The 44,093-nt window shown below is 66.9% G+C and carries 38 protein-coding genes; 9 read left to right on the top strand and 29 right to left on the bottom strand.

The features are described 5' to 3' along the window. A partial coding sequence (locus tag AUL36_RS12925; RefSeq protein WP_202814758.1) for a hypothetical protein occupies positions 1–451 on the bottom strand: 451 nt, incomplete at its 3' end. Positions 452–825: 374 nt separating this feature from the next. Here AUL36_RS12925 and AUL36_RS12920 point away from each other — a divergent pair. Then, positions 826–2,400, top strand: coding sequence for a methyl-accepting chemotaxis protein (locus tag AUL36_RS12920; protein WP_192843832.1), 1,575 nt, complete (start codon positions 826–828; stop codon positions 2,398–2,400). A 90-nt stretch (positions 2,401–2,490) separates the two neighbouring features. On the opposite strand, the gene mgtE is transcribed toward AUL36_RS12920, so the two are convergent. From mgtE to AUL36_RS12890, 6 genes are all read right to left on the bottom strand, one after another. Further along, complete coding sequence (gene mgtE, locus AUL36_RS12915; RefSeq protein WP_062221406.1) at positions 2,491–3,861, bottom strand: magnesium transporter; 1,371 nt, start codon at positions 3,859–3,861, stop codon at positions 2,491–2,493. Positions 3,862–4,158: 297 nt separating this feature from the next. After that, complete coding sequence (locus AUL36_RS12910; RefSeq protein ID WP_062221403.1) at positions 4,159–5,103, bottom strand: ROK family protein; 945 nt, start codon at positions 5,101–5,103, stop codon at positions 4,159–4,161. Then, positions 5,093–5,800, bottom strand: coding sequence for a ribulose-phosphate 3-epimerase (locus AUL36_RS12905; protein WP_062221400.1), 708 nt, complete (start codon positions 5,798–5,800; stop codon positions 5,093–5,095). The genes AUL36_RS12910 and AUL36_RS12905 overlap by 11 nt, the downstream gene beginning before the upstream one ends. Further along, the gene (locus AUL36_RS12900; protein ID WP_062221397.1) at positions 5,797–6,612 is read right to left on the bottom strand and encodes an alpha/beta fold hydrolase; all 816 of its coding nucleotides are present in this window, start codon (positions 6,610–6,612) and stop codon (positions 5,797–5,799) included. Before AUL36_RS12900 ends, AUL36_RS12905 begins: the two co-directional genes overlap by 4 nt. Continuing rightward, the gene (locus AUL36_RS12895) at positions 6,609–7,454 is read right to left on the bottom strand and encodes a sugar phosphate isomerase/epimerase family protein (RefSeq protein WP_062221394.1); all 846 of its coding nucleotides are present in this window, start codon (positions 7,452–7,454) and stop codon (positions 6,609–6,611) included. The genes AUL36_RS12900 and AUL36_RS12895 overlap by 4 nt, the downstream gene beginning before the upstream one ends. After that, positions 7,454–8,533 (bottom strand): Gfo/Idh/MocA family protein, encoded by a 1,080-nt coding sequence (locus tag AUL36_RS12890; protein WP_062221389.1) that lies wholly within the window; start codon positions 8,531–8,533, stop codon positions 7,454–7,456. The genes AUL36_RS12895 and AUL36_RS12890 overlap by 1 nt, the downstream gene beginning before the upstream one ends. A gap of 212 nt (positions 8,534–8,745) precedes the next feature. On the opposite strand from AUL36_RS12890, the gene AUL36_RS12885 reads away from it, so the two are divergent. Continuing rightward, a complete protein-coding gene (locus tag AUL36_RS12885; RefSeq protein ID WP_062221387.1) occupies positions 8,746–9,987 on the top strand; it encodes an ROK family transcriptional regulator in 1,242 nt (413 codons plus the stop codon). Here AUL36_RS12885 and AUL36_RS12880 read toward each other — a convergent pair. Together AUL36_RS12880 and AUL36_RS12875 are read right to left on the bottom strand one after the other, a co-directional pair. Beyond that, positions 9,951–10,907 (bottom strand): hypothetical protein, encoded by a 957-nt coding sequence (locus tag AUL36_RS12880; RefSeq protein ID WP_062221384.1) that lies wholly within the window; start codon positions 10,905–10,907, stop codon positions 9,951–9,953. The two genes, AUL36_RS12885 and AUL36_RS12880, sit on opposite strands and share 37 nt — an antisense overlap. Before the next feature lie 11 nt (positions 10,908–10,918). Further along, positions 10,919–11,683, bottom strand: a complete 765-nt coding sequence (locus AUL36_RS12875) for an SDR family NAD(P)-dependent oxidoreductase (RefSeq protein WP_244497121.1) — start codon at positions 11,681–11,683, stop codon at positions 10,919–10,921. A gap of 230 nt (positions 11,684–11,913) precedes the next feature. Here AUL36_RS12875 and AUL36_RS12870 point away from each other — a divergent pair, with 230 nt between their 5' ends. Continuing rightward, positions 11,914–12,933 carry a LacI family DNA-binding transcriptional regulator gene (locus tag AUL36_RS12870; protein WP_062221433.1) on the top strand — a complete coding sequence of 340 codons (1,020 nt, stop codon included), beginning with the start codon at positions 11,914–11,916 and terminating at the stop codon, positions 12,931–12,933. A 177-nt stretch (positions 12,934–13,110) separates the two neighbouring features. Here AUL36_RS12870 and iolD read toward each other — a convergent pair whose 3' ends face one another. The 8 genes from iolD to AUL36_RS12830 form a co-directional block, all read right to left on the bottom strand. Then, complete coding sequence (gene iolD, locus AUL36_RS12865; RefSeq protein WP_062221378.1) at positions 13,111–14,964, bottom strand: 3D-(3,5/4)-trihydroxycyclohexane-1,2-dione acylhydrolase (decyclizing); 1,854 nt, start codon at positions 14,962–14,964, stop codon at positions 13,111–13,113. 42 nt (positions 14,965–15,006) lie between these two features. Then, positions 15,007–16,017, bottom strand: coding sequence for a Gfo/Idh/MocA family protein (locus AUL36_RS12860; RefSeq protein WP_062221430.1), 1,011 nt, complete (start codon positions 16,015–16,017; stop codon positions 15,007–15,009). A 50-nt stretch (positions 16,018–16,067) separates the two neighbouring features. Further along, positions 16,068–17,177 (bottom strand): Gfo/Idh/MocA family protein, encoded by a 1,110-nt coding sequence (locus tag AUL36_RS12855; protein WP_062221427.1) that lies wholly within the window; start codon positions 17,175–17,177, stop codon positions 16,068–16,070. Between the two features lie 11 nt (positions 17,178–17,188). Then, positions 17,189–18,232 (bottom strand): ABC transporter permease, encoded by a 1,044-nt coding sequence (locus AUL36_RS12850; RefSeq protein ID WP_062221374.1) that lies wholly within the window; start codon positions 18,230–18,232, stop codon positions 17,189–17,191. A 78-nt stretch (positions 18,233–18,310) separates the two neighbouring features. After that, entirely contained in the window at positions 18,311–19,861 is a 1,551-nt protein-coding gene (locus AUL36_RS12845) for a sugar ABC transporter ATP-binding protein (RefSeq protein WP_156418372.1), read from the bottom strand. Between the two features lie 38 nt (positions 19,862–19,899). After that, positions 19,900–20,838: a sugar ABC transporter substrate-binding protein gene (locus AUL36_RS12840; protein WP_062221372.1), complete on the bottom strand. Its 939-nt coding sequence runs from the start codon at positions 20,836–20,838 to the stop codon at positions 19,900–19,902. Between the two features lie 85 nt (positions 20,839–20,923). Continuing rightward, complete coding sequence (locus AUL36_RS12835) at positions 20,924–21,847, bottom strand: sugar ABC transporter substrate-binding protein (protein ID WP_058600396.1); 924 nt, start codon at positions 21,845–21,847, stop codon at positions 20,924–20,926. A 91-nt stretch (positions 21,848–21,938) separates the two neighbouring features. Beyond that, positions 21,939–22,763, bottom strand: a complete 825-nt coding sequence (locus AUL36_RS12830; protein ID WP_244497119.1) for a TIM barrel protein — start codon at positions 22,761–22,763, stop codon at positions 21,939–21,941. A 162-nt stretch (positions 22,764–22,925) separates the two neighbouring features. Between AUL36_RS12830 and AUL36_RS12825 the strand changes: the two genes are divergently transcribed. From AUL36_RS12825 to iolB, 4 genes are all read left to right on the top strand, one after another. Continuing rightward, positions 22,926–23,813 (top strand): MurR/RpiR family transcriptional regulator, encoded by an 888-nt coding sequence (locus tag AUL36_RS12825; protein WP_062221370.1) that lies wholly within the window; start codon positions 22,926–22,928, stop codon positions 23,811–23,813. Positions 23,814–23,974: 161 nt separating this feature from the next. Then, the gene (locus tag AUL36_RS12820) at positions 23,975–25,885 is read left to right on the top strand and encodes a bifunctional 5-dehydro-2-deoxygluconokinase/5-dehydro-2-deoxyphosphogluconate aldolase (RefSeq protein WP_062221367.1); all 1,911 of its coding nucleotides are present in this window, start codon (positions 23,975–23,977) and stop codon (positions 25,883–25,885) included. Between the two features lie 70 nt (positions 25,886–25,955). Further along, on the top strand, positions 25,956–26,840 hold the full coding sequence (gene iolE, locus AUL36_RS12815) for a myo-inosose-2 dehydratase (protein ID WP_062221364.1): 885 nt from the start codon (positions 25,956–25,958) through the stop codon (positions 26,838–26,840). 10 nt (positions 26,841–26,850) lie between these two features. Beyond that, a complete protein-coding gene (gene iolB, locus AUL36_RS12810; protein ID WP_062221361.1) occupies positions 26,851–27,648 on the top strand; it encodes a 5-deoxy-glucuronate isomerase in 798 nt (265 codons plus the stop codon). 94 nt (positions 27,649–27,742) lie between these two features. On the opposite strand, the gene AUL36_RS12805 is transcribed toward iolB, so the two are convergent. The 4 genes from AUL36_RS12805 to AUL36_RS12790 all read right to left on the bottom strand — a co-directional run bounded on the left by AUL36_RS12805 (position 27,743) and on the right by AUL36_RS12790 (position 32,016). Next, complete coding sequence (locus AUL36_RS12805) at positions 27,743–28,492, bottom strand: ATP-binding cassette domain-containing protein (RefSeq protein WP_062221358.1); 750 nt, start codon at positions 28,490–28,492, stop codon at positions 27,743–27,745. After that, positions 28,485–29,582, bottom strand: coding sequence for an ABC transporter permease subunit (locus tag AUL36_RS12800; protein ID WP_082655818.1), 1,098 nt, complete (start codon positions 29,580–29,582; stop codon positions 28,485–28,487). The genes AUL36_RS12805 and AUL36_RS12800 overlap by 8 nt, the downstream gene beginning before the upstream one ends. 202 nt (positions 29,583–29,784) lie before the next feature. Continuing rightward, positions 29,785–30,780: an ABC transporter substrate-binding protein gene (locus tag AUL36_RS12795; RefSeq protein WP_062221355.1), complete on the bottom strand. Its 996-nt coding sequence runs from the start codon at positions 30,778–30,780 to the stop codon at positions 29,785–29,787. Positions 30,781–31,110: 330 nt separating this feature from the next. After that, on the bottom strand, positions 31,111–32,016 hold the full coding sequence (locus AUL36_RS12790; RefSeq protein ID WP_192843833.1) for a sugar-binding transcriptional regulator: 906 nt from the start codon (positions 32,014–32,016) through the stop codon (positions 31,111–31,113). Between the two features lie 169 nt (positions 32,017–32,185). On the opposite strand from AUL36_RS12790, the gene AUL36_RS12785 reads away from it, so the two are divergent. Next, positions 32,186–33,100 carry a tagatose-bisphosphate aldolase gene (locus AUL36_RS12785; protein WP_062221416.1) on the top strand — a complete coding sequence of 305 codons (915 nt, stop codon included), beginning with the start codon at positions 32,186–32,188 and terminating at the stop codon, positions 33,098–33,100. 5 nt (positions 33,101–33,105) lie between these two features. Next, positions 33,106–34,542, top strand: a complete 1,437-nt coding sequence (locus AUL36_RS12780; RefSeq protein ID WP_062221349.1) for an ROK family protein — start codon at positions 33,106–33,108, stop codon at positions 34,540–34,542. A gap of 21 nt (positions 34,543–34,563) precedes the next feature. Here the strand turns inward: AUL36_RS12780 and dhaL (AUL36_RS12775) are convergent, their stop codons facing one another. From dhaL (AUL36_RS12775) to AUL36_RS12735, 8 genes are all read right to left on the bottom strand, one after another. Further along, the gene (gene dhaL, locus AUL36_RS12775; RefSeq protein ID WP_062221345.1) at positions 34,564–35,187 is read right to left on the bottom strand and encodes a dihydroxyacetone kinase subunit DhaL; all 624 of its coding nucleotides are present in this window, start codon (positions 35,185–35,187) and stop codon (positions 34,564–34,566) included. A gap of 216 nt (positions 35,188–35,403) precedes the next feature. Next, the gene (locus AUL36_RS23295; RefSeq protein ID WP_082655817.1) at positions 35,404–37,503 is read right to left on the bottom strand and encodes a bifunctional sugar-binding transcriptional regulator/dihydroxyacetone kinase subunit DhaK; all 2,100 of its coding nucleotides are present in this window, start codon (positions 37,501–37,503) and stop codon (positions 35,404–35,406) included. A 98-nt stretch (positions 37,504–37,601) separates the two neighbouring features. Then, on the bottom strand, positions 37,602–38,246 hold the full coding sequence (dhaL, locus tag AUL36_RS12760; RefSeq protein ID WP_062221342.1) for a dihydroxyacetone kinase subunit DhaL: 645 nt from the start codon (positions 38,244–38,246) through the stop codon (positions 37,602–37,604). Positions 38,247–38,257: 11 nt separating this feature from the next. After that, complete coding sequence (locus AUL36_RS12755; protein WP_062221410.1) at positions 38,258–39,259, bottom strand: dihydroxyacetone kinase subunit DhaK; 1,002 nt, start codon at positions 39,257–39,259, stop codon at positions 38,258–38,260. Between the two features lie 25 nt (positions 39,260–39,284). Beyond that, on the bottom strand, positions 39,285–40,058 hold the full coding sequence (locus AUL36_RS12750) for an SDR family oxidoreductase (RefSeq protein ID WP_062221339.1): 774 nt from the start codon (positions 40,056–40,058) through the stop codon (positions 39,285–39,287). Between the two features lie 169 nt (positions 40,059–40,227). Further along, positions 40,228–41,211, bottom strand: a complete 984-nt coding sequence (locus tag AUL36_RS12745) for a substrate-binding domain-containing protein (protein WP_058600383.1) — start codon at positions 41,209–41,211, stop codon at positions 40,228–40,230. A gap of 95 nt (positions 41,212–41,306) precedes the next feature. After that, positions 41,307–42,293: an ABC transporter permease gene (locus AUL36_RS12740; RefSeq protein WP_058600382.1), complete on the bottom strand. Its 987-nt coding sequence runs from the start codon at positions 42,291–42,293 to the stop codon at positions 41,307–41,309. A 67-nt stretch (positions 42,294–42,360) separates the two neighbouring features. After that, complete coding sequence (locus AUL36_RS12735; RefSeq protein ID WP_062221336.1) at positions 42,361–43,842, bottom strand: sugar ABC transporter ATP-binding protein; 1,482 nt, start codon at positions 43,840–43,842, stop codon at positions 42,361–42,363. Positions 43,843–44,093 lie beyond the last annotated feature (251 nt).

The raw sequence follows: 44,093 nt of genomic DNA, 5'->3' as shown, positions 1-44,093 counted from the left end.
GCGAGCCGTTCATGCGCCCGGCCGTGAAGCTCGTCGGCGGCGAGATCAGATGCGCGATCGTGACAGGCAGCGCCTCATCCTCGTCCGACGCGGCAGCCTCCAGCGAGGCCGCTGCCGAGGGTGCGTTGGCCACCGGCATGGCGGGCGTCTCGACCCGCCGGCCGGTGCCATGCGCGAGGCGCGCCGAGCGCGCGGCGGGCGGGCTGGCCTTCTGGGCGAGCGAAAGCCCGGCGGCGGCTCTCGAAAGATCAACCGCCGCGCCGGGGTCCAGCCCCTCCCCGACAAGGGCGAAGACAGCCGGCATCCCGGTGGCGCCCAGCGCCAGAACGAGCGCCATGGCGCAGCCACCCCAGATGAAGCGGGGCAGGAGACGGCTCGCTCCGCGCGCGGAAGAACTCGAAGGGCGGCTCTGCGGCGCAGCGCCGAACTCGGGGGTCAGGTCGAGGGTCATGAAGAGTCCGGCGAACGACATCCTGTAAAGCCGGCGGTCGAGCCCGAAGGGACTCGGCCGCCAGCCAAGCCGGGTCAGAATGCGCCCCTTATGGTTACCAAATCCTCTCGGCCCGGCTTGGCTGCCGGTGTCGTTCTCATTCCTATGGGGCGGGAGCGGGGCGAGAGGCCACGCAAAACGGAAGACGCATGCGCCCTCCTGTTCCCATGCTCCCCGGCCGGGATTGGTGCGATGCAGCAGTCGCTAACCAGTTCCACCGATTCTCGGCATGGGAGGCCGGATCGCAGCTCGATAGGAAGAATACCTTAGGATTGCCGTGATGTTCTGGAGCGACCGCGAGCGGCTCGCGATCCAGGAGCATGAATGAAATGCGCATGACGGTGTCCCGCAAGCTGATAGGGCTGACACTCCTGTGTCTTGTCGTCATGACAGGCATTGTCGGCCTCCAGCTTCGCTTCCTCAGCGATCAGGTCTGGGCGGATCGAAACCTGTTTTTGAAGGCGCAGATCGACGCGGCGAGTTCCGTGATCGAAAGCTTGGACAAGCGCGCCAAGGCCGGCGAGTTCGACGTGCCGACAGCGCAGGCCATGGCGAAGGCCGTGCTGCGCCCGATCCGCTTCAACAACAACGACTATCTCTTCTTCCACGACTACGAAGGCCGCCGCGTCATGGCGCAGGACCCGTCCGAGGAAGGCTCCAGCGCTTGGGACAAGAAGGACGCCAACGGCAATCTCTACATTCAGACGATGATCCGCAATGCGCGCGCGGGCGGCGGTTGGACCGACTATGACACGACCCGCACGGGGCAGGAGGGCCTGTTTGCCAAGCGCGGCTACAGCCGAGCCTACGAGCCTTGGGGCTGGTCGATCTCGACCGGCATCTATGTGGATGACGTCAAGGCCGTGATCCACGATGCCGCGCTGCGGGCGGTTCTGTGGAGCCTGCCGGGCTTCGCGCTGATCCTACTGGCCGGGTGGGCGCTCCATCGCAGCATCCTGCGCCCGCTCGGACAGTCGATCGCGCTGGCGCGCGCCATCGAAGGCGGCGACCTGACCAAGGTTATCGCGGCCAAGGGCTCGGACGAGTTGGCGGACCTTCAACGCACGATGGGCGAGATGAGCGCGCGGTTGCGTGAGATCGTCGGCGGCGTTCTCGTGTCCTCCGGCAGCGTCGCGTCGGGCTCGACGCAATCGGCCGCCGCCGCCGAACAGATGTCGTCGGGCGCGGTGGAGCAGGCGGCCGCCTCGGAACAGGCCTCCGCCGCGATCGAGCAAATGTCCGCCAATATCCGCCAGACCGCCGAGAACGCGGTGCAGAGCGAGACGATCTCGACCCAGGCCTCGCGCCGCGCGGTCGAGACGGGCGGCGCGGTGGAGCAGACGGTCGCAGCCATGCGGGAGATTGCCGAGCGCATCGCCATCGTGCAGGACATTGCCCGCCAGACCGATCTTCTGGCCCTCAACGCCGCCATCGAAGCGGCCCGCGCCGGGCATCACGGCAAGGGTTTCGCGGTGGTCGCGTCCGAAGTGCGCAAGCTTGCCGAGCGCAGCCAGGAGGCCTCGCGCGGCATCGAGACCCTGGCCGGGCAGACGCTGAGCGCGGCGGAGAACGCCGTTACCCAGCTTCAGCAGCTCGTGCCCGATATCAGCCGCACGGCCGAACTCGTGTCGGAAATCTCGGCCGCCTGCCGCGAGCAGTCGATCGGCGCAGCTCAGATCAGCCAGGCCATCGTCCAGCTCGATCAGGTGACGCAGGCGAGCGCCGGCGCGGCGACACAGATGGCCGCGACGGCCGGGCAGCTCTCGGGCGAAGCCAGCCGGTTGAACGAGCAGGTCGCCTTCTTCCATCTGAACGAGACGGGCGCGGATCGCCGCGAGCCACCGCGCGTGGTGGAACACGAGCCGGAGATGAAGCTGGCCGAAGCCCCGCGCTACCGCCGCGCCGCCTGACATGAAAATGGGCTGGCCGAACCCTGCCATGGTTCGGCCAGCCCCCGCAGAAACCCAGGCGAGCGCGCCGCAAGGGCGCTCGACGTGGAGTCAGAGCAGCGTGCCCTGGAGCACCAAAAGCGCGACGCTGAAATAGATGACGAGGCCGGACACATCGACCAGTGTCGCGACGAAGGGCGCAGAGGCGCTGGCCGGATCGAAGCCGAGGCGCTTGAGGGCGAAGGGCAGCATGGAGCCCGCCAGCGAGCCGAAGGTGACGATGGCCACCAGTGCGAGGCCGACCGTCAGCGCGATCAGGAACCAGTGCGGCCCATAGTCGAAAATGCCGGCCTCCTGCCAGATGGCGATGCGGGCCATACCGATGACGCCGAGGAACGAGCCGAGAGCGGCGCCCGTCGGCGCCTCGCGCAGGGCGACGCGCCACCAGTCCTTGAGGCGAAGCTCGCCCAGCGCCAGCGCGCGGATGATCAGCGAAGTCGCCTGACTGCCCGAATTGCCGCCCGAACTCATGATCAGCGGAATGAAGAGCGTGAGCACCACGGCGCGTTCCAGCTCGTCCTCGAAATGCTGCATGGCACTGGCCGTGAGCATTTCCGACAGGAAGAGAACGGCCAGCCAGCCCGCGCGCTTCTTGAGCATCGTCAGGAAGCCGATATCGGGATAGGGCTCGTCCAGCGCTTCCATGCCGCCGAACTTCTGCGCGTCCTCGGTCGAGGCCTCGATCATGGCGTCGATCACGTCGTCCACCGTGACGATGCCGAGCACGTGGCGCTTCTCGTCCACCACGGGAATCGCCAGAAGATCGTATTCGGAAATGAGATGGGCGACCTCTTCGCGGTCGGCCTGCGGCAGGACGGTGATCGGCGCGTCGTAGCGCGCGACCGAGCCGACCGGCGCGTGCAGATCGCCCGAGATCAGGCGGCGCAGCGAAACGGATTTTTCGAGCCGGCGCGTCGTGGGGTCAATTACGTAGATCGCGTAGATCGTCTCGCGCGCGCCTTCGACCTCACGGACGTGCTTGAGCGTTTCGCCGATCGTCCAGTTGGACGGCACGCTGACGAACTCGGTCGTCATCAGACTGCCGGCGCTGCCCTCGGGGTGGGTCAGCAGCGAATCGACGACGGAGCGGGCTTCACGCGTGAGCAACGCCAGAAGCTGCTCGCGCGGCGGCTCCTCCATATCGCGGAAGAGATAGGCCAGACGGTCGGCCGCCATCGCGTCGAGAATCGCGGCCGCCCTGGAAGCGTCCAGCGAGGCGAGAATGTCCTGCGGCTCGTCCAGCGAGGAATGGTCGAAGACCTCGGCCGCGACATCGATCGGCAGGCGCGCGACGATGAAGGCCGCAGCTTCCGACGACAGCTCGTTCAGCTTCTGAACGATATCGGCGACGTGTTTACCCCGAAACTCCTCGGCTTCCTTCGTCAGCTGGTTCAGCCACTCGGTGTCTTGTGTGTCTTGCATGAGTTCGCTCCGGGCCGCCGCGCGGGGTCCGGCCACGAACGGGGCGCGCCTAGAACAGGGCGCCCGGCGGCAAGACCATACGCGGCCACGTCAATCGACTGCTACTGTCGCTTGGCATTGAGTTTCGGGTTCCAGTGATGGCCGGAGGAGTCAGAACGTCGTGGGCTCCGGCACGCGCGCCCCATGCCACTTCTCGAAGTCGTGATCAAGGGCCTTTTCGCACTGCAACACAAGATAGGCGTGCGGGGCTTATGCCGAGATGGTGAGGCCTCAACCAAGGCACGGCGACGGAGCGCGTCAGCCACGCTCGAACAGGAGGCTCGCCGCTCCAACCAGCCCGGAATTGTCGCCGAGCAGCGCCCGGCGCAGCGGCACGGAGCGAAAGGGCGGCAGAACGTTTCGGCGCATGGCAGGCGAGATCAGCGGCTCCAGCCGGTCGAACTGGTGCGACAGGCCCCCGCCCATGACGATGACGTCCGGGCTGTAGAGATGCAGGAGATTGCCGAAGCCGAGGCCGAGAAGCTCGGCCTCTTCGGCGACGAGTCGGCGCGCCAAGGCATCGCCCCCCTCGGCCGCGTCGAAGACCTCGGCGGCGCTGAGCGTTTCGGCATTGGCATGGAGCGTCGAGCCCACGTCCTCGCGTGCCGCGCCCCTTGCCCGCGCGACGAAGGCCGGGCCGGATGCATGGGCTTCGAAACAGCCGCGCGCGCCGCAGGCGCAGGGCGCGCCGCCCTGCACGACGATCATATGGCCGATATGGGCGGCCATGCCCATGCGCCCGCGCAGGACGCGCCCATCGGCGATGACGCCGCCACCGATGCCGGTGCTGACCGTCGCATAGACCATATGATCGAGCCCCCGCCCCGCGCCGAAGCGCCATTCGCCGATCGCGGCGGCGATCCCGTCGTTTTCGAGAAGCACAGGCCGACTGCTCGCCGCTTCCACGGCTTGGGCGAGCGGAAAGTCGGTGAAGCCGGCAATCGTCGGCGTGGAGAGGGCGATGCCGTTCGGCGCGTCGAGCGGCCCCGGCGCGGAGAGACCGATGCCCAGAACCGCGCCGCCCGCGCGCTCCGCCATGGCGCGGGCGAGCGCGGCGATCTGCGCCACGACGGCTTCGGCCCCTGCGGTCGCGGCCGTCGCCATGGCCTCGCGGTGAAGAACCGTGCCGGCCTCGTCGATCAGCGCGCCCCGAAGCTGCGTGCCGCCGAGATCGATGCCGATCGCGAGCCGCTCAGAGCCCATGCAGCCAGGCCGTGCGCGCGGCGAGATCGGGCGCGTTGAAGGCGAGCGAACCGAGAACCACAGTTTCCGCGCCGGCCTCGCGCAGCAGCGGAACCGTGTGCTCGCGAATGCCGCCATCGGCGGCGAGCACGATGCGACGGGGCGCGTTCGCAGCCGCGATCAGCGCTTTGGCCTCGCGCAGCCGATCGCCCGCCGCTTCGTTCAGCCCCTGCCCCTTCACGCCGATCGCGGTGCCGAGCAGCGTCAGGAAGGAGAGGCGCGGCAGATAGGGCGCGACCTCGGCGACCGGCGTCTCCACCCGCAGAACCATGCCGGCAGGGATGCCGAGAGCGTCCAGCCGGTCCAGCGCGGCCTCTGCGACGGAGGCGTTTTCGACGTGGAGGCTGATGAGATCGGCGCCCGCTTCCGCGAACTGCTCGATCTGCGACAGGACGACGGCGTCAGCCACCATGAGATGAACATGGATCGGCTTGCGTGAGACCTTGCGCAGACCCGCGACGAGATCGGGGAAGAAGAGGAAGGCGGGCGCGAAATGGCCGTCCGCGACATCGACATGGAGAATATCCGCATGGGCGTCGATGCGCGCCATCTCGTCGGCGAGGCGCACGAGATCGGCCGACCAGACGGAATATTCGCCGATCAGCCGGTCGGTCGGCAGCCGGTCGATCCAGCCGGCATCACGAAGGGTCGAACTCATCGGGAAAGCTCCAGAAGAAAGGCGGACAAGGCCTGATGCAGGTCGGCGAGATAGCGCGCGCGGTCGCTCGCCTTCGGGGTGATTTCGCTGAAGCGCGCGCCGGGGATCAGCCCGGCCAGCGTTTTGGCATGGGCCAGCGGATGCACGACATCGCGTTCATGCCCGACGACGAGGGTTGGCACGGAAAGCCGAGCCAGCGCTTCCGCCGAGACGCCCGGCCCGTCCACCGAGATGGCCCGCAGGAGCGCGGAGGTGACGCTCAGCGGCTCGCGCGTGAAGAAGGAGCGCAGCGAGGCGAGATTGTCGGGCGCGTCCACCGCCAGCCGGCGGGCGGTGCCGCCGGCCTCGAACCGCTGCCGCCCCTCCTCGCCGCCGGACGCCGCGATGAGTTCGCCGACTTCGGCATTGGGCCGCATATTGGTCGGCGCGCGCTCCAGAACCCAGGCCGGGCGCACGAGGAGCAGGCCGGATACGAGATCGGGTCGCAGCACGGCGAGGCGCAGCGCGATGGCCGCGCCCATGGAAATGCCGCCGACGACGACCGGCCCAGCGCCTTCTTCTTCGATCGCGGCGATCAGATCGTCGGTGAAGGTCGTGATCGACAGGCGCGACAGCGCGCCGGGCTCCGAGCGGCCGTGGCCCCGCATCTCCAGCGTTTTCAGGCGAAAGCCCGCGCCGGCCGGGAAGGCCTCGCGTGTCTGTCCGCTGTCGCCGCAAAGCCCGTGCTGGAAGAAGACCGGCGCGCCCGCCCCGCCCGCATCGTCCAGATGAAGGCGCACGCCATCGGATGTGGTGATGTCGCGCCCGCTCATGCGCTTTCGCTCAAAGCCGCTTCAGCCAGTTGCGCGCGCAGGAAGCGCGCAACGCCCGGCGCGTCCGCCGCCTCCAGCCCATGGGTCACGAGCGCGCCCCGGAAGCCGATGGAGCCGAGTGCGCGGAGATAATGGGGATAGTCGAGAACGCCTTGGCCCGCCGCCACGAAAGCGCCATCCGGCGCGCGGTCCTTGGCATGACCCATGGCGATGCGATCCCCCAGGAGATCGACGGCTTCGGACACGAGCCGGCGCTGCTCTTCGAGGCTCGCGGTCTCGAAGAGATTGGCGGGGTCGAGCACGATGCGAAGGCGGGGACTGGCGAGGTCGTCGATCAGCCGGCGAGCCTTGGCGGCGCTGTCCACGACATTGGCGAGCTCCGGCTCGATGCCGAGGGCGATGTCGTGGCGCTCGGCGAGCTCGATCGCTTGTGCCATCTCGCTGATGAGGTCGGCCCACGCGTCCGGCGCATGATTGCCGGGGTGGCCGCGCCACTGGTCGTCCGGGTCGCGCGTGCCGGTGCAGAGCGTGACGAGGCGTGTGCCCATGCGGGGCGCGGCTTCGGCCAGAACCGCCAGGCGGCGCAGCCCCGCCGCGCGCACGCCGGGATCGGGATGGATCATGTTGTAGGTGCCCGAGAGGGCGGCGAGGTCCACGCCGCTCGCCTTGGCGGCCTCGGCGATGCGCGCCACCTCCGCGTCCGGCACCGCGTCCGGCATGGAGGAGAGGCCGGAACAGGCCATGTTGTATTGCGCGGCCGTGAAGCCGGCCTCGCGCACGGCACTCAGCACCCTCTCCGGCTCCGTGCCGGGAAAGGTTTTCGCAAAAATGCCGAGGCGCATCACACGCCTCCCGAAACGTCGGCGAGCGCCACGCGCTTGCCGCCCGCTTCCACCGAGCGCGCAATGGCGACCATGCCGCGCACGGAGGCGAGACCATCGTTCACATCGGCGCCCGTCATCGGCCCGCCCTGAAGAACGGTGCGCGCGAAACCTTCCAGCTGGCGGCGGTAGAAATGCCCGTCCGCGCCGAGCACGCGATGCGTCGCCCCATCCGCTTCGCGGAAGATATCGACCTCGCTCGACTTGTAGTACCAAGGGTTGAAGGTCTTGCCGAGGACGCTGCCATTGCGGCCGTAGATCTGGAAACCCTCGTGCCAGTCCATGCGCACGGCGACGGTGAGATCGAGATGGCCGAGCGTGCCATTGGCGAACTCGACATCCACGAACCAGCACCACATCCCGCCGCGCTCCGACAGGCGCGCCTCGACAGCCACGATATCCCCCGCGAAATAGCGCGCCGTGTCGATCAGATGGCAGCCATGGGCCAGCATGTAATAGCGGCGCAGGTTGGCCTTGGGGTTCTCGGAGGGCTTGCGCGCCCGCGCGCTGGTGACGACCAGCGGCTGCACGGCGTCGGTCATAGGATAGCGATGTGTGGAGTCGCAATACCAAGCCTTCAGCGCGACGAGATCGCCCATTTCGTCGTCGATGAAGCGCTTGGCGGCCTGAAGGCCGGCATCGTAGCGCTTCATATGGCCGACCTGGAAGGTCAGGCCGGAGGCGGCGACCGCCTGCTTCAGCGCCTCGGCCTCCTCCACCGTCAGCCCGACCGGCTTCTCGCAGAGGACATGCTTGCCCGCTTCCAGCGCGCGGATCGAGGCCGGAACATGGAAGGCGTCGGCCGTGGCGATGATGACCGCCTCGACCTCGGGGTCCGCCAGCATGGCGTCGTAATCGGCGAAGGACTTCTCGGCCCCGTGCGTGATCATCATGCGCTCGCGCAGATCGTCCGCGACGTCGCAAATGGCGAAGAGATCGGCGTTGGCCGCCTTGGTGCAGCTTTCGAAATGGGCGGCCTGGGCGATCTGGCCGGCACCGAGAACGCCGACGCGAAGACGCCGGTCTTCCTTTGGGGGCATGGAATGGTCCTGACGGGAAACAGCGGTAGGGAATGCGAAGGCGGAAGATGTTGGTGGCAGGCCAGGGCTGAGCCCGAAGCAGGATCCGGATGGAAAGCCGCCCTCCCCGACGCCTCGATCCCTGCAACCCATACTTTGTTCGGGTTGGAAACAAACAAAGGATTGGGTAGAAGTCAAGGGCTTTTGCGTGTGACCGGATCGAAGAGCCCACCATGTCGATGCCCCAGACCGTCCGGCACATCAACGAGAAACGGGCGCTGGCCGCCCTGCTCCGCGCGGGCACGCTGAGCCGCGCCGATTTGGCCCGCGAGTTGGGCCTCACGCGATCGACGGCGAGCAGCATCGTGGCCGGCTTGATGAAAGACGGGCTGGTTCGGGACGCGGGTGAGGCTGCAACCGAGCCTCCGAGCAACGCTGACGCGCCGCGCATCGGGCGACCCGGCACGCTTCTGACGCTGAACGCCGCGCATGGCACCTTCATCGGCGTCGATCTCGGCATCGATCATCTGCATCTTCTGGCGCTCGATTTCGCCGGCCGGGTTCTGACGCAGGAGCGGCTGCCCATGAGCCCCGCCGCGATGGGGCCGGAGCGCATGGCCGAGACACTTGCCGAGCGCAACGCCGGTTTTCGCGAGCGACTTGGCGCGGCCGGGCCGGTGCGTGGCCTTTGCGTGGCTGTGCCGGGCGTGGTGGACGAGCGTGGCCTGGTACTGCGCCTGCCCATTCTCGGCTGGACGGGCTGGCCGCTTCGCGAGGCCCTGCGCCGCGCTTTCCCGGACATCGCGGAGATCGAAGTCGAGAACGACGCCAATGCCTTCGCCGTGGCCGATGGGTTGCAGGACGGCGCGAGTGCCGGCTCTCGCAGCGTGCATCTCCTGCTGGATGCCGGCGTCGGTGGCGCGATTCTGGTGGATGGCGCCTTACAGCGCGGCGCGCATGGCTATGCCGGGGAGATCGGACATATGCCCGTGGGCGAGAAAGGCTTCCTGCCGGAGGCCGCCCTGCCCGGCTCGCTGGAATCCTTCGTCGGGCGGGACGCGATCCTGCACCGATACCACGACCTGGGCGGAACCCGCGAACTGAACGCTCTTCTCGCCGGTATTGGTGCCGGCGAGGCGTCAGCGCGGCGCTGCCTCGGCGAATGGGCGCATTATCTCGGGCGCGGCCTCGCCACGATCACGGCCCTGATCGACCCCGGCGAGATCGTGCTGGGCGGCCCTGTCGCCGCGCTTTTTGCGGCGGGCGAGTCTCAGGTCAAGCAGGCGCTCCGACGCCATCTCCTGCCCGGCCAGCCGCTGCCCGCCTTGCGCCTCTCACGCTCGGGCGAGGCGGGCGCGGCGCTCGGCGGCGCGGGGCTTCTGCACCGCCGGCACCTGTCGGTGGACGAGGATTTCGTGTTCCGCCGTGCCGACCCCGATCAGGCGGAGGCGAGCACCTCGGCCGAGATGCGATAGCGCGTGTCCCAAGGCTCGCCGGCCCGGAAGGTTTGGGAGACGCCCTCGCGACTGAAACTGCCGTCCAGAAGATCGGTGCGGTCGAAGGCCGAGGCGACGGGTTCGATGCCGAGGCCCCGGAAGCGCCCGTTCCAGGGCTTGGCCGTGCGTCCGGCCTGACTGATCCAGAGGAGGCAATGAGGGAAAGCGCCCTTGTCCCATTCGAAACGGACGCGCGTTCCGGCCGTCTCGTCGCGCAGCGCGATGGAGCCCTCAAGCTTCCACAGCTGCACCAGTTCTTCGAACAGGCCGGGGGCCGGCAAGGCGGCGAGCGAGACCGGCTCGCCGTCCAGAGTGTCCACCGCGTCGAGCCGTGAGAAGAGAGCCCCCGTCCTGAGGCGCGACACGCCGGGCTGGAAGGGCTCGGGGAAAACTTGGCCTCGCTCGAACGGCGCGGGCTCCAGATGAAGCGTGCCGGTCGTCTCCGGCAGCTTGAAGATCGGATGCAGCCCGATCGGCAGCGCGCAATCTATGCGCGTCACCACGCGAAGCGAAAACTCCACCGCCGCCTTGCCCGGCACGCCTCTGATGCGGCGCTCCAGACGCTCGACCGGATGACCTGACGGAAAGGCGCAGGCGAGATGGAGCGTGCCCTCGCCGTCCTCGACCAATTCCCATTCGGCGTTCGAGCCGTAGCCATGGTGGCCGGGGTCGAATCCCGTGGTGCCGAAGGGCACGCAGGCCCATTCGCCGCCGAGCAGGCGCAGGTGCTGGGCCAGCGTCTCGTCGCCCTGTATCTCCGGCTCGTCGTGCCAAGCGGCTTCAGCGAAAGGCGTGGCGCTTCGGCCACTGCCCAGATCGAACGTGAGATGATGCAGCATGGCACCGGCGGGCGTGACAACGGCCCGGCCCCGGTCCCATTTGAGAGTCCAGCCCTGCATGATCCGCTCCCTCAGCGCACGCCGAGGCCGGCCAGAAGCCCGCCATCGATGCAATGGTCCGATCCGGTGATGAAGCCCGCGCGGTCGGAAGCGAGGAAGGCGATGAGATCGGCCACCTCCTCCGGCTCGCCGATGCGCCCGATCGGGTGCGCCGCGCCGAAGCGCTGGAACACCGCATCCACATCGGCCTCCGGCCCGTCAAAGGTGCGCGCGGCGAGTTCCAGAATGGGCGTGCGCACCGAGCCGGGGCTGACGGACGTCACGCGGATGCGATCGGGCGCGAAGTCGAGCGCCATGGCGCGTGTCAGCGCGTGAATGGCGCCTTTGGACGCGACATAGGCCGCAACGCCCCGCTGGCAGGCATGGCCCTGCACGCTGGACAGATTGACGATGGCCCCGCCGCCGCGCCGACGCATCAGGGGCACCCCCCATCGGGCCGTCAGATGAATGGAGCCGACATTGACCGCGAGGCAGCGCAGGAAGGTCTCGGGATCGGTCTCGACCGCATCCCCGTAAGGGTGAATCGCGGCGGAGTTGACGATGATGTCGAGCCCGCCGAACCGCTCGTCGCAGAACCCCAGTGCGGCCTCGACTTGGGCTGGGACGGAAACATCCGCGCGCCGGACGACGAGACGCGGGTCCGCCTCGGCCAAGGCGGCATTGCCGGCCTCGTCGATGCCGAGCGCCAGGACTTGCGCTCCACCGGCCGAGAGGCGCAGCGCGGTGGCGCGCGCAATGCCGGTCGTGCCCGTGACGAGCGCGATCTTGCCCTGCATATCCCCTGGCATCCTCTCCTCCCGATCCGCCCATTTCGTCGCTGGGCTTTTTCGTAGGAGGCTAGGAGCAGAGATAACGCCCGTCAATTCCTATTTTTTCTCGCGTCAAGATCAAGGAAAGAATAGGTTTGGGGCTGACCGCCGCGACCATGGCATCGGGCGCCGGGATCGTAGACACTGCGCGGGAACCAATCTTGAGCGACGAGACGATGATCAAGCGCGTGCGCACCATGGAAGACTTCGCGCAAGCGGTCGGCCTGTCACGCCCCACCGTATCGAAATATTTTCAGGATGCGAGTTCGATCCGTCCCAAGCTGCGCGAACGGATCGAGGAGGGGCTGCGGGAAACGGGGTTCCGACCCAATCTCTTCGCGGTCAACCTGAACCGCCGCCAGACCAAGATCGTCGGGCTGATCTTTCCCAATTCGCTCGACCCATTCTATGCGGGCCTGCGCCGGCAGATCGAGGATCGTGCCGCGCGCGAGGGCTATCTGACCTTCGTCTTTTCCTCCGACGGCAAGCCGGAGATGGAAGAGGACGCGCTGGAAACCCTGTCGCAACTGAACGCAGCGGGGGTGATCCTGTCGCCGGTGGGCGGCGATGCGGCGCACCGCGCGCGTGTCAAGGCGACGGCGCGCAGCCTGCCCATCGTCTTCATCGACTCACCCTTCGATGACGAGGAAGCTTTCGTCGGCACGAACAATGGCCAGTCCATGGCCCTCATGACGGACTATCTCTCGCGCTTCGGCGAGGGGCCGTCCTATTTCGACATGCCCCATGTCAACGCCAACGGCGCGGCGCGGCGCGAGGCCTATGCGCAGACCATGCGCCGACGCGGGCTGGAGCCGCGCTTCGTCGCGGTCGAGCCCTCGACCAGCTGGGAGTTCGAGCGCTACGCCTTCGAACAGACCCAGCGACTTCTGAAGGGCGAGGGCTTTCCGACCAGGAGCCTTCTTTGCGGCAACGACCGCATCGCTTTCGGCGTCATGGCCGCGCTCAATCAGGCGGGCCGGCGCATCGGGCTTGGCCCCGACTGCGAGTTCCGCGTCGCCGGCCACGACAACCAGCCCTTGTCGGAATATATCTGGCCGCCGCTCACCACCGTTCAGCAGAACACCGGCGAGATGGGCCGGCTCGCGCTCGACCTCCTGCTCCAGCGCCTAGACCCCGCCCGCGACAGGCAAGGCGAACCGGAAGCGGGCCGCCATCTCCTGGTGGATGGCGACCTCGTGTTGCGGGCCTCGGCGTAAGAGACGGGGACAGAACCCTGCGGCGGAGATCCGGCGAGGGACTTGCGTTCCCGACGAGGCGCCGAGCGCAGACGATGCAGCGCATCGGCGAGCATCGGCAACGATGATCGGGGGCGGAAGCACCCGACGGATCGACCCGCAGGGTTTTGCCCCCGGCTCTAAGCGCCCTTCGCGCGATCAGTTGATCGCGCGCTGGAAGGCGCGGTTCTTCTCGTATCGTTCGCGCGCGGGCGCGATCTCGGCGCGATCCGAGACCTCGGGCACGGCCACGTCCCACCAATGGCCGCCGGCCTCCGTGGTGATCAGCGGATGCGTGTCGATCAGAATCACGGTCGAGCGCGTGTTGGCGCGCGTGCGCTCCAACGCGGCTTCCAGATCGGCGATGGAAGAGACCTTCTCGGCCAGCGCGCCCATGGCCTTCGCATGGGCCACGAAGTCGATTTCGGGCACGATCTCCTGCCGACAGTCCTCCAAAAGATTGTTGAAGTTCGCGCCGCCGCAGGCCATCTGGAGCCGATTGATGCAGCCATAGCCGCGGTTGTCGAGCAGCACGACCGTGAGCTTCTGCCCGAGCATGACAGATGTCGCGAGCTCGGAATTCAGCATCATGTAGGACCCGTCGCCGACCATGACGACGACGTCCTTTTCGGGCCGCGCCATCTTCACGCCGAGGCCCCCGGCGATCTCGTAGCCCATGCAGGAGAAGCCGTATTCGAGATGGTAGCCGCCGGGCTGCGTCGGCGCCCAGAGCTTGTGCAACTCGCCCGGCAGGCCGCCGGCCGCGCAGACGACGATGGAATTCTCCGTGCCCCTCGCCCGAGCGACCGCGCCGATCACCTGCGCATCGGACGGCAACTCGGCGTTGGAGGTGGCGAGCGCCTTGCCCGCCGCCTCGAACCAGGACACGCGCTCGGCATGGGCGCGGGACGTATGGGCGGCGTCGGCTTTCCAGCCGGCCAGACCTTCCGAAAGCAGCTTCAATCCGACCTTGGCGTCCGCCACCAATGGCACGGAGCCGTGCTTCACGGCGTCATAGGCCGCGACGTTGAGGCCGACGACCTTCAGCCCCTCCTCGCGGAACAGCGCCCAGGAGCCGGTGGTGAAATCCTGAAGCCGCGTGCCGACGGCCAGAACCAGATCGGCCTCGGCGGCGAGCGCATTGGCGGCCGACGTGCCGGTCACGCCAACCGAGCCCAGCGCCAGATCATGCGTCTCGTCGATGGCGGATTTGCCGGCCTGCGTGACGGCGACGGGCACGCCGTGCGTTTCGGCAAAGCGCAGGAGGTCCTGCGTCGCTTCGGAATAGAGAACGCCGCCGCCCGCCACGATCATCGGGCGCTTCGAGGCGCGGATGAGCGAGACGGCATGGGCCAACTCGTCCTCGTCCGGCCGGGGCCGGCGCGTCCCCCAGACGCGCTCTTCGAACAGGGCAGCGGGAAAGTCGTAGGCCTCGGCCTGCACGTCCTGGCAGAGCGAAAGGGTGACCGGTCCGCAATCCACGGGATCGGTCAGCACCTGCATGGTGCGCTGAAGCGCGGGGATCAGCTGTTCGGGCCGCTGGATGCGGTCGAAATAGCGCGACACCGGGCGGAAACAGTCGGAGGCCGAGACCGTGCCGTCACCGAAATCCTCGATCTGCTGGAGCACGGGGTCGGGCAGGCGATTGGCGAAGACATCGCCCGGCAGGAAGAGAACCGGCAGGCGGTTCACATGCGCGACGCCCGCCGCCGTCACCATGTTGAGCGCGCCGGGGCCGATCGAGGTCGTGCAGGCCATGAAGCGACGGCGGAACGAGGCTTTGGCGAAGGCGATGGCCGCATGGGCCATGCCCTGCTCGTTATGGGCGCGGAAGGTCGGGAACGCGTCCTTCACGCCATACAGCGCCTCGCCCATGCCGGCCACATTGCCATGGCCGAAGATCGCCCAGCAGCCGGCGAAGATCGGCACGGTCTGCCCCTCCACGACAGTCTTCTGCGCCATCATGAAGCGCACCACGGCCTGCGCCGCCGTCAACCGGATCGTCTTCGTCATGTCTTTGCTCTCCTCGGCCTTTCCGTTCCGTCCCGTCAGGGGTCAGCGATAGAAGGCCGGCTTGTCCATGGTGGTGATCGGGACGATCTGCCCCGTGCGCTTGGCTTCGACGCAGGCATCCGACGTGACGGCGGCGAAATAGCCGTCCCAGGCGGTCGGCCCGGTGACCTCGCCCTTCGCCGTCGCCTGCACCCATTCCTGCAACTCGACATCGTAGGAGTCGATGAAGCGCAGCTTCCAGTCCATCATGATCTCCTGCCCCGCGAGGGACTGGTGACGGAGCGGCACGCTGATCGGCTCGGGCAGATTGGCCGTGCCGTCCTCGCCGACGATCTGGCACTGGATGTCGTAGCCGAACTGGCAGTTCACGAAGATCTCGGTGTCCATGACGATGCCGGACCTGGTCTTGAGCACCACGACGTAAGGGTCATCCAGACCTTCCTTGGCATGGCGCGAGCGCTTGCCCTGGATCACCTGCGCCGAAACATAATCATCGTCCACCAGCCAGCGCAGAACGTCGATCTCGTGGATGAACGTGTCGGTGATGCCCATGTCGCCAACATAATGGGCGGGAACGGTCGGGTTGCGATGGGCCGAGTGCAGCATCAGCGGCTCGCCGATCCGGCCCGAGGTCACGACGCCTTTCAGGAGGCGGTAGCCCGCATCGTAGCGGCGCATGAAGCCGACCTGCACGAGAGGACGGCCGCTCGCGATCTCGGCTTCCACGATGCGCCGGCAGGCGTCTGCCGTGGTGGCAAGCGGCTTTTCGCAGAAGACCGGCTTGCCGGCGGCAATCGAGGCCAGCACGAATTCCTCGTGGCTCGGCCCCCAGGAGGTGACGACGACCGCATCGACATCGGGATCGTCGATCACGCCCTGGCCCGTCTCATGAACGCGCGCACCGGGGCAAAACCGCTCGGCGGTGGCGCGCGCGCTGTCCGGGTTGATGTCGTTGACGGCGGTGACGGTCGAGCCGGCCAGCTTGCCGTGCAGGCGGGCGATATGTTCCTGGCCGATGGCGCCCGTGCCGATCACACCGATCTTCAATGTCATGTTCGTCTTCCGTGAGGTCTTCAGAATGGGCGGGAGAATGCAGGGCGGCGTCAGGCGGGGCAATCCACCCAGCGCCGCTCGTCATGCGAGCGGGCCATGGCGTGGACGGTCTCCTCGATGGCGAAGCCCGTTTCGAAATCCACGATCCGGGCGGGGCGGCCGTCGATGGCGGCCAGAAGCTCGTGCGCCTCGATGACCTTCAGATCGTTGAAACCGAGCCCATGGCCGGGCGCAGGCACGAAAGAGCCATATGGCGCGTGCGCGGGGGCGGTGAGCACGGTGCGGAAGCCTTGGGTCCGCTCGTCGCCCTCGCGCGTGAAGAGCTGGAACTCGTTCATGCGCTCCTGATCATAGGCGATCGTGCCCTTCGCGCCGAAAACCTGCACGGCGATCCGCCCCTTGCGGCCCCAGGCGGCGCGGTTGGCCACCAGCAGGCCCGACGCGCCGCTCCTGAGGCGCAGCAGCGAGGTCGCGATCTCGTGCGTCTCGACCGGCCGCCCCTCGCGGCTGGCATAGGGCTTGGCCTGATCCGTCATCACGCTGGCCACCGGCCCGGCGAGACGCCAGAGGATCGAGAGTGGATGCACGGCGAAATCGTCCAGCGCGCCATAGCCCGACGCCGCGCCGTTCTTGTAGACGAAGGGCGCGTCCGGATCGGCCATGAAATCCTCGTCCATTTCGAGGCGCACATGGTTGACCGCGCCGATCACGCCGTCTTGGATCAGCGCTTCCATCTGCCGGATGGCAGGGTTCTGGATATAGTTGTAGCCGAGTGCGGCGACCCGCCCCGAGCCTTTCTGCGCCTCCAGCATCCGGCGCGCGTCGTCGCGGCTCGTCGCCATGGGCTTCTCGCACCAGACATGCTTGCCCGCCTCGAACGCCGCGCAGGCCATCTCGGCGTGAAACGGATTGGGCGCGGCGATGGAGACGACATCGACCTCGGGGTCGGCGATCACGGCGCGCCAGTCACCGCTCGCCTTGGCGAAGCCGAACTCGCGGGCCTTGCTGTCCGCCAGGCTCTGATCGGCCTCGGCAAGATGCACGAGGCGCGGGCGGCGGGTTTCCCCGAAGGTGGCGGCCACCGCGTTCCAGGCGAGCGCGTGGCATTTTCCCATGAAGCCCGTGCCGATGAGGCCGACGCCGATCGTGTTGTTGGTCATGTCGCGCTCCGTCACGCCCGAGCCCGCTTGCGCTGGCGATATTGGTCGGCGATCACGGCGGCGACGATGATCACGCCCTTCACGATCTCCTGGTAGTAGGCGTCGATGCGCAGGAAGGTGAAGCCCGAGGTCATGACGCCGAGGATGATGACGCCGATCACCGTGCCGGTGATGCGTCCGACGCCGCCGGCCAGCGACGTGCCGCCGATGACGGCCGCCGCGATCGCGTCCAGCTCGTAGGACACGCCCATGCCGGCCTGACCCGACACGGCGCGGGCCGAGGTGACGATGCCGGCCAGGCCCGCCAGCGTGCCGGCGATGGCATAGACGACGAGGAGATGGCGGTCGACATTGATGCCCGAAACGACGGCGGCCTGCCGGTTCGCGCCGATCGCATAGGTGAACTTGCCATAGCGCGTGTAACGCAGCGCGATGTGGAAGACGAAAGCGACGACTAGGAAGATGACGACCGGCGTCGCGCCCGCGCCGATCGCGGCGTAGCTGTCCAACAGCATCGAGACCGGCTGGCCGCCCGTGTACCATTTGGCGGCCCCGCGCGCCGCGACCATCATGCCGAGCGTCGCGATAAAGGGCGGAATGCCGGTGTAGGCGATCAGCGCCCCGTTCACGAGCCCCGCCCCCAGGCCAACGGCGAGGCCGGCGATGACGGGAACGATCACGGGAAGGCCCGTCAGCGAGGGATAGACGGCGCGCGCATAGTCGGGGTTCTGGGCGAGACTCGCCGCGACCATGGCCGTCAGCGCGACCACCGAGCCGGAGGAGAGATCGACGCCCGATGTGATGATGACCTGCGTCACGCCCACCGCGATGATGCCGATCACCGAGACCTGTAGGATCATGACGATCAGGCGCTGCTGGTTGCCGAGGAAGCTTTGGCCGATCAGCACCCAGCCGAGCGCCTCGAACACCAGCGCGATGCCGACGAGGACGAGAAGGATCGAGACTTCGGTCGGAAGCTTGCGCCGACGCCGCGCGGGCTTGTCCACGGCGGGGGCCGGCGGCACGCCGCCATGCGTCGCTTCGTTGAGGCTCATGGGTTCACTCCCGGTTATCAGATGCGCCGCGCTTGGGCTCTCCCGGCCCGGCGTCGCGAAAAAGGCTTGGAACGAGGCTCAGCGCGAGGCGAGGTCCATGACGCGTTCCTGCGTCGCCTCCGCCCGGTCCAGAATGCCGGTGACGCGCCCGCCATGAACCACCATCACCCGGTCGCTCATGCCCAGCACCTCGGGCAGTTCCGACGAGATCATGATGACGGCGAGCCCCTCGCCCGCGAGCTTGGACACGAGACGGTGGATCTCGGCCTTGGCGCCGACATCGATGCCGCGCGTCGGCTCGTCGAGGATCAGGATCTTGGGCTTGGTCAGGAGCCAGCGGCCGATCAGAACCTTCTGCTGGTTGCCTCCCGAGAGGTTCTGGATGCGCTCGTCGAGGTCGGGCGTCTTGACCCGCATGACCTTCGACATGTCCTCGCAGCGCTTGTCCACCTCGCTTTGGCGCACGAAGCCGCCCGAGGTGAACTCGCTCTGGATCACCGCCATCTGCATGTTTTCGGTGATGGACAGCGGCAGGAAGCAGCCCGTGTCCTTGCGATCTTCGGTGAGGAAGGCCATGCCGTGGCGCATCGCGACCGCCGGATTGGCGATGCGCACCTCCTGCCCGAACAAGGTGATGGTGCCCGAGGTCGCCGGCGTCACGCCGAACAGCGTCTCGGCGATGTTGGAGCGGCCCGAGCCGACGAGGCCAGCAAGGCCCAGGATTTCGCCTGCGCGCAGGTCGAAGGATACGTCCTGGAACACGCGGCCGAGCGACAGGCCGCGCACGGAGAGAACGACCTCGCCGATCTTCGCCTCTTCCTTGGGGAACATCTGCGTCAGCTCGCGGCCCACCATCATGCGGATGATGTCGTTGCGCGTGACGGACTTGGCGTCCTCGGTGCCGATATATTTGCCGTCCCGGAAGATCGAGACTTCGTCGGCGATCTCGGCCAGTTCGTCCATCTTATGCGTGATATAGACGATGCCCTTGCCCTCGGCGCGGAGCTGCCGGACGATGCGGAAGAGATGCTCCACCTCGCGATCCGTCAGCGCGGAGGTCGGCTCGTCCATGATCAGGACGTCGGAGCGGTAGGACACGGCTTTGGCGATCTCGACCATCTGGCGCGAGGCGATGGAGAGGGTTTGGGTTTCGGCGTCCGGGTCGATGTCGATGGACAGATCGGCGAAGAGCTTTTCCGTGCGCCGGCGCATCTCGCCATGATCCACGAAGCCGAAGCGGTTCTTAGGTTCGCGCCGGATCCAGATATTCTCGGCCACCGTCATGAAGGGCATCAGGTTGAGTTCCTGATGGATCATGGCGATGCCGTTTTCGAGCGCGTCCAGCGGGCCGCTCAGACGAATGCTCTGCCCGCGCAGGCGAAACTCGCCGCCGTCGGGCGTATAGACGCCCGCGATGATCTTCATGAGCGTGGACTTGCCGGCTCCGTTCTCGCCCATCAGGGCGTGGACCGTGCCGCGACGCACGCGAAACTGCACGTTGTCGAGCGCGACGACGCCCGGAAAGACCTTCCGCACGCCGTCCACTTCCAGGAGATAGTCCGCGCCCGGAACCGCACCGCTCTCGCGGACGAGGCGCATCGTCGAAGGGCTGATCGTCGGTTGCGACATGATGGACCTCTCCTGGACTTCGTTCGCGCTCGAACGCCTCACTTCGCGCCGGCGTACTGAGCCATGTTGGCCGGCGTCACCAGTTCGAACGGCACCCAGATCTTGCGCTCGGTGGCCTCGCCCTTGGCGAGCTTGGCGGCGGCCTCGACGGAAGCGGCCCCTTGGGCGGTCGCGTTCTGGAACACGGTGACGTCGAGATCGCCCGCCTTCATGGCGGCGAGCCCATCCGGCGTCGCGTCGATGCCGGCGACCACGACGCTTTTGGGATCGCGACCGACCGCCTTCAGCGCCTGGATCGCGCCGATTGCCATCTCGTCATTATTGGCGATCACCGCGTCGAAATCGGCCGAAGACGACAGCCAGTTGGTCATGATGTTCTGGGCCTCGATCCGGTCCCAGCCGGCGGCCTGCTTGTCGACGATGGTGATGCCCTTGCAGGCAGGCGTCGCCAGCACGTCCTCGATATCCTTGGTGCGAACGATCGAGGAGTGGTTGTTGAGCGGCCCCATCAGCACATAGGCCGCGCCCTTGCCGCCGAGCAGCTTGCAGACTTCCTCCGTCTGCATCGTACCGGACTGCACCTCGTCGGAGCCGACGAATGCGGTCTTCTCGGGAAGCGTGTCGAGGTCGGCGGGCGGATGGACGGAATAGACGATGGGAATGCCGGCTTCCTTCGCCAGCTTGGTCATGGCGGGCGTGCCGTCGCCATCCACGGCCGCGACGACGATGGCATCGACCTTTGCGGCGATGAAGTTTCGGATCTGGTCGAGCTGGCGCTGCGGGTCGTTCTGCGCGTCCTCGACCTGGAGCGTGACACCGGGCATCGCCTTGGCGCGCGTTTCCATGCCTTGGCGCAGGATGGTCAGAAACACGGAATCGGCGCGCGCCATGCTGACGCCGATCGTCTCGGCCAGCGCGGGAGCTGCCATAAGGGACAGAAAAGACACGGCCAGCGCCGCGCGAAGACACGTCGTCATGGTTCGAGTTCCGTCAAGGAGCAAGGGGGAAGCGGGGCGCCGCGCATGGCAGCGCCCCGGCCGAATCGTCAGGTCTTGGCTTCGGTCAGTTCTTGGCTTCGTACTGGGCCATGTTGGCGGGGGTCACGAGTTCGAAGGGCACGTCCACGACCTTCTCGGTCTTCTCGCCCTTGATGAGCTTCTGGATCGTGTCGATCGCGCCCTTGCCCTGGCCGGCAGCGTTCTGGAACACCGTGACCTTGAGATCGCCGGCCTTCATGGCGGCGAGACCATCCTGCGTCGCGTCGATGCCGGCGACGATCACGTCCTTGGTGCCGGCTGCCTTCAGCGCCTGGATCGCGCCGATCGCCATCTCGTCATTGTTGGAGATGACGGCGGCGGGCTTGAGGCCGGCCGAAATCCAGTTGGTCATCAGATCGGTCGCTTGGGTGCGCTGCCAGTTGGCCGTCTGCTTGTCGAGAATCTTGATGCCCTTGCAGGGCTCGGCGGCGATGACGTCCTCGACATCCTGCGTGCGCTGGCGCGCCGCCTGGTTCGACAGATCACCCATCATGACGACGATCTCGCCCTTGCCCCCTAAGAGCTTGCAGACTTCCTGCGTCTGGAGCGTGCCGGACTTCTTCTCGTCGGAGCCGACAAAGGCGACCTTCTCGGGCAGCTTCTCCACGTCCGCCGGCTGGCGGTTGACATAGACGAGCGGAATGCCGGCCGCCGTCGCGAGCTTGGTCATCTGCGCGGTGGCGTCCGTGTCCACCGGGTTGACGATAATGCCGTCCACCTTCTGGGCGATGAAGTTCTGGATCTGGTTGAGCTGTTTGCCGATGTCGCTGGTCGCGTCCTCGACCTGAAGCGACACGCCGTCCGCCTTCTTGGCGGCATCTTCCATGCCGTTGCGCAGAACGGTCAGGAAGTTGTCGTCGAAGGACGCCATGCTGACGCCGATATTGGCCGCATGGGCCGAAGCCATCATCGCGGCCGAGGCGGCGAGCGTGAGCAGAATGCGTTTCATGCGTGTTTCCTCCCAAGGATTCGGACGGGCCTCTGCCGCGTCCGACATGTCCATTTCCGCCGCCGGCCTCCCAGCCGGCAGCGTCATGCCGTCACGCCGCAGCCGATCTCAGACCGGCTGCGACGAATTCCATGCTGGCGCGCAGATCGGCTGCCACGTCCGGGCTCTCGGCGACTTCAGCGGCGAAAGGCTCGAAGGACAGCGGCCCGGCATAGCCGCCGGCCGCAAGCGCGCGGATCTGATCACAATTCCCGATCCGGTCGGCCGGGCCGACAAGAACACGGTGCGGGTCGCGCATGGCCTCGCGCGGCACCGAAGCGTCCTCGACGCCCGAGATATGAACGAGCCCCGTGCGCGCGGGAAACATCTCCCTCGCACCGGCGACAAAGTGATGGAACGTGTCGTGCACCAGCTTGAAGCGATCCGCTTCGCCCACCGCGTCGATCGCCGCGACCGCCTCGCTTTTGAGGCGCAGCGAGCATTCGGCAAAGCCCAGCGGCTCGACATAGCCGAGAAGCCCGGCATCTTTCAGGATCGGGGCGAGACCCGCCAGCGCCTCGCGAAGCGCCGAAAGCCTTGTGTCGTCGCTCGTCCAGAAGTTTTCTTCGTTCACCGGGCAGAGCACCAGCGCCTCAGCACCAGCCGCCTTCGCCTGCGCCGCGAGGGCCCTCGCCTCTTCGGCGCGCGCGGGCGTCCAGTCGTTGAAGCGTTGCAGCGCGTTGACGGAGAGAATGCGCACGCCAGCCGCCTCGGCGGCCCGGCGCACGTCGTCCGGCGACGTTCCGTCGGATAGGGCCACGCCCGGCAGATCGTTGCGGATTTCCACCGAGCTGATACCCAACGCCTTTGTCAGGACGAGGAGACCATCCAGTCCGAGGCGCGGCGCAACCCTATGATTGAGTGCGAAATCGACCACCAGTTCCCCCTCCCAGGGCGCCGATCGAACCTTTTCAGCGGCTCGTAGCAATTTTGGAATTCATATGCCCTTTTTATCCGATATGGAAATTTGTATTCTGAGTGAGCGAAGCGTGTCAACCACCCCTTCCGGTTGGGTCGCGAAAAATGAAAAGGATGCCAAATGATGCGGGAGGAGGGAGAGATCGGAGCCATGCAGGGCACCGCGCCGGAGAGTTTCGCGGAGCTGCGCGAGCGTCTGGCCGGTGGATCGGTCAAGCTGTCGAAGCGGTTGAAGCAGGTGGCGTCCTTTGCGCTCGCCCAGCCGGACGAGATCGCGCTCGGCACGGTGACGACCATCGCGGACAAGGCCGGGGTTCAGCCCTCGACCCTGATCCGTTTTAGCCAGGCGCTGGGGTTCGCCGGGTTTTCCGACCTTCAGATGCTGTTTCGCGAGCGCCTGCGCAACCACGTCTCCAACTATGACGACCGACTTCTGTCGCTGCGCGCCAAGAATGGCGATGCGTCGCGCTCGGCCGTCCTGTTCGACGGCTTCTGCGAAGCCTCCACCCGCTCGATCACCGGGATGCACGACAAGCTCGATATCTCCACCATGGACCGGGCGATCGACGTTCTGGCCGGAGCCGAGACGATCTATCTCATCGCGCAGCGCCGCTCCTTTCCCGTCACGGCCTATGTCAGCTATGCGCTCGGCAAGCTCGGCATTCGCAATGTCCTGATCGGCTCGGCGGTCGGAACCGATGCCGAGACCATGTCCTTCGCGACAAAGCGCGATGCGGCGATCGCGATTTCCTTCACGCCCTATGCCTCGTCCACCGTCGCCTATGCGCGGCAGGCAGTGGAACTCGGCACGCCGCTCGTCGTCATCACCGATAGCCCATTCAGCCCGCTCGTGTCCGACGGCCACCTCTGGTTCGAGGTGGTGGAGGCGGATTTCCAGGGCTTTCGCTCGCTCGCCGCCTCCATGGCCCTCGCCATGACGCTGGTGGTGGGCCTCGCCGAGCGCCGCCGCGCCTTGCTGGGGGAGAAGGACAACAACACGAAAAGCTGACGGCGCTTCAAAAGTGGAATTCAAATTCCATATTGACGCTCGTGGGATCACATGCTTCATCTAGCGCCGAGGAATTCGAGCCCGAGCTTCGCGACGGGGATGCGGCAGGAGCATCCCTCATCCGGCGAGGCGACGGGCCTCTAGAGACAGGGAGGTGGCTCATGGGCCAGGTGCTCGACGTCGTCACGATCGGTCGTTGCTCGGTCGATCTCTACGGCCAGCAGATCGGCTCGCGGCTGGAGGACATCGCCTCGTTCGCCAAGTCCGTCGGCGGCTGCCCGGCCAATATCGCCATCGGCACGGCGCGGCTCGGCCTCAAATCGGCGCTGCTCACCCGTGTCGGCGCGGAGCAGATGGGCGGTTTCGTGCGCGAGCAGCTGGCGCGCGAGGGCGTCGAGACGAAGGGCGTTACGGTCGACCCTGAGCGCCTCACCGCATTGGTTCTTCTGGCCGTCGAGGACGAGGGCGTCTCGCCCATGATCTTCTATCGCAGCGACTGCGCCGACATGGCGCTCTGCGAGGACGATGTGTCGGACGAGTTGATCGCCTCGGCCCGCGCGATCGTCGTCACCGGCACGCATTTCTCCAAGCCCAACACCGAAGCCGCGCAGCTGAAGGCGATCCGCCTCGCCAAGGCGGCGGGCGGCAAGGTCGTCTTCGACATCGACTATCGCCCCAATCTCTGGGGCCTTGCCGGCCATGCCCAAGGCTTCGAGCGCTATGTCGCCTCGGATCACGTCTCGTCCAAGCTCCAGCTGATCCTGCCCGATTGCGACCTGATCGTCGGCACGGAAGAGGAAATGATGATCGCGGGCGGCATCAGCGATCCGCTGGCGGCGCTGAAGGCGATCCGGGCGGTCTCGTCGGCCACGCTGGTTCTGAAGCGCGGGGCCATGGGCTGCATCATCTTCGACGGGCCGATCGAGACCCTGGAGGATGGCGTCGCCGGGCGCGGCTTCCCGATCGAGGTGTTCAATGTGCTCGGCGCGGGGGACGCCTTCATGTCCGGCCTTCTCGCCGGCTGGCTGCGCGGCAAGCCCCATGGCGAATGCGCGACCATGGCCAATGCCTGCGGCGCCTTCGCCGTGTCGCGCCTTCTCTGCTCGCCGGAATATCCGACCTCGGCCGAGCTCGACGCCTTTCTCGCCAAGGACCAGATCCGGCGTCGCCTGCGCAAGGACGAGGACCTCAACCATATTCACTGGGCGACCACCCGCCGGCCGGGGCCGGAGCGCCTGATGGCGCTCGCCTGCGACCACCGGATGCAGATCGAGGAAATGGCGGAGGCCGCCGGCGCGCCGCGCGAGCGGATCGAGGATTTCAAGGTCCTCGCCGTCGAGGCGGCCTCGCGCGTGGCGGGCGACCAGCCGGGCTTCGGCGTCCTGCTGGATGGAATCTACGGCCAGAAGGCGCTCTACCGCGCGGCGGCCAAGGGCTTCTGGATCGGCCGCCCGGTCGAGAAGCCGGGCTCGCGCCCGCTCGATTTCGACCATATGCCCGACCTCGGCAGCCATCTCACCGAATGGCCGGTGGATCACGTCGTCAAATGCCTCTGCTTCTATCACCCCGATGATCCGGCCGAACTGAAGGCGCGGCAGGACCGCGAGCTTCTGCGCCTGTCGGACGCCGCGCGGACCGTCGGCCGCGAGCTTCTGGTGGAGATCATCGCCGGCAAGCACGGCGCGCTGGAGGAGGACACGGTCGCCTCGATCGTGCGCCACGTCTATGATCTCGGCATCAAACCCGACTGGTGGAAGCTGGAGCCGCAGAAGAGCGTGAGCGCCTGGCAGCGGATCGAAGCCGCCATCGCCGAGCGCGATCCCTATTGCCGTGGCATCGTGCTGCTCGGCCTCGACGCGCCGGAAGCCGAACTCACCGCCGCCTTCCGGGCCGTCGCCGACGTCTCCATGGTCAAGGGCTTTGCGGTCGGGCGCACCATCTTCGCCGATGCGGCGCGGCGCTGGCTGCGCGGTGAGATCGACGATGAAACCGCCATCGCCGATATGGCCCGCCGCTTCGGCGCGCTGGTGGACGCATGGCAGGGCGCGGGCCGGCAGATAGAAGCGGCTTGACGCATCCCGCCCATCACCCAACCCTTTCAACGGGCCGCATCCCAGCGGCCCGACATTTCGTGGAGGAAGCATGATCCGCATCGGCGCGAACCCGATCTGCTGGAGCAATGACGACCGGCAGGACATCGGCGGCCATATCAGCCTCGAACAGTGCCTGACGGAGGCAAGCGCCATCGGCATCGAGGGCATGGAACTCGGCCACAAGTTCCCGCGCGAGCCGGGCGCGCTGAAGGCCAAGCTCGGCGAATACGGCATGGATTTCGTCGGTGGCTGGTACTCGACCTTCCTCCTGGATCGCGACGCCGAAGCCGAGTTCGAAGCCGCGCGCGACCATATCGCTCTGGTGAAGGGCGCGGGCACCGACATTTTCATTGTCTGCGAATGCACGCGCACGGTGCATGGCGACGAATCCTCCCCGCTCCACGCCCGGCCCGTCCTGACGGAAGAGGAATGGGCGCGCTTCCTGCCCCGCCTCACGCGCTTTGCCGAGCTTTTGAAAGCGGAAGGGCTGCGCATCGCCTATCACCACCATATGGGAACGGTGATTCAGACGGGGCCGGAGATCGACCGGATGATGGAGGGCACCGGCCCGGCCTTCACGCTGCTGCTCGATACCGGCCACGCCACCTGGGGCGGCACGGACCCGGCCGACCTCGCGCGCCGTTACCGCGACCGGATTGTTCATGTCCATGTGAAGGACGTGCGCCCGGACGTGGCGCGGCAGGCCGCGCAGGAGGACTGGAGCTTCCTGACCTCGGTTCTGGCGGGCGTCTATACCGTGCCGGGTGACGGATCGGTGGACTATGTCTCGGTGCTCAAGCAGCTTCCCGACTATTCCGGCTGGATCGTCATCGAGGCCGAGCAGGACCCGGAGAAGGCCCATCCCGCGACCTATGTGAAGCTCGGCTACGACAATCTCACCCGCTTCATCGCCGAAGCCGGTCTGAAACGCTGAAAGGCAGGATATGTCCAAGCTGCTCGTCAAACCCTCGGGCGACCAGGGCAAGGTCGTCGAAGTCACGCCTGATAGCGCCGGCTGGCGCTATGTCGGCTTCGCGCTGCATCGGCTAAAGCCGGGCGAGAGCGTCTCGGGCGGCGAGGCGGATCGGGAGGTCTGCCTCGTTCTCGTCTCCGGCAAGGCCGATATCACGGCGGGCGGACAGGAATTCGGCACAGTCGGCCGTCGCATGTCCCCCTTCGACGGCAAGCCCTCCTCGGTCTACGCGCCGGCGGGGGCGCAGTGGCGCGTCACCGCCGAGACCGATCTGGAACTCGCCGTCTGCACCGCGCCGGGCGAGCCCGGCGCGCGTCCGCCGCGCCTGATCGGCGAGGACGACAACACGCAGGAAGTGCGCGGGCGCGGCAACAATGTCCGCCACGTCACCAATATCCTGCCCGAAACGGCGGAAGCCGATGGGCTTCTGGTGGTGGAGGTCATCACGCCCGCCGGCAACACGTCGAGCTACCCGCCCCACAAGCACGACCAGGACGATCTGCCGAAGGAATCCTATCTGGAGGAAACCTACTACCACCGGATCAACCCGCCGCAGGGCTTCGCCTTCCAGCGCGTTTACACGGACGATCGCTCGCTGGACGAGGCCATGGCGGTGGAGGACGGCGACGTGACGCTGGTGCCGAAGGGCTACCACCCCTGCGCGACGATCCACGGCTACGATCTCTATTATCTCAACGTTATGGCCGGGCCGAAGCGGACGTGGAAGTTCCACAATGCACCCGAGCACGAGTGGCTCCTGAAGGCCTGAGACGAACGAACCCTGTAATAAGCATGGCAAAAGGCGCGGGATGGAGTTCCATTCCGCGCTTTTGTTGTATTGGAAGGGAAAGAACGGGACGGCCTTAGCCGCCCACCATCAGCTTGACCACCTCGTCATGCGTCGTGTCGGCGATGCGCCGCTCGCCGGCGAGCACGCCGCGCCGAAGCACCACGATCCGGTCCGACACGGCGAAAATGTCCTGCAGATTGTGCGAGATGAAGATCACCCCGCGCCCCTGCGCCTTCAGCTGGTGGATCAACGAGATGACCTTACGCTGCTCGGGCACGCCCAGCGCCGCCGTCGGCTCGTCCATGATCAGGAGACGCGCGTTCCAATAGACCGCGCGCCCGATCGCCACGGCCTGCCGCTGGCCGCCCGAGAAGTTCGAGACCGGCGCGTCCATGCGCGAGACGTGGAAGTCGAGCAGCGCCATCGTATCGCGCGCTGCCTCCGACATCTTCTTGCGGTCGAGCACCGGCAGGAAGCCGAATTTCTTCGTCATCGGCTCGCGGCCGAGGAAGATATTGCCGCCGATCGAGAGATTATCGGCGAGCGCCAGATCCTGGTAGATCGTCTCGATGCCGCTGTCGCGCGCTTCCTGGGGCGTCGAGAAGGACACGGGCTTGCCTTCGAGGCGCACTTCGCCCGAGGTCGGCTTGTAGACGCCCGAGATCGCCTTGATCAGCGTCGTCTTGCCCGCGCCATTGTCCCCCGCGAGCGCCACGACCTCGCCCGGCGCGATGGTCATGGAGAAGTCGTTCAGCGCGCGCACCGCGCCGAAATGCTTGGAGAGATTGCGAACTTCGAGAATGGCTTGAGCCGAATTACTCATCGATGCGACCTCCCGAGAAGCGGCGCTGCGCCTGATCGATCAGGACCGAGATGATGATGACGATGCCGACGCTGATGAACTGCCAGAAGGGTTCGACATTCACGAAGACGAGCCCGTACTGGATGACCGCGATGACGAAAGCGCCCGCGACCGTGCCCAGAATGGTGCCCGAGCCGCCGAAGAGGCTGGCACCGCCGATGACCACGGCCGCCACGCAGTCGAGCAGCAGCGGCTCGCCGGCCTGCGCCGCGCCCGCGTTGAAACGCGCGGAATAAACGACGCCGGCCAGACCCGCACACAGCGCCGAGAGAATGTAAAGCCGCAGCAAATGCGACTTGACGTTGATGCCAGAGCGGCGCGCCGCCTGCACATTGGCGCCGATGGCGTAATTGTGCTGCCCGAAGCGCGTCTGGCTGAGAAGATAGTGCATCACCAGAACGAAGAGCGCGGTGATGAGGATGATATAGGGCAAGCCGAAGATGCGCCCGTTGCCGATCGTGGCGAAGAAGGAATTGCTGATCGGAACCGTGGTGCCGCCGGCCAGAAGAAAGGCGACGCCGCGCGCCACGCCGAACATGCCGAGCGTGCCGATGAAGGGCGGCACGCGAAGCCGCGAGACGAGAAGACCGTTGATCAGGCCGGGAATGCCGGCGACCGCCACCGCGACGATCGTTCCGACGAGAACCCCCATGGGCAGTCCGAGGCCGGGCGAGACGGCGTTGATCGTATGGGCGGCGACCACGGCGGCCAGCCCCATGATGAAGCCGAGCGACAGATCGATGCCGCCCGAAATGATCACGAAGGTCTGGCCCGTCGCCAGGATCAGCGGCGCGACGGCGAAGATCGCGATCGACTGGATGTTGAACGAATTAAAGATGAAGGTGCCGCCGAACTCCATGCGCGCCCAGGCCTCGAAGCCGAGCGCCAGCGCCAGGAGAAAGAGCCAAGCCCTCAGATCGGCGACGCGCTGAAGCCAGGTCTTGGCCTTGTCGGCGTGGTCGGCCTGCGGCTTGACGTGGACGGCGGGGCTCGCCGGCGGCGGGGTCTGAGGCGAGCCGGGAAGCGGCGCGCCCGTTACGGATGCTGTCATGAGTTCACCTGCCCGGCGGCGGTTCCGCCTCTCGTGGCTGAGATCGATGCGCGAAGGAATGAGGCGGGCCGGTGCGAAAGGGTGCTGAGGGCCGGCCGGAACGCTGGAGCGACACGAAGCGCGGGATCGCTGGATCGAGCCAGCATCGGGCGCTGAACCTTCGCGGCCAGCTGATAACGCTGACCGCGAAGCCGAAGGGTTGCTACTCGGAGTAGACGTATTTCGCGACGTTCGGGTCGGAGACGTTCGCCTTGTTGATCACCGTGAAGCCAGTGCCGATATTGGTCGGGATCGACTGGCCGGTGAGATGGGCATAGGCCGACACGACGCCGTAATAGCCGATTTCGGCCGGGTGCTGGGCAATCGCCGCGTCCACGAGGCCGGATTGGATGTTATCGACGATCGAACCCGGCGCGTCGAAGGCGACGACCTTGATATTGCCGGTCTGGCCGGCCTGCTGAACGCCGTTTCCGGCACCGAGCGCGGAGAAGAGATTGGCGCCGAACACGCCCTTCAGATCGGAATTGCGGGCATAGACGGCCTGCAACTGGCTCGCGGCCTTATTGGCGTCGTTGTCGTTGAACTGCGTGTCGAGAACGGTGATCTTGGGGAAGTTTTCCTTCATCTCCGCCTTGAAACCGGCTTCGCGCTGGTCGGTCGTGGAGATGCCCGGCTTGACGTTGGAAACATAGACCTTGCCGCCGGCGTCGCCGATGGCAGTGGCCAGCGCGCGCGCCGCCATGCGACCGCCCAGCACGTTGTCGGACGCGATATAGGCGAGCGGGAAGTCGGCGTCGCCCTTGCCGGTCTGGTACTGGCCGGTGCCGATGAACGTATCCACGGTGATGACAGCGATGCCGGCCTCATTGGCCTTGCGCAGCGGCTCGACGAGCTGGGTCTTGTCGGTCGGCGCGATCAGGATCGCGTCCGGCTTGCGGGCGATGGTCGCGTCGAGGACGGGGACCTGCACCACCGGATTGAACTCCGGCGCGCCTTGGAACACGAGGTTCACGCCCAGCGCGTCGGCGGCGGCCTGCGCGCCCTTGCGCATCGTGATGTAGAAGGCGTCCGTGGTGAGGCCCGGAATGAGCGCCACGGTGTATTTCTTGTCCTGCGCAAAGCCGGGGGCTGCGGTCAGGCCAATGGATGCGGCCACGGCCAAGCCGGCCGCCGCCCTCAGAATCGAACGACGCTGCATGTGTTCCTCCCTTGGATGAGCCGGCGCCCCGAATGTGCTCCCACACATGTTCGCTCGGGGGTCGGGCTCGGATGGTGCTTCACCGAACCGGCCGCTCATGGATCTTATGTTTTCTGCGAGAGCGACCGATCGTCAAGTGAAAATTGTTGCTGCAAGCAATTTCATGCACTGTTTCGAGACGAAAACCAAAGCGGGATCGACGTACCGGATCCATTCCCGAAAGGCACATTGAAGCTGCCTTCGCATCCTCCAAGGGAATGCCAAGGCGGATCGCCTGTCAATTATCTTTCGTTGTGCGAGCGTAGATTTTTTCTCGCGTCAAAATTTCGATCAATCCTTTTCCGCTTCACTGAGAACGGCTTCGGCCGTGCGCGCGTCCGTTGCCAGTGCCGAGATCAGGCCGGAGCGCGCCGCGCCCACAATCGCGGCCGCCTTCGCCTCGCCCAGCGCCACGCCGACCACGAGCGGCGTGCGCCGGAGCTGGTCGGCGGACATGGCGATCATCCGCCCTTCTCCGTCCCAGTCGATCACGCTGCCGTCGCGCCTGATGTAATGGCGCAGGACGTCGCCCACGGCGTCCCCCAAGGCGCGCTCGCCGGGCGTCGCCGCCGTCTCGTCGGGTGAGTTGGAGGAATGGGGCAGGCCGACGCCCAGGATCGCGACCGACACGCGGTCCCACAGGGACACGCTGCCGGCAATGGTCGGATCGGCCAGAAACGCGTCTCGCGTCGCGGCCGAGGGCAAGTAAGGGGCGTGAAGAAAATGCGGCGTGCCTTGCAGCGTCTCGGCGGCGAGCCGGACGAATTCGTTGATCTGGAAATGCGGCGCGTGTTGCTGCATCCCGCCGGTTGCAGGCACGGTCAGCGCGCCCGGCACGGGCGGCAGGCCGGTTTCCATCACGGCGCGGATCGCCCGGCCCCAGCCGATGGCGACCACCGAACCAACTGATAGCCCCTGCCCCATCAGCATTTGGCCGACCGGCGCGGCCAGCGCGCCCGCGCTCTGCCCGCTCGGCACCTCCACGACCGCCGCCTGCTTGAGTCCGAGCTTCTCCACCAGCGATTGGCCGAGCGCATCGGGCGAAACGAGATCGCGCACCTCGATGCGCACGATCCCCTCGGCGCGCGCGCGCTGGAGCAGGCGCGAAATGGTCGCGGTCGAAAGCCCCAGCCGCTTGGCGATATCGACCTGGCTGAGATCGCCCTCGTAGTGCAGCTTGGCGACCGTGTGCATCAGCGTGCGCGAGGCGACCTGATCGGATGTTGGTGACGAAGCCAGCTTGCAATTCCTTTCTGTAATATGTTACCGAGCTATATCAGCTCACGGCAACATGCAAGCGACGCGCCTCCAGAACCCGCCCCTTCCGGCGGGAACGCGGGCGCGCGCATCCTGGGAGGACTTTCTGATGGCACGTATGACGACGGCGGAACTGCGCGGCTACCATCAAATCTGTGGCCCGGACGGGGCGATGATGGTGATCGCCTGCGACCAGCGGGGCGGAATGCGCACGCTGCTCGCGAGCGACCCGGCCGAACAGGCCAAGATCGGCAACGACACACTGGGGCTCACCAAGGCCGACATCACCCGCTATCTCGCCAGCCAGGCGAGCTGCGTTCTGGTGGATCCGATCTGCGCCGTGCCGCAGCTTGTGGACGACGCGGTTCTCGAGCGCGACACAGCGCTGCTGATCGGCCTCGACGCGTCCGGATGGGACGTCTCGCCGGAAGGCTATCGCCTGTCGAAGCTGGTGGAGGGCGTCGATGCCCGCCGCGTTCGCGCGCTGGGCGGCACGGGCGGCAAGATCATGGTTTATCTCCGCTCCGACACGCCGGCCGCCAACACGCACAATATCGCGATCCTCGAGCAGGTCATCGCCGATTTCGCGCGTGAGGACCTGCTTCTGGTGGTCGAGTTCCTGACCTATGCGCTGGAAGGCGAAGCGCCCGAAGCCTACAAGGCGAAGATTCCCGAGCTGATTCAGGGCGGCACGCGCATCTGCCTCGATCTCGGCTCCAAGGTTCTGAAGCTTCCCTATCCCGGCTCGCCGGAATCCTGCGTCGCCGTCACCGCCATGTCGGGCGACGTGCCTTGGGCCGTTCTTTCGGCGGGCGTCGATCACGAGACGTTTTTGGGTCAGGTGGACATCGCCATGGCGAACGGGGCTTCGGGCGTCATCGCCGGCCGCTCTCTGTGGAAGGACTGCATCTCGCTCGACCGCGCCGAGACGCGCCGCCGGCTGGAAACGATCGCCGTGCCGCGCCTTCGCGAAATCCAGGCCGTGATCGCGCGCCACCGCGCGCCCCAAGCCAAGGTCGCCTGATCGCCATGGCGGGGAGGAACGCCATCGGCATCGACATCGGCGGCACGCATATCCGCGCCGCCCGCGTCTCGCCCGAGGGCGAGATCCTGGCGCGCGCTCGCATTGCGAGCGCGCCCGACCCGCATCTGGTTCTGGAGCGGATCGAAGCTCTGGCTGCCGAGCTGGACGATGGCAGCGTCGCTGCAATGGGCGTCGGCGTGCCCGGCCGGGTCGATTTCGGCGCGCGGCGGGTTCTCTCGGGCGGCTATGTCGATCTCTCCCGCGTTCCCCTCGCCGAGCATCTCGAAGCGCGCTTCGGCTGGCCCGTCACCGTGGACAATGACTGCTCCATGGCCTTGGTCGCGGAAGCGCGCGTCGGCGCCGGCCGGGGCGCCGAGAATATCGTCATGCTGACCATCGGCACGGGCATTGGCGGCGCGATCATGGAGGGCGGGCGCTTGCTGCGCTCGCGCGGCACGGCCGGTCAGCTCGGCCATATCCTAGTCGATCCCGCCGGCGAGCCCTGCCTCTGCGGCAAGCGCGGCTGCGTGGAAACGGTGAGTTCGGGCACCGCGCTCGGCCGCCACATCGCGCGCGCCGGCCTGCCCGCCGGCACGAGCGCGGCCGATCTTCTCACCCACCGCGCGGGCGGCGACGAGGTGGCGCGCGGCGTTCTGCAAGCCTGGGCGGGGCCGCTGCGCCATGCGATCGACGATCTCGTCGCCATTCTCGACCCCGAGCTCGTGCTTCTCGGCGGTGGCCTCGGAGAGGCGGCTTTTGCCGCGCTCTCCGGCATCGAGAAAGTCGCCTGCTGGTATGACAGCCCGGTCGCGCCCGCGCGGCTGGGGGACGATGCCGGCGTGATCGGCGCGGCGCTGGCGGCGCTCCCCGAGCGATCCTCTACGCAGAAGCGTCTCGTTCTCGTCAACGGCGTTCCAGCCAGCGGCAAGAGCGGCGTCGCGCGCGCCCTGTCGGACGCGACGGGCTGGCCCATCTTGTCGATCGACACGGTGAAGAACCCGTTCCTCACTGAGATCGAAGGCGTGGACCGACCTTTCAACCGCAAGCTCGGGCGCGCCAGCATGGCGGCGATGTTCGCGCTGGCACGTGAAGCGCCCGAGGGCACCACTTTGATCCTCGATGCCTGGTTCGGGTTTCAGCCCAGAGACTTCCTTGATCCGCTCCTGGCGGATGCCGGCGTCGGCTCGGTGGTGGAACTCTGGTGCAGCGCGCCGCCCGAGACGATCGGCGCGCGCTACGCCGCGCGCGTGGCGGATCGGCCCGTCGGCCATCCCGGCCTCGACTATGTGCCCGAACTCATCGCGCTCGCCGCCCGCGCCCGGCCGCTCGACCTCGGGCCTCGGCTCGATGTCGATACGACCACAGCGCTCGACGCCGCGCGATTGAAAGGCTGGGTTCTCAGCGCGCTGGACGGGACGGTTCGCCCGAGCCTTGCGGCCTGACACGAAAAAGGGGCTGGCGGCTCAGCCGAGCACGCCGGCCATCGCTTTCAGTATCAACGCCGCCGACACCGCGCCGGGGTCGAGATGGCCGAGCGAGCGCTCGCCCAAACGTGCCGCCCGCCCGCGCGAGGCCACCATCGCGCCGGTCGCTTCCGCCCCGCGCTCGGCCGCTTCCAGCGCCGCTGGCCAGATGGGCCGATCCACGTCCAAGGCACCCCGCGCGGCTTCCGCCGCCGGCAACCAAACATCCAGCATGGTCTTGTCGCCGCGCCTCGCCTTGCCGCGCTCGGCAATCCCGGCCGCCACGCCTTCCAGCATCAGAACCTGCTCTTCGGTGGCGAAGCCCTCGCGCCCGTCGAGCCGCTGCGCCGCGCGGCGAAAGCCGGTGGCGTAGAGCGGTCCGGTGGAGGCACCCACCGCATCCAGAAAAGCCGCCGCCGCGCGCCGGAACGTCTCGGCCGGATCGGTGGCCGGACCGCCCGCCAAAGCGCGCTGCACCGCGCGGAACCCCAGCGCCATCGTGGTTCCGTGATCGCCATCGCCGATCGGCCCGTCGAGTTCGCACAGATAGGACTTCTGGGCTTCGACCACCTCGGACACGGCCGCGAACAGCGCGGCGATCGGATCGGGTCTGTTCTGTTGCATGAGCCTTGGCGCCCTCCCGGCGCGGCATGAACACGGGTCCGGTCTAGAGCATTTCCAGCGAGAGCCGAATCAGCTTTCGCGCCGGGACGATGCAGAAAACAAAAGCCTGGAGCATTTCTGTCGAACCGCCGCTCGACGGCATTGCTCTAGAATGTCCAACCTACGGTTCGCAAGGCAAACAGACCATTTCGCGCCTTGCTCCCCAGCGCTCGCCCGTCAAACCGCACCGCCGACACGGAAGAAGGGCGTGTCGCAGGGATGGTCGAGCAGGCGCAGCAGCTCGTCGTCGAGATGGAGAACCGAGACTGACGCGCCCGCCATGTCGAGTGAGGTGCAGTAATGTCCGATCCAGTTGCGCGCCACGCTCAACCCTCGCGCCTGAAGACGCTGCTCGACACGGCGATATAGGACATAGAGCTCCATCAACGGCGTCGCGCCGAAGGAATTGACGAGAACGGCAACACGCCCGCCTGATTCCTTGGGCAGTTCGGCCAGAATGCGGTCCATGATCGTATCCACCACGGCGTCGGCCGGGCGCATCGTCTCGCGCGAGACGCCCGGCTCGCCGTGAATCCCGACGCCGACTTCCATCTCGTCCGGCCCGATCGCGAAATTGAAGCGCCGGCTTTGCGGCATGGAACAGGGCTCCAGCGCGACGCCCATCGTGGTGGTGCGCGCATTGGCGCGGCGCGCGGCCTGTTCGCAGGCATCGAGCGACCAGCCGAGATCGCAGGCCGCGCCCGCCACCTTGAACACGAAGACATTGCCCGCGACGCCGCGACGCCCGTCGCGATCCTCCAGCGGCGAGGAGGCGACGTCGTCGGTCGTCACGACGGTGCGCACGGCAATGCCCTCTTCGCCGGCCAACTCGGCGGCCATTTCGAAGTTCATCGTGTCGCCGGCATAATTGCCGTAGATGAAGAGGACGCCGGCCCCGCCGGAGGCGGCGCGCGCCGCGCGCAGGATCGGGTCGGGCGGAGGCGAGGAAAAGACGTTGCCGACCGCCACCGCGCTCGCCATGCCGCGCCCGGTATAGCCGAGAAAGCAGGGCTCGTGGCCCGAGCCGCCGCCGACGACCAGCGCGACATGGCCGTCCCTTGGTCCCTCCTTCGCCATGAAGGCGCGCCGCGCGCCGGGAATGGGAACGAGATGCTCGCGGTGGGCGCGGGCCGCGCCATCCAGCATTTCGTCCACAACATCGTCCGGGTCGTTCAGGAATTTCTTGACGAAGCGGCGCTGAAGCTCGGGTCCGGCCGCGGCCGCAGGGTCGGCCGGTTTTGCGCCGCGTTTGGGGGCCGGCTGGCTGACGACGCCCTCGGCGTCGAGCAGGCCACGCGCCGTCGCCGCGTCGGTGACCAGCACGTTGCAATGGCGACCGCGCAGGGCGGCCAGAATGGCCGGCACCTTATCGAACCCGCCGGCCACCGCGATGCGTCGTTCGATGTGCGCGAGATCGGCGAGCGATAGGCCGATCGTGCGCTCGTCCAGCGGCCCTTCCACGGGCTCGCCATTCGGCCCGAGAAAACGCCCTGCGAGCACGCCGACGGCATTGCGCGCCAGATAATCCTGCAAGGGCACGGCGTCGAAGAAGCCGGACGTGTGGATGGTGGAATTGGGACGCAGCGAGGAGATGCCGATGAGCGCGCGGCTCGCTCCGCGCAGCGCCTCGAACTGCGCGCGCAAGAGCGGCTCGGCTAAGAGCAGGGCGCGCAATTGCGGCGAGGAGACGATGCCGGGTGCCGTCAGCGGCAGGCAGACCGCGCCCAGCGCTTCGGCGATGGCGCTGGCGCAAAGCTCCGGCGAATCCGGCCCCCCGGTGCTCATGCCGCCTGTCGCCTGCACCACGCGCAGATCCTGAAGCGGGCGCGCGCGAAGCTGGCGGGCGATGGCCATGACCGTGCGCCCCCAGGCGACCGCGAGCGTATCACCCGAGCGCAGCGTGTCGATCAGCGCGAGTCCACCGGCGCGCCCGAGCTGGTCGATATGCTGGCCGGGCGGACCGGAGGTCGGCACGACCAAGCAGTCGTGCAGCCCGAAATGGCGCTTCACCTCGCGCGCCAGCGTAAGCGCGGCCAGCCGCTGCGGCTCGATCGTAATGTCCACGACGCCGCGCACCCGTGCATCGGCCAGCGTGGCATTCACCGTGGCGCGGGACACGCCCATGGCATCGGCGATCTCGCCTTGGGTCAGGCCCTCTTCGTAATACAGCCAGGCGGCCCAAAGCTGCGGATCGTCGCCAAAGCGCAGCGGGATCGGCGCGGTGTCCTCGCCCGCCTGCGACTTCGTCGTTTTGGCTTTGTCTCTCGCCGCTGTCACGCCGCCTCGTCTGGCTTGCCTTTGCGATCACCTTTCACACGGCGCGGCTGTGAAGCGCAATCACCGCCCCGGCGGGTGGAACCGGGGCGGTGACGGGATCAGGCCGCGAGCCGAGCCTTCGCGCCCTCGGCCAAGGTCGTGAGGATCATGGCGCAGGAGGTCGCGCCGGCATCGAGCACGCCGCGCGAGCGCTCGCCGAGCCGGCTGGCGCGGCCGATCTTCGCCACGAGATCAATCGTGGAGTCGCGCCCCGTCTCGGCAGCCGCAACCAGCGCGTCAAGCGCCTCAGCGAAAGGCTGACCGGCCGCGTTCGCCGCGTCGAAGGCTTCGACTGCGGGCACCAGCGTGTCGATCAGCGTCTTGTCGCCGACCTTGGCCGAGCCGATGGACTGGATGCCCTCCAGCCCCTTATGGAGCATGGCCGAGAAGGTGGCCGCGTCGATGCGCTCGTTCTCACCCGTTGCTTCGGCAAATTCGGTGAACATCATGCCGTAAAGCGGGCCCATGGAGCCGCCGATCTCGCCCATCAGCACTTCACTCAAGGCTTCCATAGCCTCAGTGAGCGTCGCGTCGCGGCCCTTCAGCCGCTCCGCCGCCATGCCGAAGCCCTTGGCCATGTTCACGCCATGGTCGCCGTCGCCGATCTTGCCGTCGATTTCGGAGAGATAGGCCCGGTTCTCGATGATCTTGTCCGCCATGGCGAGGATGATCTGATCGCCGCCGGCATTGGGAAAGCTCTGCATCGTTCCTCTCCTCAAGCCTGCGCGAGGCCGGGCGAGCGGGCCTCCTTGTCGAGAAGGCTCTTCAGCTCCTCGTCCAGCGCCATCACCGTCAGCGTCGCGCCCACCATTTCGAGCGAGGTGAAATAATTGCCGACATAGGTGCGGTGGATCTTGAGACCGCGCCGGGCGATCTCCTCTTCGATCGTGTCGTTCAGGATGTAGAGCTCGTTCAGCGGCGTCGCGCCGAGACCCGAGACGAGAACGGCGACTTCGGTACCCTCGGCGAGCGCGTGATCGTCGAGCACGATCGTTGCCATGTCGCGCGCGACTTCGGCCGCGGTCTTCAGCGGCTCCACGCGGATGCCCGGCTCGCCGTGATGGCCGATGCCGACCTCCATCGTGCCGGCCTCGATCTGGAAGTTCGGGTGGCCGACGGCAGGAAGCGTGCAGGGGCCGAGACCGACGCCGATCGAGCGGCAATTGTCGATGGCGCGCTGGGCGGTGACGCGTACCTCTTCGAGGCTCGCACCCTCGGCCGCCTTGGCGCCGCCGATCTTCCACATCATAATCTCGCCCGCGACGCCTCGGCGCTTCTCGCGCTCGGTGAGCGGGGCCGAGCAGACATCGTCATTGGCGACGACGGTCGCGACTTCGATCCCGTCCTTGGCGGCGAGCTTGGTCGCCATCTTCACGTTCATGTTGTCGCCGGCATAATTGCCGTAGAGGCAGATAACGCCCGCGCCGCCATTGGCCTCGACCATCGCGTCATGGAAGCTCTTGGCCGTCGGCGAGGAGAATAGTTCGCCCACGGCCACCGCGTCCAGCATGTTCTGGCCGGTATAGCCGATGAAGGCGGGCTCGTGACCCGAGCCGCCGCCCGTCACCACGCCGACCTTGCCGGCCTTGGGCGCGAAGGTCGAGACGATCACGCGCCGATTGCGCTCCGACAGGCGGACGAGATCGGAATGGGCTTTCACGAAGCCCTTCACCGTATCTTCCACCACCTCGTCCGGATTGTTGATGAAACGCTGCATCATGTCCTGCGATCCGTTCCCGAAATCAGATGATGGTATAGCCGCCGTCGACCAGAAGGTCGGCGCCGTTGATCATATCCGCCCCGTTGGAGGCAAGGAAAACCGCGGCCGCCGCGATTTCCTGCGGATAGGCGAAGCGCCCGGCGGGGATGCGCGCCTTGGCGGCCTCGCCCTTCTCGCCGCTCCAGGCCTTGCGGCCGAGATCGGTCAGCACGATCGTCGGCGAGATCGTGTTCACGCAAATGCCGTGCTTGCCCCATTCGGCGGCGAGCGTCTTGGACAGGCCGATGACGCCGAACTTGGAGGCGCAATAGGCCGCGTGCTCGTCGATCGCGACCGTGCCGGCCTGTGAGGCGAGATTGACGATCTTGCCGCCCTTACCGGCCGCGATCATCGCGCGGCCCACGGCCTGCGCCACGAGGAAGGTGCCCTTGAGATTGATCGCGATGGTCTTGTCCCAGGCGTCGAGCGAGAGGCTTTCGGCCGGGGCGAGCGCGACGATGCCGGCGCTGTTGACGGCAATGTCGATGCGCCCGAACGCTTGGAGCACGCCCTGAACCGCCGCTTCGACGGAGGCGGCGTCGGACACGTCGCAGCGGAAGGCTTTCGCGCCGTTGCCGAGCGACGCGGCCTTGGCTTCGGCGGCTTCCGCCTGGATGTCGAGAACGGCGACCTGCGCCCCCTTCTGGGCATAGGCTTCCGCGATCGCCGCGCCGATGCCGGAGCTGCCGCCCGTGACGAGCGCGACCTTGCCGGCCAGCGAGAAGTTCAAATCCACCTGCGGCGTGACTTCGCTCATGACGCCTTTCCTTCGATGTTCGATTGCGCTGACGGAAGACTTTCAGCCTTCGGCCTGTCGGGAGACGCCCGCACCGGGGGAGGAACCGGATGGGAGGAGAGAGGCGGGCGTCGCCCCATAGCCCGGGATGGGGGAGCGGCCGACGAGCCGGCCGCTCCCCGTTCGATGATTACTTGCGGGATTCCAGAAGCTTGTCGGCGTTCTCGAGCGTCACCGGCGTCCAAGGCACGAGATAGGTCTTGTCCTTGCCATCGTCCCACTTCATCGAGGGATATTGCTGCCAGATCGGCGATTCCGGCTTGTAGTCCGGCTTCACGGCCTTGATGGCGACGTCGAGCGCGCCCTGCGCCTGCGCGTTCGCGTCCTGCAGGATGGAGGCCATCTCGCCCCGCTTCACGGCGTTGATCGCGTCCGTCACGCCGTCGATGCCGGCAATGGCGAAGTCGGAGACCTTGAGGTTCGCGGCCTTGATCGCCTCGATCGCGCCGAGCGCCATCTCGTCGTTCTGGCCGATGACGCCCTGGATCTGGCCGGGATGCGAGGTCAGCCAGTTTTCCATGAGGGTCTGGGCCTCGGCGCGCGACCAGTTGGCCGTCTGCTGCTCCAGAACCTTCACGTCCGGGCAGGCGGCCAGCGCCTTCTCGTTGCCTTCGAGGCGCTGGATTTGGCCGGACTGGCCGATCGGGCCTTCGATGATCACGACATTGCCCTTGCAGCCCATCTTGTCGAGAACGGACTTGGCTTCCAGCTCGCCGGCCTCGACGTCGTTGGAGCCGACATAGGAGGTGAGCAGGTCGGAGTTGACGCGGGCGTTGGAGCCGACGACCGGGATGCCGGCGTCATGAGCGGCCTGCACGGCGGCGGCACCCGCCTCGATGTCCATCGGCACGAAGATGATCGCATTGTATTTCTGCGTGATCATCGTGTTGAACTGCTCCTGCTGGACCAGCGCATCATAGCGGCCGTCGAAGATCGTGACTTCGACTTCGCCCTTCTGAACAGCCGGATGCTTCTGCAGAGCAGCCGTCCAGATCTGCATGAACTCGGCGTTGAGACCGTAGACGGTCGCGCCGATCTTCAGCTTCTCCTGGGCCATCGCCGAGGGCGCGTAGAGCGCCGAGGCCATGGCGAAGGCGAGCATGAGCTTCTTCATGGGGTGTTCCCTCCCTGTAGGATGTAGGCGGGAGCGCCAGGATGGTGCTCCGTTGGGCTGGGCCGGCTCCTCCGCCGGCCAAGAGAGTACGCGCGTCAGGCGGAGTGCTTGCGCGTCTGGTCCAGCATCACCGCGCCGACGATCAAGGCGCCCTTCAGGATCTGCTGGTAGTAGGACTGGATGCCGAGGAGATCGAGGCCGTTGTTCATGACGCCGATGATGAGCGCGCCGATCAGCGTTCCTGTGACGCGGCCGACGCCGCCCGACAGCGAGGTGCCGCCGATCACCACAGCCGCGATCGCGTCCAACTCATAGGCGACGCCCGCCTGCGGCAGGGCCGAGCCCGTGCGCGCCGAAAGGATCATGCCGGCCAGACCCGAGAGAGCGCCCGAGATGACATAGACAAGGAAGCGAATGCGCGTGACGTCGATGCCCGACGTCTTGGCGGCGTGCGGATTGCCGCCGACGGCGTAGATATAGCGTCCGAACCGGGTGCGCGAGAGCACCCACCAGGACAGGATGAAGACGCCGGCGAGGATCACGACGGGCATGGGAATGCCGAGCACATTGCCCGTACCGATGACGCGGAAGTCGGGCACGAGGCCCGGCACCGGGCGGCCATTGCCATAGATCAGCGTCGCGCCGCGCGCCGCCGACAACATGCCGAGCGTCGCGACGAAAGCCGGCACCGAGAAACGCGAGACGATCACGCCGACGATCGAGCCCGACAGGACACCGACGAGAATGCCGGCTGCCAGCGCCAGGGCCACGGGATAGGGACCGCCCGCGACGCCCGCCGGCGAGGTGGTGGCAAGGCTCGCGCTCACCATGCCGGCCAGCGCCACGACCGAGCCGACCGAAAGGTCGATGCCGCGTGTCAGGATGACGAAGGTCATGCCGATGGCCAGAATGCCGTTGATCGACGTCTGCAGCAGAACGTTCGAGATATTGCCGGCCGTCAGGAAATATTCGTTCGAGAAGGCGAGCACCGCCACCAGAACGAGGAAGGCGATGAAGATCCCGTATTCCTGGATCAGGAGCCGGCGGCGCTCCGAGCCGAGCCAGCCGGTGGCGGGCTTCATACCGATGTCAGACAACGCTGTTCTCCCGGTGCGTTCGAGACGTTTCTTGAGGCGCGACGCGCGAGGCTCAGGTCGACAGATGGACGAGCGACTGGGCGCTGGCTTCCGCGCGCGGCAGGATGCCGGCGGCGCGTCCGCCGCGCATCACCATGATGCGGTCGGACATGCCCAGCACCTCGTCGATCTCCGAGGAGATCATGACGACCGTGCCGCCCGACGCCGCGAAGTCGCAGATGACACGGTAGATCTCACGCTTGGCGCCGACATCGACGCCGCGCGTCGGCTCGTCCAGAAGCAGAAGGCGGGGATTGCGCAGGAACCACTTTCCGAGCACGACCTTCTGCTGGTTTCCGCCCGAGAGACCCGAGACCGGCATCGTGTCGCGCGCCGCCTTGATGGCGAAGCGCTCGATCATGGCGCGGCTCGCCTCGACCTCGGCCTTGCCGCGCATGACGAAGCCGGGGCTCATTTCGGGCAGGCTGGCCAGCGCGATATTGGAGCGCACGGAGTCCGACAGGTTGAGGCCGGTCTGCTTGCGGTCCTCGGTCACGAGGGCGATGCCCTCGCGCATCGCGTCGCGCGGGCCGGAGATCGAGACCGGCGCGCCCTCGACGCGGATTTGCCCCTCGCGTTTAGGATCGAGACCGAAGATGCAGTCGAAGATCTCGGTGCGGCCCGAGCCCATCAGGCCATAGATGCCGAAGATTTCTCCCTTGCGCACGGAGAAGGAAATGTCCTCGATCCGGCCGGGGCTCGACAGGCTCTCGACCTCCAGACCGACCTCTTCGGTCGGCGCGTTGGTCTTGATATATTCCTCGCCGAGCTCACGGCCCACGATCATCCGGATCAGCGACGGGCGATCGGTCTCGGCGAGCTTGCCGCTCGCGACATAGGCCCCGTCGCGAAACACGGTGTAGCTGTCGGCGATCTGGAAGATTTCGGACAGGCGGTGCGAGACATAGACGATGCCGCGCCCCTGCGCCTTCAGCCGCTCGATGGCGGAGAAAAGCTGCTGCGCCTCGCGCTCGCCGATAGCCGAGGTCGGCTCGTCCATGAAGATGACGTCGGCGTCGTGACTCAGCGCCTTGGCGATCTCGACCAGCTGCATCTGCGCAACCGTCAGCGTCTGCATGGTCTGGTTGGCGCGAATGTCGAAGCCGAGCCCACCCAGAAGGCTCTGCGCGTTGCGGTTCATGGCGCGAAAGTCGATGCCGCCGAAACGGCCCGAGGGCTCGCGGCCGAGATAGATGTTTTCGGCCACCGTCATGAACGGAACCGGGCTCAGCTCCTGCTCGATGATCGCGATGCCTGCGGCCAGCGCCTCGGCGGGGCTCGAAAACTCGACCTCGCGCTCGCCGCGCCAGATCGTGCCGCCGTCGCGCTGGTGAATACCCATCAGGATGGAAAGAAAGGTGGACTTGCCCGCGCCATTGCCGCCGCAGAGCGCGTGAACGGAACCGGGGGCCAGCTCGAAACGGCCGTCTTTCAGGGCCGCAACGCCGCCGAACGACTTGCGCAAGCCCTCAACCCGCAGAAGCGGTGTCGACATGGCATTCCTCCCGAAGGCGAAGCCTCTTCCCGGCCCCCGCCTTCAACCTCCCCGCCGACTCCCCTCGGCGTCCATGTGACTTTTTTCAGATATCACTCGACATATGTCAACTGCGACTTTCGCCGTCACGGATGTTTGTTAACGCGGCCTGCCCTCCAAGCGAACCGGCGTGAGCAAAGCTGTCATCGGGACGACACGCTGCGCGCTTAGAGGCGGGCCCTTCCCGGCGCGGAGCCGGATCGAAGCCGCCG

Origin of the sequence: Aureimonas sp. D3 (assembly GCF_001463805.1) — a bacterium.
In the GTDB taxonomy this organism is placed as follows: Bacteria; Pseudomonadota; Alphaproteobacteria; order Rhizobiales; family Rhizobiaceae; genus Aureimonas; species Aureimonas ureilytica_A.
The sequence above is the reverse complement of the archived record's forward strand: the minus strand, read 5'-3'. Positions and strand labels throughout refer to the sequence as shown.

Excerpts from the sequence above, each read along its gene's own strand:
- AUL36_RS12920 (WP_192843832.1), top strand. The coding sequence starts at position 826 with ATGACGGTGTCCCGCAAGCTGATAGGGCTGACACTCCTGTGTCTTGTC.
- mgtE (WP_062221406.1), bottom strand. The coding sequence starts at position 3,861 with ATGCAAGACACACAAGACACCGAGTGGCTGAACCAGCTGACGAAGGAA.
- AUL36_RS12910 (WP_062221403.1), bottom strand. The coding sequence starts at position 5,103 with ATGGGCTCTGAGCGGCTCGCGATCGGCATCGATCTCGGCGGCACGCAG.
- AUL36_RS12905 (WP_062221400.1), bottom strand. The coding sequence starts at position 5,800 with ATGAGTTCGACCCTTCGTGATGCCGGCTGGATCGACCGGCTGCCGACC.
- AUL36_RS12900 (WP_062221397.1), bottom strand. The coding sequence starts at position 6,612 with ATGAGCGGGCGCGACATCACCACATCCGATGGCGTGCGCCTTCATCTG.
- AUL36_RS12895 (WP_062221394.1), bottom strand. The coding sequence starts at position 7,454 with ATGCGCCTCGGCATTTTTGCGAAAACCTTTCCCGGCACGGAGCCGGAG.
- AUL36_RS12890 (WP_062221389.1), bottom strand. The coding sequence starts at position 8,533 with ATGCCCCCAAAGGAAGACCGGCGTCTTCGCGTCGGCGTTCTCGGTGCC.
- AUL36_RS12885 (WP_062221387.1), top strand. The coding sequence starts at position 8,746 with ATGTCGATGCCCCAGACCGTCCGGCACATCAACGAGAAACGGGCGCTG.
- AUL36_RS12880 (WP_062221384.1), bottom strand. The coding sequence starts at position 10,907 with ATGCAGGGCTGGACTCTCAAATGGGACCGGGGCCGGGCCGTTGTCACG.
- AUL36_RS12875 (WP_244497121.1), bottom strand. The coding sequence starts at position 11,683 with ATGCAGGGCAAGATCGCGCTCGTCACGGGCACGACCGGCATTGCGCGC.
- AUL36_RS12870 (WP_062221433.1), top strand. The coding sequence starts at position 11,914 with ATGGAAGACTTCGCGCAAGCGGTCGGCCTGTCACGCCCCACCGTATCG.
- iolD (WP_062221378.1), bottom strand. The coding sequence starts at position 14,964 with ATGACGAAGACGATCCGGTTGACGGCGGCGCAGGCCGTGGTGCGCTTC.
- AUL36_RS12860 (WP_062221430.1), bottom strand. The coding sequence starts at position 16,017 with ATGACATTGAAGATCGGTGTGATCGGCACGGGCGCCATCGGCCAGGAA.
- AUL36_RS12855 (WP_062221427.1), bottom strand. The coding sequence starts at position 17,177 with ATGACCAACAACACGATCGGCGTCGGCCTCATCGGCACGGGCTTCATG.
- AUL36_RS12850 (WP_062221374.1), bottom strand. The coding sequence starts at position 18,232 with ATGAGCCTCAACGAAGCGACGCATGGCGGCGTGCCGCCGGCCCCCGCC.
- AUL36_RS12845 (WP_156418372.1), bottom strand. The coding sequence starts at position 19,861 with ATGTCGCAACCGACGATCAGCCCTTCGACGATGCGCCTCGTCCGCGAG.
- AUL36_RS12840 (WP_062221372.1), bottom strand. The coding sequence starts at position 20,838 with ATGACGACGTGTCTTCGCGCGGCGCTGGCCGTGTCTTTTCTGTCCCTT.
- AUL36_RS12835 (WP_058600396.1), bottom strand. The coding sequence starts at position 21,847 with ATGAAACGCATTCTGCTCACGCTCGCCGCCTCGGCCGCGATGATGGCT.
- AUL36_RS12825 (WP_062221370.1), top strand. The coding sequence starts at position 22,926 with ATGATGCGGGAGGAGGGAGAGATCGGAGCCATGCAGGGCACCGCGCCG.
- AUL36_RS12820 (WP_062221367.1), top strand. The coding sequence starts at position 23,975 with ATGGGCCAGGTGCTCGACGTCGTCACGATCGGTCGTTGCTCGGTCGAT.
- iolE (WP_062221364.1), top strand. The coding sequence starts at position 25,956 with ATGATCCGCATCGGCGCGAACCCGATCTGCTGGAGCAATGACGACCGG.
- iolB (WP_062221361.1), top strand. The coding sequence starts at position 26,851 with ATGTCCAAGCTGCTCGTCAAACCCTCGGGCGACCAGGGCAAGGTCGTC.
- AUL36_RS12805 (WP_062221358.1), bottom strand. The coding sequence starts at position 28,492 with ATGAGTAATTCGGCTCAAGCCATTCTCGAAGTTCGCAATCTCTCCAAG.
- AUL36_RS12800 (WP_082655818.1), bottom strand. The coding sequence starts at position 29,582 with ATGACAGCATCCGTAACGGGCGCGCCGCTTCCCGGCTCGCCTCAGACC.
- AUL36_RS12795 (WP_062221355.1), bottom strand. The coding sequence starts at position 30,780 with ATGCAGCGTCGTTCGATTCTGAGGGCGGCGGCCGGCTTGGCCGTGGCC.
- AUL36_RS12785 (WP_062221416.1), top strand. The coding sequence starts at position 32,186 with ATGGCACGTATGACGACGGCGGAACTGCGCGGCTACCATCAAATCTGT.
- AUL36_RS12780 (WP_062221349.1), top strand. The coding sequence starts at position 33,106 with ATGGCGGGGAGGAACGCCATCGGCATCGACATCGGCGGCACGCATATC.
- dhaL (WP_062221345.1), bottom strand. The coding sequence starts at position 35,187 with ATGCAACAGAACAGACCCGATCCGATCGCCGCGCTGTTCGCGGCCGTG.
- dhaL (WP_062221342.1), bottom strand. The coding sequence starts at position 38,246 with ATGCAGAGCTTTCCCAATGCCGGCGGCGATCAGATCATCCTCGCCATG.
- AUL36_RS12755 (WP_062221410.1), bottom strand. The coding sequence starts at position 39,259 with ATGCAGCGTTTCATCAACAATCCGGACGAGGTGGTGGAAGATACGGTG.
- AUL36_RS12750 (WP_062221339.1), bottom strand. The coding sequence starts at position 40,058 with ATGAGCGAAGTCACGCCGCAGGTGGATTTGAACTTCTCGCTGGCCGGC.
- AUL36_RS12745 (WP_058600383.1), bottom strand. The coding sequence starts at position 41,211 with ATGAAGAAGCTCATGCTCGCCTTCGCCATGGCCTCGGCGCTCTACGCG.
- AUL36_RS12740 (WP_058600382.1), bottom strand. The coding sequence starts at position 42,293 with ATGAAGCCCGCCACCGGCTGGCTCGGCTCGGAGCGCCGCCGGCTCCTG.
- AUL36_RS12735 (WP_062221336.1), bottom strand. The coding sequence starts at position 43,842 with ATGTCGACACCGCTTCTGCGGGTTGAGGGCTTGCGCAAGTCGTTCGGC.